We start from the raw sequence: 55,602 nt of genomic DNA, 5'->3' as shown, positions 1-55,602 counted from the left end.
TACCCGGCCTCCGCCCCGGCGATCCCCGTGACCCTCGGCAAGGGGTATCTGCCCGAGGAGGACAAGCAGCTGTGGAGTGAGCGGGTGCCCGGCGGCACACTGCACTGGATCCCCGGCACGAAGATCATCGGCGCCTACTCGTCGAGCGTGGACGGTGCCCATCCGGTCCTCGACGACCACGGCCACGGCACCGGCTCCGCCTCGGTCTCGGCCGGAAACCGCTACGGCTACTGCCCGACCTGCCTGCTCGTCATGGTGGAGGGCCTCGACGAGACCGTCGCCACGAAGTACCCCTGGGTCGACATCACCTCGCACTCCTTCGGCTACATCGGCGGCGCCCCCGTCGGCCCCGTGCTCAGCGGTGAGGAGGTGACCAAGGAGGCGGCCGAACGCGGCCAGACCGTGCTGTTCGCCGCGGGCAACGGCGTCGGCAACGCCTTCGACGTGCCGGTCAGCACCTGGCACTCCGACCAGACGGGACCCGACTGGAACATCACGGTCGGCGCCCTGCGCCGCGACAACCAGCGGGCCGTCGTCGGCGACGGCATGCCCGTGCACCTGTCGTCGTGGGGCATCGGCAGTCTGCCGTCGGCCTGCCACACCGGGGTGCTGTGCCAGGACCAGTTCAGCGGCACGTCGGCGGCGACGCCGTACACGGCCGGGGTGTTCGGTACGACGCTCCAGCGGGTCAAGGACGCCGTCGGCGACCCGCGGGCCGGGCAGAAGAGCGGTCAGGTCGTGGCCGAAGGCACCGCCGTCCCGCAGAGCGAGTACCTCCACGACGGCAGGCTCACGCGCGCCGAACTGCGCGAAGCCGTGCTGAAGAACGCCTTCCCGCTCGGGGAGGACAACCTGCCGTCAGCGAGCTGGCCGCTCGCCTCGCCCCACACCGCCGGCAACGTCCTCTTCGAGGGCTACGGCGCCGCGACGCCGGAGACCGCGCGCCGCGCCGTGGACGTCCTGCTCGGCCGGTCCCTGCTGCCCGAACGGCCCGTCGAGGACGACTTCTTCGCCGCCGACCGCGCGATCCGGGACAGCATCTGGGGCGGCTACGACCGTGACGGGGACGGCACCTCGGACCCGGCACCGCTGCCCACGGGCGTCTCCGCCGGCCTCGACGACGTGGCCACCCTCGACGGCGCGCTGGGTGTGCTGCGTCGGACGCTCGGCGTCCGGCAGGACGCGGCGGATCCCCAAGGGCCTTATTCGGCAGAGGCGTTCAGCTACTACCTGCACCAGGGGCCCGACTGCTCGGCTGAGCGGACCATGGACCGCACCGACCACGGCGACGACGCGGACGGCTGCCCGGTCGGCGACACCCTGTCGACAGCGGCGCCCTATCTGCCGACGGCCGCGCACCCCGCGACCGACACGCTGACCGAACCGCTCGCCGCCGGTTCGCGGGTGCGGGCCGAGCTGTACCTGCGCACCCGGGCGCCTGCCGCCGTCGTGGCACCCACGGTCGTGCTCCTCGCCACCGACCGGGAGATCGGCCGGGGCAAGGCGGCGAGCCGGCCTGTCACCGGCGGCTGGACGGCGTTCACGATCGAGTGGGAGACGGCGCGGCACGCCTTCACGGGGGAGCAGCTGTCGGTGCAGCTGCTGTCCGACACGACCGCGCTCGCCGAGGTCGGGTACGAGGACGGGCACGCGTCGCGGCTGACGCTCGACCCGGCCCCGCTGCCCCCGTCCACTCTCGCGTTCGGCGCCACGATCGCGTCCCCGGCGGACGGCGCCGAGACCGGCGAGGGCGAGACGGTCGTCGCGGGCGGCCGGTACGCGTTCCCGGACCTCGGCTCCGACCCCGAGGGCGTCGGCGGCAGGCCGGAGACCCGGCGGGTGCAGGTCTCCGTGGACGACGAGACCTTCGCCGCGCCCACCTCGGCCGAACTCGACGAGTCGACCGGCACGTGGAGCGCGGACCTCGGCCGCCTGGCCGCGGGCGACCACGTGCTGTACGCGAGGGCGGTGCGCGACGGCACGCCGTCGCAGGTGGCCGCATCGGCGTTCCGGGTGGTGCCGGACGCGCGGGTCGAGTGGCAGGTGGTGCGGCGCAACGGCCCCGTGGATCCGGGCGCGTGGCGGCCGGCCACGGGCCGGGCCGCGTGGTCGTTCCCGCTGACGACCGCGTCGTACGGCACCGGGTACCGGACGATCGTGGTCCGGCTCGTGGAACGGGGGGTGCAGACCGCCCAGGACACGGTGCGAGCCACCTTCCGCTGACCGCCCCGCGAGGCCGCACCGGTGCCCGGTGCGGCCTCGCGCGATCTCTGTGTGCCTGCCATGGCCCCGGATGCTTGTATGGCTGCCATGACTCCGGCAGACGATCCCGCAGAAGAGATCCTCGACATCGTCGACGAGCAGGACCGGGTGATCGGGCAGGCACCGCGCGGCGAGGCGTACGCGCGCGGGCTGCGGCACCGGTGCGTGTTCGTCCTCGTACGCGACGGCGACGGGCGCGTCTTCGTGCACCGGCGGACCGCGACCAAGCTCGTCTTCCCCTCGCTGTACGACATGTTCGTCGGCGGTGTCGTCGGCGCGGGCGAGACGTACGACGACGCCGCCCTGCGCGAGGCCGAGGAGGAGCTCGGGGTGCGCGGGCTGCCGCGCCCCGTCCCGGTGTTCACGTTCCTGTACGAGGGCGACGGCGACCCCGCGCAGACCTGGTGGTCGGCCGTCTACGAGGTGCGCTGCACGCTCCCCGTGCGACCGCAGGCCGAGGAGGTCGCCTGGCACGGTTTCCTCACGGAGGCCGAGCTGGAGGAGGGCCTGCGCGAGTGGGAGTGGGTGCCGGACGGCCTCGCCGCGTGGCACCGGCTGAGAGCCCATCGGTCGGGGTGACGCCGCGGGTAGGGTGCTCGCCGTGAGCGACTTCGTACAGAGCCTGCGCCTGTGGCTCGCGCCCCGGCGGCTCCGGGAGGAGGGCGAGACCCCCGACTACCGCTTCTCGCTCGCAAACGAGCGGACCTTTCTCGCGTGGGTCCGCACGGCACTGGCGCTGATCGGCGGCGGCTTCGCCGTCGACCAGTTCCTGCCGGATCTGCGCTGGTGGGTGCGGGCGGGTCTCGCCCTCGCGCTGATCGGCGCGGGCGCCATGTGCGCCGTGCGCGCCGTGAACCACTGGGTGCGGTGCGAGCGGGCGATGCGCCGCGGCGAGGACCTGCCGGTGTCCCGTTTCCCGGCGCTGCTGGCCCTGGTCGTCGCGGTCGTGTCCGTCGCCATGGTGATCGTCGTGTCCTGGGGCGACGTGTGACGGCCCCCGAGCGGGATCCGGGGCTGCAGCCCGAGCGGACCCGCTTGGCGTGGCGGCGGACCACCTTGGCGTGCACGGTGGTGGCGGTGCTCGCGGCCCGGCAGACGACCGGGAACGCCTGGCCCGCGGTCGGACTGAGCGTGGCCGCGTGGCTGGTCTTCCTGGCGGTGGCGCACCGGCGCATGAGGGCGATGGACGCGGCCCGGCCGCCGGCGCTGTCGTTGCGGGGCGCCGTCGCGACGGTGGGCTGCGTCCTCGCGCTCGCGGCCTTCGCCGTCGCGATCGTGACCTGAGCGCCGGAGCGTGCCCCGGCGCCTCGACGGAACAGGCGCCGCGCAGGCCGTCCCCGAAGGCGCATTCCGGGGCGGGCGCGTTCACGTGTGTGATCCAGACATCGGTTCCCGGGGCCCACTGGACGACATACCGACTGGTCGGTCATCATGAACGCGTTCGCCAGGACGACGACCAGGACCGCCTCCGGAGGTGCGCACCATGAGCCCAGCCCCACAGGGCCTCGATCCCGAGCAGCTGCGCGGACATCTCGACCGCGAGCGGCCGGGACTGGTCAGCGGCCCCCTCAGCGCACGGTTGATCCAGGGCGGCCGCTCGAACCTCACCTACGCGGTCACCGACGGCACCACCCGCTGGGTCGTCCGCAGGCCACCGCTCGGCCACGTCCTGGCGACCGCCCACGACATGACGCGCGAACACCGGGTGATCAGCGCGCTCGCACCGACCGAGGTGCCGGTCCCCCGACCGGTCCTGCTGTGCGAGGACGAGTCGGTCATCGGATCGCCGTTCTACGTCATGGAGTTCGTCGACGGCACGCCCTACCGCACCGCCGAACAGCTCGCCGCGCTCGGTCCCGCGCGCACCCGCGACGCGGTGCTCTCGCTCGTCGACACGCTCGTCGACCTGCACGCCGTGGATCCCGCGTCGGTGGGGCTCGGCGACTTCGGCCGTCCCGAGGGCTTCCTCGACCGGCAACTGCGCCGCTGGGGCAAGCAGTTGGACGCCTCGCGCAACCGGGAGCTGCCCGGCATCGACGAACTGCACGCCGCGCTCGGGCGCTCGCTGCCGGCCTCCCCCGCCCCCACCGTCATCCACGGCGACTACCGTCTCGACAACGTCCTGATCGGCGAGGACGACCGGATCACGGCCGTCCTGGACTGGGAGATGTCCACGCTCGGCGATCCGCTGACCGACCTCGGGCTGATGGTGATGTACAGCCGCCGGCTGGAACTGCCCGGCTCCCCCATCAGCACCACCGCGGGCGCCCCCGGCCACCCGTCCCCCGACGAGCTGATCGAGCGGTACGCCGCGCGCTCCGGACGGGACACCTCGGCGATCTCCTGGTACACGGCGTTCGCCTGGTTCAAGCTCGCCGTGATCCTCGAGGGCATCCACTACCGCTACACCCTGGGCCAGACCGTCGGCGCCGGCTTCGACCGCATCGGCGATCTCGTCCCCCTCTTCATCGAGCACGGCCTCACCACCCTCCAGGAAGGCTGAGAACCTGATGGACTTCGCATTCGACGCCCGTACGGAAGAACTCCGCGCCAAGCTGCTCGCGTTCATGGACGAGCACGTCTATCCGGCCGAGCGGATCGAGCACGAGCAGCGCGCGCGGCTGGCGTCACCGTGGGACACCCCGGCGATCGTCGAGGAGCTGAAGGCCGAGGCGCGCAAGCAGGGGCTGTGGAACCTCTTCCTGCCGGACGCCGAGTACGGCGCGGGCCTGACGAACCTGCAGTACGCGCCGCTCGCCGAGATCACCGGCCGCAGCCCGCACCTGGCGCCGACGGCCCTGAACTGCGCGGCCCCGGACACGGGCAACATGGAGGTCCTCGCACAGTTCGGCAGCGACGAGCACAAGAAGCAGTGGCTGGAGCCGCTGCTCGCCGGGGAGATCCGCTCGGCGTTCGCCATGACGGAGCCCGAGGTCGCCTCCTCCGACGCGACGAACGTCCGGACCCGGATCGAGCGCGACGGCGACGACTACGTCATCAACGGCCGCAAGTGGTACATCTCCGGTGCGATGAACCCGAACTGCCGGATCTTCATCGTCATGGGCAAGACCGACCCGGACGGCGACGACATCCGCCGTCAGCAGTCGATGATCCTGGTGCCGCGCGACACCCCGGGCGTCGAGGTCCGCCGAGCGATGCAGGTCTACGGCTACGAGGACCACTCGCACGGCGGCCACGCCGAGGTCGTCTTCACCGAGGTACGGGTGCCCGCCTCCCACCTGATCGACGAGGAGGGCAGCGGCTTCGCCATCGCGCAGGCGCGGCTCGGACCGGGCCGTATCCACCACTGCATGCGGCTGATCGGCATGGCCGAGCGGGCGATCGAGCTGATGTGCCGCAGGGCGGTGTCCCGCGAGGCGTTCGGCAAGACGATCGCCCAGCAGGGCGTCGTGCAGAACTGGATCGCGGACGCGCGGGTGACCGTGGAGCAGCTGCGGCTGCTCGTGCTGAAGACCGCGTGGCTGATGGACACGGTCGGCAACCGGGGCGCGCACACGGAGATCCAGGCGATCAAGATCGCGACGCCGCGGGCGGTGGTGGACATCCTGGACAAGGCGGTGCAGGTGCACGGTGCGGGCGGCGTGAGCCAGGACTTCATGCTGGCGGAAATGTGGGCGGCGGCGCGGACGCTGAAGCTGGCGGACGGGCCGGACGAGGTGCATCAGCGGTCGCTGGCGAGGCGGGAGCTGAAGCGGTACGTGTGAGGTGGGCGGGGTGGTTTCCCCCACCCCGCCCCTTCCCGTAACTGGGGGCTCCGCCCCAAGACCCCCCTGCCGGGGGGAGCGCTCCGGGGGCTGACGCCCCCGGCCCCCCACCCGGCGGCAGCTCCGCGCCGCGCCAACGCCCAACAAATCCAGCCCCCGCCGCTCGGGGGCAGAGCCCCAACGGCAGCGCCGCGCGGACGACCCGCCGCACACCAGCCCCGCCGGCGTTTGAGGCGCGGGGCTCGGGGCAGCGCCCCGACGGCAGCCGCGCAGACGACGTGGAAACGGAAGCGAGCGCGCCGCGCGGGGCGTCAGGGGCGGAGGGCGCGGAGGAGCAGGTCCGCCAGGTGGTCCGCGACCTGCTGCTTCGTCAGGGGGCCGTCCGGGTGGTACCACGTCGACAGGTGGTGGACCGACCCGAAGTGGTAGTCCACCACCAGGTCCGCCGGCGTCGCCGAGGAGAAGACGCCGCTCTGCTGCCCCTCCTCCACCAGCGCCCGGAACCGCTCGTGGTAGCGGCGCCGCTCGGCCCGCACCTGCTTGTGCTTCTCCGGGCTCAGGTGGTGCATGGAGCGGAAGAAGATCGCCGCGTCGTCCAGGTTGTCGATGGTGGTGACGACGACGTCCGCCGCCGCCTCGCGCAGCCGGTCCTCCACGGGATCGTCCGCGTCCGCGAAGGCGTCCAGCCGCTCCTGCTGGAGACGCAGCACACGGGAGTAGACCTCCTGCAGGAGGTCCTCCTTGGACCCGAAGTAGTGGTAGAGCGCCCCCTTGGTGACGCCCGCCGCCTCCACGATCTCCTGGACCGACGTGCGGTCGTATCCCTGCTCCGCGAACAGGCGGGTGGCGGCGGCCAGCAGCCTCTGCGGTACGGGGGTCGCCTCCCCGTCCGTCGTCCTGGCCATCGCCGCCACCTTCCCTTCCTGCCGAAACAACCGTGCCTCACACCCGGGAACGCAGTTCCCGCCTGAGGATCTTCCCACTTGTGGTCTTCGGGAGCTCCGGCAGGATCACCACTTCCCTGGGGTATTTGTAGGCGGCGAGCCGCTGCTCGCAGTAGGCGGCGAGCTCCTCGGGCACCACACCGGCCCCCGGCCGGAGGCTGACGTACGCCTTGACCGTCTCGCCGCGGTAGGCGTCCGGCACACCCACGACGGCCGCTTCGCGGACCGCCGGGTGCGTGTAGAGGACGTCCTCGACCTCCCGGGGCCAGACCTTGAACCCGGAGGCGTTGATCATGTCCTTCTTGCGGTCGACGACGTAGAGCCAGCCGTCGGCGTCCATGAAGCCTATGTCGCCGGTGCGCAGTTCGCCGTCCGGGAACGCCTCGGCGGTGGCGTCGGGGAGCTGCCAGTAGCCGGGCACGACCTGGGGGCCGCGCACGGCGATCTCGCCCTGTTCGCCGAGGGGCACGTCGTCGCCCTTCTCGTCGACGATCCGCACCACGGTGTCGGGGCCGGGCACGCCGACGGACAGGGTGCCGGAGGCCGGGTCGACCGGCGCCTCCTTCTCCGGGGGCACGGCCGCACAGGGCGCGGTGCACTCGGTGAGCCCGTAGCCGTTGCGTATGTACGGCCCGAAACCGGCGCGGAACTTCTCCACCAGCGCGGGCGGCACGGGCGCGCCGCCCGAGTTGATCACGGCGAAGGAGGCGAAGTGCTCGCGGGTGGCGGCGGGATGCGCCGCCAGGGCCATGAACGCGGTCGACGGGCCGACCGTGTACGCCGGCCGGTGCTCGGCGAAGGCGTCGAGCACGACGCCCGCATCGAAGCGGTAGGCGAGCGCGAGGGTGCCCGCATTGGCCATGCAGGCGGCGAGCTCGCAGACCATGCCGGTGATGTGGAAGAGGGGCGCGAGGGCGAAGTAGCAGGCGCCTTCGGGGACGGGGTGGCCGGTGCGCTGGCGTTCGGCGTTGTAGGTGATGCCGCCGTGGAGGTTCATCGCCCCCTTGGGCGTACCGCTCGTGCCCGACGTGTAGCTGATCAGGGCGACGTCGGCGGCGCCCGGTTCGCGTCCGGAGGGCGCCGGGAGGCCGCGGCGGGCGACGTCGAGCAGGTCGTCGGCGTCCTCGGCCCGCGGTGCGCGCTCGAAGGAGAGGACCCGCTCGTCGTGCCGCGTCTGGAGGTCGAGCTCGCAGGCGGTGAGCACGACGCGTACGGACGAGGCGGCGGCGCAGTCCCGCAGGTACGCCTCCCATGCCCGGTCGGAGCAGATCAGCGCGCCGGCCCCGGAGTCGGCGAGGACGTGGGCGACCTCGCCCGCCTTGTACATCGGGTTGAGGGGGACGACGATCGCGCCGGCCTTCCAGGCGCCGAGCAGCGCGATGACGAAGTGCGGGCTGTTCTGGAGCATGAGGGCGACGCGGTCGCCGCGGGCGACACCCCGCTCGGCGAGGTGGGCGGCCACGGAGTCGGAGAGCTCGTCGGTCTCGCGGTAGCTCAGGCGGCCGTCGAAGTAGGCGAGCGCGGGGTGTTCCGGGGAGCGGGCGACGGCCGCGCGGAAGGCGTGCACGACGGTCGGGTGCGGGGAGACGGGGGCGCGCTGGGCCTCGGTCAGCTGCCCGAGCCACGGCTGCGCGGCGTAGCCGGAGCTCATCGGCCCGCCTCCTCCCACTTCTGCTGGATGTGGTTCATTCCGGCGATCCAGCGGTCCGTCTCGGTGGCGCGCGCCGCGTAGTAGCCGGCGACCTCCGGGTGCGGCAGGACGAGGAAGCGGTCCTCGTCGATCGCGTCGAACAGCGCGTCGGCGACGTCCTCGGGCTCGATCGCGGTCGGCTTGAGGACGATGTCGCCGGCCGATCCGGTGGCGGCGAGCATGTCGGTCCGTACGCCCTGCGGGCAGATGGCGTGGACCTTGAGGCCGCGGTGGCGGTAGGTGAGGGAGAGCCACTCGGCATAGGCGAGCGCTCCGTGCTTGGTGACGCTGTAGGGCGCGGCCCCGATCATCGTGAGCAGTCCGGCGGCGGAGACGGTGGAGACGAAGCGGCCGCTGCCGCGCTCCAGCCAGTCGGGCAGCAGGGCGCGGCTCGCCCGGACGTGCGCCATGACGTTGACGTCCCAGGCCGAGGCCCAGACGTCCTCGTCCGCGAAGGCGTCGCCGCCGGAGCCGAGGCCGGCGTTGGCGCAGTAGACGTCGACGGTGCCGCCGAGGGCGTCCCGGGCCTCGTCGACCACGTCCGAGGCGTCGCCGGGTACGGCGGTGCCGCCGATCTCGTCGGCGACCGCCTTGGCCTTGCCGGCGTCGATGTCGTTGACCACGACCCTGGCGCCCTCGGCGGCGAACCGGCGGGCCAGGGCGGCGCCGATGCCGCCGCCCGCTCCCGTGACAACAACTCCTGCGCCCTGCACCGTGCTCATCAAGCTCCGCCTTTCGCAGCGTCCCGGCCGTGCAGGCAGACTAACCGGTCGGTATGCCGCGCGGAAGGGGGCGGTCCGACGGCCGCGCCCGGGTCGTTCCCCCGGGGCGTCAGGAGCGCTAGCGTGCGTGGCCATGACAGACGGCGATCACGGAGGTAGCTCGATGAGCCTTTCCAGACGGGGTTTGCTGGCCGCGGGCGGCGCGGTGGGGGCACTGGCCGCGACATCCGCCGCACCCGCCGCCGCCCATGCGGGCCGTGGCCGGGTGCGCACCGGTTTCGAGCGGCTGGCCGCCGACGGGTACGCGGTCCTGGCCGGCGAACGGATCGGCGTGGTCACCAACCCGACCGGCGTCACGCGCGACGTGCGGCACATCGTGGACGTCATGCACGCTGACGACCGCGTCGACCTGGTCGCGGTCTTCGGCCCCGAGCACGGTTTCCGCGGCACGGCGCAGGCGGGCGGCTCCGAGGGCCGCTACGACGACCCCGCGACCGGGCTGCCGGTGTACGACACGTACCTCAAGAGCGGCCGGCCGCTGGCCGACATCTTCACCGCGTCCGGCGTGGACACGATCGTGTTCGACATCCAGGACGCCGGGGCCCGTTTCTACACCTACATCTGGACCCTCTTCGACTGCATGCAGGCCGCCGAGCTCGCGGGCAAGCGGTTCGTGGTGCTCGACCGGCCGAATCCGGTGACCGGCCGGGCGGCGCTGGGGCCCGTGCTCGACAAGGCGTTCGCGACCTTCGTGGGCCGGGAGCCGATCTCGCAGGCGCACGGCATGACCGTCGCCGAACTGGCGCTGCTCTTCAACGGGGAGTTCCTCACGCGGCCGGTGGAGCTGGAGACCGTGAGGATGACGGGCTGGCACCGCTCCGACTTCTACGACGAGACCGGGCTGCCCTGGGTGCCGCCGAGCCCCAACATGCCCACGCCCGACACCGCACTCGTCTACTCCGGGACCTGCCTGTTCGAGGGCACGAACCTGTCCGAGGGCCGGGGCACCACCCGCCCCTTCGAACTCCTCGGCGCCGAAGGTGTCGACCGCCGCTGGGCCGAGGCAGTGAACGCGCTGGACCTGCCCGGCGTCCGCTTCCGCGAGGCGTACTTCGCGCCGACGTTCTCCAAGTTCCAGGGCAGGACGATCGGCGGCGTCCAGCTCCACGTCCACGACCGGAAGTCCTTCGACCCCGTGCGTACCGGCATCGCGCTGCTGGTGACGGCGAAGCGCAGTTGGAGCGGGTTCGCCTGGCGCGCCGACAACTGGATCGACAAGCTGACCGGTTCCACCAAGGTGCGCACGCTCATCGACGCGGGGGCGGACACCGACGAGGTGGTGGGCGCGTGGCGGGACGAGCTGGCCGCGTTCCGCGCCGTACGGCGACGATACCTGCGGTACTGAGCACCCAGGGCTGGGAACGGCCCGACCGTGCCCGGGGGCCCGCCCCCCGCGCGGTCCTGATCGCGTCCCGGCCCGCGAGTGGCTGGGAGTGGCCCGTCCGACGAGGAACGCCGGCAGAGCATGGCCGGCCGGGGGCCGGGCCCGTGCGGCTGGTCACGTCGCACGTCGTCCCGGTCCCGCTGCACGGGACGGGAGCGGCCGACCGGCTTCGACCGCTTCCGGGGTATGGCCGTTTCTCGCCTTGCGAAGGATCCTGTGGTGACGGGCCAAGGGGAGGGGCGGGCCATGTCGGGGACAGGTGTGCGGCCGTACCGGGAGATCACTTTCGACGCGGACGGCGATGTGCTGGGACCGTACGGCCCGCTCGCGGACCGGGACGTCACCGACCTGGTGGTGTTCGCCCACGGGTGGAACAACTCCCCGGGCACGGCCCGGCGGCTGTACGCGTCGTTCTTCGCCCCCTTCCCCAAGCTCGTGGCGCAGACCCCGCAGGCACGGCTCGGATACGCGGGCGTCGTCTGGCCCTCGATGCGGTTCTCGGACGAGCCGATCCCCGACGTCGAGCCGCCGGCCGCCGGCGCCCAGCCGTCGGGCCCCGGTCTCGACGGGCCGACCCGCGCGGTGCTCGCCGACCTGTTCCCCGGGCATCGCGAGACCGTGGAGCGGCTCGCGCGGCTGCTGGACGAGCAGCCGGAGTCGCGGGCCGCCTTCGCCGAGTTCGGCAGGCTGGCACGGCAGTTGGCGGCGGTGCCGCCGGGCGGTCTGGAGGCCGGCTTCGCCGAGGACCTGCCGCACGACGAGCAGAGCCCGCCCGCGGTGCTGTACGAGGACACGCTCACCCTGTGCCGCAGGCTGGCCGTCGCCCTCGACGCGGAGTCGGGGTCCCTGTACGGCGCGCTGCCGTTCGGCGGCGGGCTGCGCTCCGCGTGGTGGGGCGCGAAGGAGCTGCTGCGGCAGACGACGTACTACGCGATGAAGCGCCGCGCGGGAACGGTCGGCGAGTTGGGGCTCGGGCCGCTGCTGGGCCGGCTGGCCCGTACGGCGCCGCGGCTGCGGGTGCACCTCGTCGGGCACAGCCAGGGGGCGCGGCTGGTGGCGTTCGCGCTGCGGGGGCTGCCCGAGGGCGCGGAGAACGTGAAGTCCGTGACGCTGCTCCAAGGGGTGCTGTCGCACTACGCGTTCGCGTGCGGCCTGCCCCACGCGCCGCACAGCGCGGGCGTGCTCGCCGCCCTTCAGGAGCGGGTCGACGGGCCGGTGGTCGCCTGCTACTCACGGCACGACAGCGCGCTCGGCGTGTTCTACCCGCTGGCCTCGGCCCTCGCCGGGGACTCCGCTTCGGCGGCCGGCGGCGACCGGCGGTGGTGGGCGATGGGCCACGACGGCATCCACGCCGTCGCGGGCACGGCGCGGCTGACGCTGGAGGAGGCGCTGCGCGACGGCCTGCCGGACTCGGGATGCGTCAGTGTGGACGCGGCGCAGGTGGTCCGGCGGGGCGGGCCGCCCGCGGGTGCGCACAGTGACATCTGCCACGAGGAACTGGCCCGGGTGGTGCTGACGGCGGGGCGTGTCGGCCGCTGACACATGGGCGGGATCCGGTCGACCTGACACGTCACGATTTTCGATGGAGCCGAAACGGGCACTCCTACGTCCATTCCTCAACGCCGATGTACCAGCGACGGAGGTGTCGACGCGATGGCCGGTTTCCGGAGTCTTGCGAGACAGGTGCGGGACGTGCGGTGCGACCTGGCGCTGCGGCGCTACTCACTGCGCAAGTGCCTGGAGAGGTTCGCCCCTTATGGGCACCGGGCCACCTGGGACCACCTGTGCGTGAGGCACAGGATCGAGCCCGAGGACAGGGCCCCCGATCCGGCGCGGCTGGTGGCCGCGCTGGAGGAGTTGGAGCAGGCGCGGGCGGTATGGCTCGCGTACGAGGAGAACTTCGCGGACCGCCGCAAACGGGAGAAGCACGAGGGGCTGCGGCGGCCCGGCCACATCGACGACTGGCACCGCAGGACGTGGGGCGGGAACGGGGTCGCGCGCTGCGACAGTCCCGGGACGCATCCCTCGGAGCCGCTGGACGAGGTGCTGCGCAAGCTGATCGGCGCGCTGGAGACGGAGCCCGGGGACGCATGCCCGGTGTGCAGGGGAACGCACATCGTGTGGCGGCAGGACCTGGCGCACGAGCCGTTCGCCGGCCCGGTCTGCGCCGGCTGCGGGATCGTGGTGCCGCAGCCCGTCCTGACGCGGGAGGCGGTCACCGCGGCGAAGCGCGCGGCGCGGCGGGAGCTCGCCTCGGTCGCGTGAGGGACGCCGGTCCCGGGTCGGGGGCCCGGGACCTCGCGCGACCCGGCTCAGGCGTGGTCCGGCTTCGCGCTGCGGCGTTCCGGAAGGAGACGGGAGCCGGTCAGCCGCTCGCCGAAGACGTCGTCCGGGTTGGACAGCACGCAGGTCTGCAACGAGAGGCAGCCGCAGCCGATGCAGTCCGTCAGGTGGTCCCGCAGGCGGCCCAACTGCTTGATCCGCTCGTCCAGTTCGCTGCGCCACGCCGCCGACAGGCGGGCCCAGTCCGCGCGGTCGGGGGTGCGTTCCTCGGGCAGTTCGGCGAGGGCGTCGCGGATCGTGGCGAGCGGGATGCCGACGCGCTGCGCGGCCCGCACGAACGCGACGCGGCGCAGCGCGTCCCTGCTGTAGCGGCGCTGGTTTCCGGCGGTGCGGCGGCTGCTGATCAGGCCCTTGGACTCGTAGAAGTGCAGGGCGGACACGGCCGCGCCGCTGCGCGCGGCGAGCTGGCCGACCGTGAGCTCGTGGATCTTCTCGGGAATCTGTGGCACTCCTCGAAGCCTACTCGTCGTCCGTTGACAAGTCGGCCGCTCCGCCAGCATGCTGAGCAAGCGCTTAGACATGGGTTTCGGAGACGTGAGAGGCAGGGACCAGCACCATGGCAGAGCCGAGGATCTTCACCTCCCCCGAGGAGTTGCGCGCCGGGGTCGACGAGCAGCTCGGACACAGCGACTGGCTGGAGGTCGACCAGAAGCGGATCGACCTCTTCGCCGACGCCACCGGCGACCACCAGTGGATCCACATCGACGCCGAGCGCGCGGCGAGCGGCCCCTTCGGGACGACGATCGCCCACGGCTATCTGACGCTGTCGCTGCTGCCCGCCCTGGTGCCGCAGGTGCTGCGGGTCGAGGGCATGAAGATGGGCATCAACTACGGCACCAACAAGGTGCGTTTCCCCGCCCCGGTGCCGGTCGGCTCGCGGCTGCGCGCCACGGCCGTCCTCCAGGACGTGGTGGAGGCGGGCGGCGGCGTGCAGGTGACCGCCCTCGTCACCGTCGAACGGGAGGGCGGCGACAAGCCGGTGTGCGTGGCGGAGTCCGTGTCCCGCTACTTCTTCTGAGCCCCCACCATCCGCAGGACGAGGTCGGCGTAGAACACGCCGACCTCGTCGGGCGTCCGCCGCCCCTGCGTGTTGAACCACCGCGCCACGTCGATGCAGAGCGACAGTACGGCGACGGTGGTGCCGGGCACGTCGGGCACGTCGAACTCGCCCGCCGCGACGCCCTCTTCGAGCAGGCGGCGCACCACGGCGTCGGTCTCGCGGCGCAGCGCGATGATCTCGGTGCGGTGGGCGTCGCCGAGCGCGTCCAGTTCGTACTGCACGACCCGCGCCGTGGTGTGCCGACCGGCGTGCCAGCGGACGAAGGACCGTACGGCGTCGGCGAGCCGCTCGGTGGGCGTGCCTTCGCCCTCGTACGCCGCCGAGAGGATCTCCAGGGCCTTGTCGTGCCCGATCCTGCTGATCCGGTGGAGCAGCTCTTCCTTGGTCTTGTAGTGGATGTAGAGCGCCGCCGGGCTCATGCCGGCCCGGCCCGCGATGTCACGGGTCGTGGTCGCATGGTAGCCGCGCTCCGCGAACGCCTCGACCGCGGCGACGAGCAACTTCCGGGCCGCCTCCGGGGTGACCTCGTCCCACGGCTTCTCGTCTTCGGCCGTCTGGTCCGCCGCACTCATCGCTCGCCCCTTCCCTGGTCAGGCGAACACCATACCGTGACGGTGAGCGGGCGCTTAGAGCTTCTGGAACGGGTCGTGCTCGGCCAGCAGCTTCTCCAGCCTGGCCTGGTCGACGCGGCTGACGATCTGCCCGGCCTCCTGCCGGTCCCTGACCACCTTGGCGAGGGTGAAGGCGGAGGTGGTCAGGTAGAGGACGGCGATGCCGAGGAAGGCGCGCACCCAGGCGTCGGCCTCCAGGTTGAAGATGCCGACGGCGACGGCCCCGAGCGCGATGGCGAAGGAGGCGACCGCCTGGCCGTAGTACGCCGCGGTGTTCTGCTGCTTGACCGGTGTCTCACTCATGGGCACAGGGTCGCGCCCGCGCCGGCGGCCCACATGCGCGCTCGTACTCAGACGGCGTACTCACCCGCCGCCCGCGGCGCGCTCAGAACGCGGAGACCCCGGTGAGCGCCCGGCCGATGATCAGCTTCTGGATCTGGCTGGTGCCCTCGTAGAGGGTCATCACGCGGGCGTCGCGCAGCAGTTTGCCGACCGGGTACTCGTCGATGTAGCCGTAGCCGCCGAAGACCTGGAGGGCGTTGTTCGCGGCGCGGACCGCGGCCTCGGAGGCGAAGAGCTTGGCCTTGGACGCGGCGGTGGCGAAGTCCTCGCCGCGGTCGACGAGACCGGCGACCCGCCAGGTCAGCAGCCGGGCGGCGTCCACGTCGACGGCGATGTCGCTGATCAGCTCCTGGACCAGCTGGTGGTGCGCAATGGGCCTGCCGAACTGCTCGCGCTCGCCCGCGTACCCGACGGCCGCGTCCAGCGCGGCCTGGGCGATGCCGACGCAGCCCGCGGCGACCGACATCCTGCCCTTGGCGAGCGCGGACATGGCGATGGAGAAGCCCTTGCCCTCGCGCCCGAGCAGGGCGCCGGCCGGCACCCGGACGTCCTCGAGGACCAGCTCGGCGGTGGCCTGGCCGCGCAGTCCGAGCTTGCCGTGGATCGTGCGGCGGGTCAGTCCGGGCGTGTCCGTGGGGACCAGGAAGGCGGATACGCCCTTGTGCCCGGGGGCGTCGCCGGTGCGGGCGAAGAGCAGCACCACGTCGGCCCAGGTGCCGTTGGTGATGAACATCTTGGCGCCGTTGATCACGTAGTCGCCGCCGTCGCGCACGGCCCTGGTGGCGAGGTTCCCCGCGTCGGAGCCGGTGCCGGGCTCGGTGAGGCCGAAGCAGCCGACGGCATCGCCCGCCGTCAGGCGCGGCAGCCACCGGCGCTTCTGCTCCTCGGTGCCGTACGCGGCGACGGTCTTGGCGACCAGTCCGAGCGAGACGGAGACGATGCCGCGCACCGAGGAGTCACCGCGGCCCAGCTCCTCCGTGACCAGGCAGTACGCGAGATGGTCGCCGCCCGAGCCGCCGTGCTCCTCGTCGACGGTGAGCCCGAGGAAGCCGAGCGCGCCGAGCTTCTTCACGATGCCCCGGTCGACGCTCTCGGCGCGGTCCCACGCGACGACGTGCGGGGCGATCTCGCGGGCGACGAAGTCCCGGGCGAGCTGCCGTACGGCCGCCTGCTCCTCACCGAGCTCCAGGTTCATGTGCGGTCACCCCAATTTAACTATCACTGCTAGTTTCTTTTCGGCAGGCCCTACTATGTGCCGCATGGCCCGACCGCGCAAGCCCCTCCTCAGCAGAGAACGCATCGTCGAGACGGCGAGCGCGCTCGTGGACGCGGAGGGACTCGACGCGGTGTCCACCCGCCGCCTCGCCGCCGAACTCGGCGTCAGCGGCCCCTCGCTCTACAACCACTTCCGCAACAAGGACGAGATCCTCGACGCCGTCGCCGACGCGGTCAGCGCCCAGGTCGACCTGTCGATGTTCCGGGAGGACGACCCCCGCGACTGGCGCACGGCCCTGCACGACTACGCCGTCTCCTACCGGGCCACGCTGACCGCCCACCCCCATACCGTCCCCGTGCTGGCCCGCGGCCCCGGCCGCCGGCCGGCGGGCCTCAAGGTCGCCGACGCGGTCTTCGGCGCCATGGTCCGCGCGGGCTGGCCGCCGGCCCAGGCCACCCACATCGGCGCACTGATGCGCTACTTCATCACCGGCTCGGCGCTCGGCTCCTTCGCCCGCGGCTTCGTCGACGACGCGGCCGCGTACGACCCGGCCGACTATCCGCACCTGGGTCAGGCGCACCTGCTCGCCGACCGCCAGGAGAAGGTGGACGAGGGCGCGTTCGAGACCGGGCTGCGCGCGCTGCTCGACGGCCTCGCGATCCAGTACGAGACACTTCGGCCCGCGCCGAACCGTCACTGACGCATCCTGGGGGCATGGCCTCCTCCCGTGACCTCGCCGCCTTCGCCGCGCTCGTCGCCGACGAGACCCGCGCCGGGATCTGCCTCGCGCTGCTCGACGGCCGGGCCTGGACCGCGGGAGAACTCGCGCGGCACACCGGGGTCGCCGCGTCGACGGCCAGCGAGCACCTCGGCAGGCTCGTCGCCGGCGGGATGCTGGACGAGGAGCGCCAGGGCCGGCACCGCTACGTACGGCTCGCCGACGACCGGGTGGCGCACCTCGTCGAGGAACTGGCCGCGTACGCCGCGCCGGAGGGGCCGGCCCGCCCGCCGCGCGGACTGCGCGAGTCGACCGTCGCCGCCGCCATGGCGCGGGGCCGCACCTGTTACGACCATCTCGCCGGGCGGCTCGGCATCACGATCACCGGCGCCATGACGGAGCGGGGCCTGCTCAGCCAGGACGCCGGGTTCGCCCTCACGGAGCGGGGCGCGCGGTGGTTCGACGAACTCGGGGTGCCGCTGGAGCGCACGGGGCGTCGGCCGCTCGTACGGGGCTGCCTGGACTGGACCGAGCGAAAACCGCACCTCGCCGGGCTCGCCGGGGCACGTCTGTGCCGCCACGCCCTGGACGCCGGCTGGTGCGTGCGGATCGGCTCGGAACGGGCGGTGAAGGTGACGGCGGAGGGCGAGCGCGCGCTCGGCCGGCTGCTGGGCATCGAGCCCGCGATACTGCGGTGAGCGCCGAAGGGTCCGGGCCGTACGGTCGCTCCATGACGAATCCGATACGCCGCACGCCGCACGCGAAGTGGCCCGCCCTCGTCGCCGCGGGCGTCACCGTCGTGCTGTGGGCCTCCGCCTTCGTGTCCATCCGCAGCGCCGGCGAGGCGTACTCCCCCGGCGCCCTCGCCCTCGGCCGACTGATCGCCGGGTCCCTCGCACTGGGCTGCGTGCTGCTGGTGCGCCGGGAGGGGCTGCCGCCCCGGGCCGCCTGGCCCGGCATCGCGGTGTCCGGACTGCTGTGGTTCGGCGTCTACATGGTGGTGCTCAACTGGGGCGAGCAGGAGGTCGACGCGGGCACGGCGGCGATGGTCGTCAACATCGGCCCCGTGCTCATCGCCCTGCTCGGCGCGCGGCTGCTGGGCGAGGGACTGCCGCCCCGGCTGGTGGCGGGCATGGCGGTGTCGTTCGCCGGCGCGGTGGTCGTCGGCCTGTCGATGTCCGGCGAGGGCGGCGCGTCCACGCTGGGCGTCCTGCTGTGCCTGCTCGCGGCGGTCGGGTACGCGGGCGGGGTCGTGTCCCAGAAGCCGGCGCTGGCGCACGCGAGCGCGTTGCAGGTGACGACGTTCGGGTGTCTGGTCGGCGCGGTGGCGTGTCTGCCGTTCGCGGGGCAGCTGGCGGACCAGGCGGCCCGTGCCCCGGTGTCCGCCACGCTGAACATGGTCTACCTCGGCGTGTTCCCGACCGCGCTCGCCTTCACGACCTGGGCCTATGCCCTGGCGCGTACGACCGCGGGCCGGATGGGAGCGACCACGTACGCCGTCCCGGCTCTGGTGGTGCTGATGTCCTGGCTGGTGCTGGACGAGGTGCCCGCGCTGCTGACGCTGGCGGGCGGTGCGCTGTGTCTGGCGGGCGTGGCGGTGTCGCGGTCCCGGCCGCGGAAGGGGTCCGCGGCCGGGGCGCCCGTCACTCCGCGGGAGTCGGCTGCTTCACCTCCGGCGTCGCCGGGGCAGCCGCCTTCGCGGCCCGCAAGGCGAGAATCCTGATCGAGATCAGGGCGATCACGGCCAGCCCGATGATGTAGCCGGAGACGGCCATCGACGTGCCGGTGGCCTCCAGCAGCAGCACCATCATGAACGGCGCCAGGCCGCCTCCGAAGACCGCAGCGATCTGGTAGCCGAGCGAGGCGCCGGTGTAGCGCATCTCGGCGGTGAACAGCTCGGCGAACAGGGCGGCCTGGGGTCCGTACATGATGCTGAGGAAGCAGCTCGTGACGAACGTGCCGACGGCGAGCCACAGCAGTGACGCCGTGTCGATGAGCAGGAACATCGGCACCGCCCACAGCAGCAGGCCCACCGCGCCGGCCGCGTAGATGCGCAGCCGCCCGATGCGGTCGGACAGCGACGCCGCCGCGGGGATCAGTGCGAGCTGGGTGAGGCTGATGCACAGGGAGACCGCGAGCACCGCGCTGCGCTTCATCTCGAGCTCGCGGGTCGCGTAGTCGAGCACACCGGTGATGATGATGTAGAACGTCGCGGTGTTGACGGCGAAGGAGCCGCCGGCGAGGAGCACGGTGCCGAGGTGGCTGCGCAGGATGGTGCGCAGCGGCGAACGCCGTTCGCTCTTCTCCTGTGCGGCGAGGGCGCGTTCGGCCTCGCGGAACGCGGGAGTCTCCTCGACGCGGGTGTGGATGTACCAGGCGAGGCCGATGACGAGGAACCCGACGAAGAACGGGACCCGCCAGCCCCAGGAGGCGAACGCGGCGTCGCTGGTGAGCGAACCGGCCACGAGGAAGACGGTGTTGGCGGTGACCACGCCGATGGGGACGCCGAGCTGGACGAGGCTGCCGTACAGGCCGCGCTTGCCCTCGGGGGCGTACTCGGTCGCCATCAGCATCGCGCCGCCCCACTGGGCGCCGACGGCGATGCCCTGGACGATCCGGAGCAGCACGAGGACGACGGGAGCGGCGATGCCGATGGTCTCGTACGTGGGGAGGAGCCCGATCCCGGCGGTGGCGACGCCCATCAGGGTCAGCGCGAGGACCAGCATGGGCTTGCGGCCGTGCTTGTCGCCGAGCTGGCCGGCGATGATGCCGCCGACGGGGCGCGCGAGGAAGCCCACGGCGAAGGTGGCGAAGGCGGCGAGGACGCCGGCGGACGCGCTGCCGGCGGGGAAGTAGAGATCGCCGAGGACGAGGGCGGCGGCTATGCCGAAGACGAAGTAGTCGTACCACTCGACGGCGGAGGCGAGAGCGGCGGCGGTGGCGACGCGGCGGCGGTTCGGGGGTGCGGTGTCCATGCGTGCACTCCATGGATGCGGGGACGAGGAGTGCGGGGACCGTACCGACCGGTGGGTATGGAGTCAACGGTTCACGCATGTTTCCCCACCCCGCCCCTCCCCGACCTGGGGCTCCGCCCCAGGCCCCGTCCCGGCCAGCGACCCGCCGGGGCGCCCGGGGCCGGTCCCTGACCCGGGCCTGAGGCGCCGAGGGTCGCGCGCGGAACCACCGCACGACGGCGAGCGCCGAACGGGGCCCGGCGGAACCGGCCCGTGGGCCCGGACCCGGAGCGGGCGCCGAAAACGGGCGCGCCAGCGTGCCCTGCGGGGTCCGGGGCTTGCCCCGGTAACGGGAAGGGGCGGGCTGGGGGAAGAACACCAGTGCCCACCCGAGCGCACGGGCCATGGGACCCGGCCACGGCCCGCTCGGCAGGCCCCGGAGGCCCACGGCTCTGGGCGCGCCGGGCGCACGGGCCTGTGGGGGCCGGGCCCGCCCGGGGGACGTCAGAACACCACCAGCGCCCGCCCCCCACGGCCCTCGCGCATCGCTGTGAACGCCGACGGGATGTCCTCCAGGCCGATGCGGTCCGTCACCAGCGCGGCCAGGTCGAGGGTGCCCTCGTGGATGTGGGACGCGAGGGCCGGGAGGTCGCGCTCCGGGTCGGAGTTGCCGTAGACGCAGCCCGACAGCGTACGGCCCCAGTGGAAGAGCTCCAGGGCGTTGAACGTGACCTGCTGGTCCTTGCCGCCGATGCCGACGACCGTGGTGCGGCCGCCGCGGCGGGTGGAGTCCCAGGCCGCGCGGATCGTCGTCGCGCGGCCGACGCACTCGATCGCGACGTCCGCGCCCCGCCCGCCGGTCAGCCGGCGCACCTCCTTCGCCGTGGTGTCGGACGCGATCACGTACTCCGTGGCCCCCGCCCGGCGGGCCAGTTCCTCCTTCTCCGGCGAGACGTCGACCGCGATGACCGTGGCCGCACCCGCGATCCTGGCCGCCTGGAGCGTGGCGAGGCCCACCCCGCCGACGCCGTGGACGACGACCGACTCGCCCTCGCGCACACGGGCGGAGTGGTGGACGGCCCCGTACCCGGTGAGCACGGCGCAGCCGAGGAGCGCCGCGTCGATCAGGGACACGCCCGCGGGCGCGGGGAGCACGCAGTTGGCCGCGACGACGGTCTCCTCGGCGAACGCGGCCACGTTCAGCCCGGGATGCAGTTCGGTGCCGTCCGCGGTGACGGCGTGGACCCGCCCCGCGCCGGTCAGGGCGTCGGCGCACAGCCAGACCTCCCCGATCGAGCAGGCGTGGCAGCTGCCGCACGACGGCGCCCAGTTGAGGACGACGCCGTCTCCGGGTGCGACGTGGGTGACGCCCTCGCCGACGGAGACGACGGTGCCGGCACCCTCGTGGCCGAGGACGGCGGGGACCGGCACGCGCATGGTGCCGTCGGACAGGGACAGGTCGGAGTGGCACACCCCGGCGGCGGCGAGGCGGACCCGGACCTGGCCGGGGCCGGGCTCGGGCAACGAGATCTCGGCGACCTCCAGAGGGGAGCCGACGGCGGACAGGACTGCGGCGCGGACCACGATGGTGTCTCCCGGCTCAGAACTGGAGGGACTTGGTCTGGAGGTACTCGGCGAGACCGTGCGGGCCGAGTTCTCGCCCGACCCCGGACTGCTTGTAACCGCCGAAGGGAGCACGCGGGTTGAACCGGCCGCCGTTGATGTCGACCTGACCGGTGTCCATGCGCCGGGCGAACGCGACCGCCTCGGCCTCGTCCGACGCCCAGACGGCGCCGGCCAGTCCGTAGACGGTGCCGTTGGCGATGGCGAGCGCGTCGTCCTCGTCCTCGTACTTCAGGATCGAGACGACCGGGCCGAAAATCTCCTCCTGGGCGATCGTCATGCCGGGGGTGACGTCGGCGAAGACGGTCGGGCTGACGTAGTAGCCGGTCTCCAGCGGCGCGTCGGGGCCGCCGGCCACGAGGCGGGCGCCCTCGGCGATGCCCTTCTCGATGTAGCCGCGGACCCGCTGCTGCTGTTTGGCGTTGACGAGGGGGCCGACCCGTTCACCGGGCACGTACTTGGCGACCGCGGCGGCGGCCACCGCGACGGCCTCGTCGTATCGGTCCTTGTGCACGAGCATCCGGGTCCACGCGCTGCAGGTCTGGCCGGAGTTGGACATGACGTTGGCGATGCCGACGTTCACGGCCTTCGCGAGGTCGGCGCCGGGCAGGATGACGTTCGCGGACTTGCCGCCGAGTTCCAGGGCGACGCGCTTGACCGCGGCGCCGGCGGTCGCGCCGACCTGCCTGCCCACGGCCGTCGAGCCGGTGAAGGACACGAGGTCGACGTCCTCGTGTGCGGCGAGGGCCTGGCCCACGACCGGTCCGAGGCCGGTGACCAGGTTGAACACTCCGGCGGGTATGCCCGCGTCGTGGACGGCCTCGGCGAAGAGCTGTGCGGTCAGCGGGGTGTCCTCGGCGGGCTTGAGGACCACGGTGCATCCGGCGGCGAGCGCCGGGGCGACCTTGGCGACGACCTGGTGCAGTGGGTAGTTCCACGGCGTGATTGCGGCGACGACGCCGGCGGGCTCCATGAGGACCGTGGAGTTGCCGAGCGTCTCCTCGAAGGAGTACTCGGCGGCGAGTTCGGCGTACGAGCCGGCGACCAGCAGCGGCATGCCGGTGTGGACGGCCTGGGCGAGTGCGGGCGGCGCGCCGAGCTCGGCGGTGACGGTCGCGGCGATCAGGTCCTGACGGCGGGCCAGTTCGTCGCGCAGGGCCGTGAGCAGGGCGGCGCGCTCGGCCGGAGGGGTGGCCGCCCAGGCGGGGAACGCGGCGCGGGCCGCGCGTACGGCGGCGTCGACGTCCTCCGCGGTGCCGGCGGGCACATGGGCGATGACCTGCTCGCTGGCAGGGTCGATCACCGCGATGGTGTCGGTGGTGGCGGCGGGCCGCCACTGGCCGCCGATGTACATGCCGTCGTGCGCCTTCATCGCTTTCCTCCACGCGTCGCGGTCGTGTCCGCGACCCAAACTAGCGATGTTAGTTTTCTCGCGCCAGAGGCAACCGGGGCGTCGGGCGGGTAACGGCCAGGCGTACGGGAGCGTCCCGGGCCGCTCGCGGATGCGCCATCGGCCGCCCGGCCGCTACGCGTTCCGGTCGCCGCCCTCGGCCGCGGCGCGGTCCGGGGTCCGTCGGCGGGAGGACGCCGCGGGGTGGCGCGGGGACGGGTGGGGGCGACGGAGGGCGGCCGCCGACGACCGCACCAGCAGCGCCCCGATCAGAATGAACGGCGTGGCGGCCCCCGCGAGGCCGGCGACCAGGCCGGCGCCCGCCGGTGCCGCGACCTGGCCGAGGCGGTTGCCGGTCAGGCGAAGGGCGAGCGCGGTCGACCGCGCGTCGGCCGGCGCCGCCTGCACCACCGTCGTCATCGACAGCGGCTGGCCGGCGCCGAGGCAGAAGCCCAGCAGGATCAGCATCACGGCGAGCGCCCACAGCGGAACGGGCAGCGCGATGCCGCCGCACAGCAGGCCGCCGACGAGGCACGTCGTGGCGAGCAGGCCCCTACGGCCCATGAGCCGGATCATCGGGTCCATCACCAGCCGGTAGGCGATGGTGGCCGCCGCCCGCAGACTGAGCAGCACCCCGACCACGGCGGGCGCGATGCCCCGGTGTTCACCGATCACCGGCAGGTACGCCGTGAGGATGTCGGTCGCGGAGAGCACCGCGAGACTGATGAGGATTCCGGCGGGTACGCCACGGGTGCGCAGGATGCCGCGTACGGGCACCGTGGCGCGATCGGCGCGCGGCCGTGGCGCGGCGCGGTGCTCGATGCGCCACAGCGAGGCGAGGGACACGGCGCCGACGCCGGCCGCGGCGAGCAGCGCCCATCCGCTCGTACGGGCCAGGTCGCCGCCGATCACGGCACCGGCCGCGACCGGCCCCACGAGCTGGCCGAGCGAGGCGCCGATGGTGAAGTGGCCGAAGTTGCGGTCCTGTTCGGCGGGTGCGGACTGCCGGGCGACGATCGACTGGGCGCCGATGACGAAGCACAGGTGGCCGAGCCCCATGACCCCGCTCCACGCGGCCATCGCCGCGAGCGAGCCCGCCGTACCGCTGAGGGCGCATCCGCCGGATATCAGGGCGACGCCGACGGGCAGCAGGGGTGCGCACGAACGCGACGACGAGGCGCAGCAGCCAGCCCCGGGAGTCCGTCACGTCAGATGATTCCGAAGAGCATGCCGGCGCCGAGGACCACCAGCGAGGTGAGCGCGGCCCACTTGACGGTGAAGCGGGTGTGGTCGCCGAACTCGACCTTGGCCATGCCGACCAGGACGTACACGGCGGGCACCAGCGGGCTCGACATGTGGAGAGCCTGGCCGACGAGCGAGGCGCGGGCGATCTCCAGCGGGGAGACTCCGTGGGCGGCGCCGGCCTCGGCGAGGACGGGCAGGACGCCGAAGTAGAAGCCGTCGTTGGACATGAAGTACGTGAGCGGGAGGCTCAGCAGGCCGGTGACGAGGGCCATGTGCGGGCCCATGCCCTCGGGGATCGCGCCGACGAGCCAGTCGGCCATGTGCTCGACCATGCCGGTGCCGGTGAGGACGCCGGTGAAGACGGCGGCGGCGAAGACCATGCCGGCGACGTTGAGGACGTTGTCGGCGTGGGCGGCGATGCGGGCCTTCTGGTCGGTCATGCGGGGGAAGTTGACCGTGAGGGCGAGAGCCGCACCGAGCAGGAAGAGCACCGGGATGGGCAGCAGCTCCATGATCATGGAGGCGAGGAGCGCGACGGTGAGCCCGAGGTTGAACCAGTAGAGCTTCGGGCGCAGCGTGGCGCGGTGGGGGTCGAGTCCCTGGAAGCCCTCGTCGTCGTCCTCGGCTGCGTTCCTGCCGTCGGACGCGTCGCTCCCGGTGTCCGACGCGCCCGCACCGGAACCGCCGCCCGCGGCCGGCTTCGTCCGGTCACCGCCGCCGGTCTTCACCAGCACGGTCTCGGTCGCGGGCTCCAGGACCTCGTCCAGGGAGAGGTAGCCGAGGCGCTTGCGCTCGCGCCGGCCGAGGACGTACGCGAGGACCATCACGAACAGGAGGCCGACGCCGAGGGCCGGGATCATCGGGACGAAGATGTCGCCCGCGTCGAGCTTGAGCGCGGTCGCCGCACGGGCGGTCGGGCCGCCCCAGGGCAGGGTGTTCATGACGCCGTTCGCGGTGGCTGCGATGCCGGTCATGACGACCAGGCTCATCTTCAGGCGCTTGTAGAGCGGATACATCGCCGAGACCGTGATCATGAAGGTCGTCGAGCCGTCACCGTCCAGCGAGACGATGGCGGCCAGGAGCGCCGTACCGATCACGATGCGCAGCGGGTCCGCCTTGCAGAAGCGCAGGATGCCCCGGACGATCGGGTCGAACAGGCCCACGTCGATCATGACGCCGAAGTAGACGATCGCGAACATCAGCATCGCGGCCGTGGGCGCGAGATTGCCGACGCCCTCGAGGACGTAGTCCCCGAGGTGCGCGCCCTTTCCGACGATGACGCAGAACAGCGCGGGGATGAGGACCAGCGCCGCTATCGGCGACATCTTCTTCATCATGATCAGGACCAGGAAGGTCGCAATCATGGCGAAGCCGAGGATTGTCAGCATGGGGGACACCTCACGTTCATCCTTGAACTCCGCCAGGGCGGCGGTCCGCATGACGTTAGGTGTCGTCAATTGCCGTTAACAAGGTGTTGACATGCGAGCAATACGAGCAAAACCCCTGGTCAGCCCATGGGCGCGACCTCGACGGGGAAGCCGTTGAGCACCGCCGTGCCGGACAGGGGGTCGAGCCGGGAGCCGTCGAGCAGCTGGTTGACGTTGACCCCGGGCCGGGCGGAGGCGACCGAGAGCCGGGTGCCCGGGCGGTCGTGACCCCAGCCGTGCGGCAGGCTCACGACGCCCGGGCGGACGTCCTCGGTGATCTCCACGGGAGCCTCCACCCGGCCGCCGTCCGCGGTGATCGCGGCCATCGCGCCGTCCGCGAGGCCGAGGCGGGCCGCGTCGTCGGGGTGGACGTGCAGGGTGCAGCGGTTGGACCCGCCGCCCAGTGCCGGCACGTTGTGCAGCCAGCTGTTGTTGGAGCGCAGGTGGCGGCGGCCGACGAGGACGAGCCCGTCGGGACGCCGGTCGAGGGCGCTGCGGAGCCTCGGCAGATCGGCGGCGATCGGCGCGGGCAGCAACTCGATGCGCCCGCTGCGGGTCCGCAGCACCTGCGGGACGCGCGGCTGGAGCGGGCCGAGGTCGATGCCGTGCGGGTTCTCCAGGAGCTTGGCGAGGGTCAGCTCGTACGGGCCGAGCCGCAGCATCAGGTCCAGCCGGCGCTCGGCTCCGCTGCCGCCGGTGAGCTCGGCGGCGAGCTCGGCCGCGTCCTGGCCGTGCACGGGTGAGTGCGGGTCGGCGACGGCCTTGGCGAGGGAGCGCTGGACGACCATGTCGTCGACGGCGGACGGTTCGGCGCCGTGCATGCCGCCGACCGCGAGGACGAGCCGGGCGTGGATCTCGCACTCGTCCATCAGCCCGTCCTCCAGGGGGACGGCGGCGGGCGTGTAGCGCACCTGGTTGCGCACGGCGAGGGCGTTGAAGGCGAAGTCGAAGTGGGCGCTCTGGGACGGGGGCGGCGGGGGCAGCACCACGTCGGCGTGGCGCGAGGTCTCGTTCAGGTACGGATCGATGCTGACCATGAAGTCCAGGCCGCTCAGCGCCGCGTCGAGGCGGTTGCCGTCGGGGGCGGAGAGGACCGGGTTGGCCGCGATCGCGATGAGGGCGCGGATCCGCCCGTCGCCGGGTGTCTCGATCTCCTCGGCGAGTGTGGCGATGGGAAGTTCGCCCTTGGCCTCGGGGTGTCCGCCGACACGGCTCGACCAGCGGCCGAGTGCGAAGCCCTTGCCGGGCCCGGCGGGCCGTGGGGCCTTGTCGGTGGCGGCGAGGGGGAAGAGGGCGCCGCCCGGCCGGTCGAGGTTGCCGGTGAGGATGGTGAGGACGTCGACGAGCCAGCTCGCGAGGGTGCCGTGCTCCACGGTGCAGCTCCCGATGCGGCCGTAGACGGCGGCCGTCGGCGCGGCGGCCAGCTCCCGGGCGATCGTACGGATCTCCTCGGGGTCCATGTCGCAGGCGGCGGCCACGGCTTCCGGGGTGAAGTCCCGCACCGCCGCCTCGACGTCGCCGACCTGCTCCACGTGCCCGGCGAGGGCGCCGAGGTCGGTCAGCTCCTCCGCGAACAGGACGTGGGCGAGGGCGGCGAGCAGGAGCGCGTCGGTGCCGGGGCGGATCGCGACATGCCGGTCGGCGAGCCGGGCGGTGCGGGTGCGGCGCGGGTCGACGACGGTGAGCGTGCCGCCGCGGCGGCGCAGCGCCTTCAGCTTGCCGGGGAAGTCGGGTGCGGTGCACAGGCTGCCGTTGGACTCGAGCGGGTTGGCGCCGAGGAGGAGCAGGTGGTCGGTGCGGTCGAGGTCGGGGACGGGGATGGCGACGGCGCTGCCGTAGAGCAGTCCGCTGGAGACGTGCTTGGGCATCTGGTCGAGGGTGGAGGCGCTGAAGATGTTGCGCGTGCGCAGGGTGGACAGCAGGACCGGCGGGTAGAGGCCGCCGGCCATGGTGTGCACGTTGGGATTGCCGAGGACGACACCCACGGCGTCGGGTCCGTACTGCTCGATCAGCGGTCGCACGCGGGCGGCGACGAGGTCGAACGCCTCCTGCCACGTCGCCTCGCGCAGGCGGCCGTTCTCGCGCACGAGCGGGGTGCGCAGCCGGTCGGGGTCGGCGTCGAGCTCGCCGAACGAGGCGCCCTTGGGGCAGATGAAGCCCTCGCTGAAGACGTCCTCCCGGTCACCGCGCGCACTCGTGACGCGGGTGCCCTCGATGGTCAGGGTGAGCCCGCAGGTGGCCTCGCACAACGGGCAGATGCGCGGTGCGGTGCGGGCGACTCGATCGGCGGGCGGTGCGTTCGTCGCGGTACGAGCGGCAGGTGCGGTGCGGGACACGGGTCCTCCCCCGGGGCGGGCGGCACGGTGGGCGTGCTGTCCCGGCCGAGCATACCGACCGGTATGCACGGGCGGGAGGGGGTGCGGCGTACGGACGCGAAGAACCGCCCTCCGCAGGAGAATGGGGGGCACGGGGTTCCGCAGGGCGGGCCCTTCACTCCTCCTGCCGAGGTGCGTCCAGCACGTCCGCGAGGTACGCCCGCAGCAGCAGCCGCGTCTCCCCCACGATCCCCTCGTCCCCCGTCCCGCTCACCCGGAAGGCCAGTTGCAGCAGCGCGTCCGCCGCCTCGACCGCGACGAGGACCGCGCGCCGCAGCCGCGCGTCGGGCTCACGCCCCTGGTGGACGGCGAACAGGCGGACGAGCCGGTCGGCGACCTCGTCGTTGGGGCCCGCGACCGGCGCGCCGACCGGGAGCTGCACGCCGAAGTCGATCAGCGCGAATCCGGGGACCGTGCGCTTCATCGCCAGGTACTCGTCGAGCATGACGTCGACGGCGCCGCGCCAGTCGCCCGCCGGCAGCGGGACGAGGCGGCCCGCGACCCGCTCGGCGTACCGGTCGAGATTGCGGTGCCCGAGCGCCTCCACCAGCGCCCGTTTGTTGCCGAAGAAACGGTAGACGGAGCCGATCGGGACACCGGCCCGCGCCGCCACGTCGCGCGTGGACAACTCCTCGTAGCCGCAGGCGTCGAGGAGTTCGGCGCAGGCGTCCAGGATGCGCGCGAGCCGGTCGGCGCTGCGCTGCTGCACGGGCGTACGGCGCAGAGGTGGCTGGGACACGCGGACCATGATGCCGTCCCGTTGCCGTTGACGGGGCGGTCCTGCAATCCTACGGTTGTCCATAGGAATGGGTACGGGAACGGAATCCCTCGGCACCAGGAGCGGGCGATGAGCGGTATCGACGAGACGCGCAAACTTGTGGAGGGACTCGGCGACGAGTCGTTCCTGTCCGGCTTCGGCAACGAGCACAGCTCGGAGGCGGTCCCCGGCGCCCTCCCGCACGGGCGGAACTCACCGCAGCGCGCCCCGCTCGGCCTCTACGCGGAACAGCTCAGCGGCACCGCCTTCACCGAGCCCCGCGCCCGCAACCGCCGCTCCTGGCTGTACCGCATCCGCCCCTCGGCCATGCACCCGGCGTTCGTCCGCACCGACAACGGCCGCATCCGCACAGCCCCGTTCACCGAGACCGTCCCCGACCCCAACCGCCTGCGGTGGAACCCGCTGCCGGACCCCGCGCCCGGCACGGACTGGCTCGCCGGCCTGTGGACGCTCGGCGGCAACGGCGATGTGACCCAGCGCACCGGCATGGCCGTGCACCTGTACCACGCCGACGCCTCCATGGAGCGGGTGTTCAGCAACGCGGACGGCGAGCTGCTCATCGTCCCCGAGCGCGGCGGCCTGCTGCTGGTGACCGAGTTCGGCCTGCTGCCCGCGCGGCCCGGCGAGGTCGCGATCGTCCCCCGCGGCGTGCGCTTCCGCGTGGAGCTGCTGGACGAGACCGCCCGCGGCTACGTCTGCGAGAACTACGGGCAGCCGTTCCAGCTGCCCGACCTCGGCCCGATCGGCGCCAACGGCCTCGCCCATCCCCGCGACTTCCTCGCCCCGGCCGCCGCCTACGAGGACGTCGAGGGCCCGGTCGAGGTGGTCAACAAATTCTGCGGAAACCTGTGGACCGCGACGTACACCCACTCGCCGCTCGACGTCGTCGCCTGGCACGGCAACCACGTCCCCTACGTCTACGACCTGCGCCGCTTCAACGTCATCGGCACGATCTCCTACGACCACCCCGACCCGTCCATCTTCACGGTGCTGACGTCGCCGTCCGACACCCCCGGCCTCGCCGGCGTCGACTTCGTGGTCTTCGCGCCGCGCTGGCTGGTGGGCGAGGACACCTTCCGCCCGCCGTACTTCCACCGCAACGTGATGAGCGAGTACATGGGCCTGATCGAGGGCGCGTACGACGCGAAGGCCGAAGGCTTCGTCCCCGGCGGCGGCTCACTGCACAACATGATGTCGGCGCACGGCCCCGACCGCGAGACCTTCGACCGGGCGAGCTCCGTCGAGCTGAAGCCGCAGAAGGTCGACAATGGCCTCGCCTTCATGTTCGAGACCCGCTGGCCGGTGATCGCGACCGAGCAGGCGGCGAACGCCGACCACCTGCAGAAGGGCTACGACACCGTGTGGCAGGGTCTTGAGCGCCACTTCCGGCCGTAGTACGGAGATGCCGTGACCTCCTTCGCCCCGGACTCGCTCGTCCTGAACCGCAAGCTGCCGCTGTGGTACCAGGTCTCGCAGTCGCTGCGCGCCTCGATACTGGGCCGTGCGCCCGAGGCGCCGCTGCGGCTGCCCACCGAGGAACAGCTCGCCCAGCACTACGGGGTGAGCGTGCTCACCATGCGCCAGGCGCTGAAAGAGCTCGAGGAGGAGGGGCTCATCACCCGCCACCGCAGGCGCGGCACCTTCATCGAGCCGGGGGCGCGGCGGAGCGCCCCCAGGCGGCTGCTGGGCTCGATCGACGCGATCGTGGCCCAGCAGTCGGGCGAGCGCACCACGGTCCTCGGCCACGGTCCGCAGCCGGTCCCGGGCGAACTGGCCGAGTTCTTCCCGGACGAGGACGAGGTCGTGGTGTTCCGGCGGCTGCGCTGCGACGGCGACAGCGGCGAGCCCACCAACTGGGCGGAGAACGCGCTGCGTCCGGAGTTCGCGGGGCGTGTGGAGTGCGCCGACCTGGAGCGCTGGCCGATGACGAAGGTGCTGCGGGACGTGCTGGGCGTCCGGATCAGCCGGATCACGGACACGGTGGAGGCGCGGCTGGCCGACCCGCAGACGGCGGAGCTGCTGCGGGTGCCGCTGCTCAGCCCGATCCTGCACTACACCGGGGTGACGTACGACGAGGACGGCCGGGTCGTCGACGTGGCCCGCATCCGCTACCGCGGCGACCGGTTCTCCTTCACGGTCACCGTGGACGCCGCGGACTGAACGGCCTCATGGGGAACGACCGGGCGGACGAGCTCCGTCGTTCACGGCCGAGAACGTGACTAGCATGCGGACGGTGACTGCTCTCACCGAGGACGACGCGCCGCTGCTCGACGACCTCATGCCCTGGTCCGTGGCGCCGCTGCGGCTGGGCCGGGGCTGGGTGACGGCGCCGGACGCCGCGTCCCTGCGGGCCCGCTGGGACGCGCTCGTACAGGCGGACGGGGCCGAGCGCGAGGCCCTGTTCGGGCCCACCCGGGCGCGTACGCCGCACAGCGCGGTCGCACAGCTGCCGGGACAGCCGACCGGGACCGGGCGGATCGCCCGCGAGCGGGGCCGCTGCCCGGAGCCGGTGCGCGTGCTGCACGGCGCGTTCGACGAGCAGTGGCTGATACCGGACCACCGGCTGATCGATGCGGCCCGGCCGGAGTTGTGGCGCGTGCGCGACGACCGGCAGCTCTTCGTCGTCGAGCAGGGCCACGTGCCCAAGGCCGCCGGGCCCGCGCTCGTCGTGACGGCGCTGCTGCCGGACGGGCGCTCGCCGGCGGGCCGCCCTGGCCGGATCCGTCCCCTGTACCGCAGGCCGGGCGCGCTGGAGCCGAACGTCTCCCCGGGGCTGCTGGAACTCCTCGCGGACCGGTACGGACACGGGGTGGACGCCGAGGACCTGGTCTGCTGGGCCCTGGCGTCGGCCGTCGCCTCCCCGGCGGGGTGCGTCGTGCCGCTGACCGCCGACGCCTCCGTGTGGGCGGCGGGAGTGGAGCTCGGCCGGCGGGCGATGCGGATCCAGCTGCGCGGCGCGCGCGGCGGGGAGCGCCCGAGGCTGCCGGGCGGCCGGCGCCCCTACGTGCGTGCGGCCCTGCCCGCTCGGCCGGAGGCGCTCGCGTACGACGCCGACGAGGAGACGCTGATCATCGGCGACGCGGGCCGCGTCGCGCCGGTGCCGCGCGGCGCCTGGGATTTCCAGGCGGGTGGCGTCCGGGTGCTGGAGCTGTGGTTCGCGCAGCGCACGGCCGTCGGGGAACCGGGCTCCCTGGAGGCGCTGCGGCCGGCGTCCTGGCCACAGGAGTGGACGTCCGAGCTCCTGGAACTGATCACGGTGCTGGCGCTGCTGGCGGAACTGGAGCCGGAGCGGAAGCGGTTGGCGGAGGGCGCCCGGATCGGGGCGGCGGAGCTGCGCGCGGCGGGGGTGCTGCCCCCGCCGGGGCCGGCACGCCGGCCGGCATCGGTCCTGGATCACCCGGAGGAGGGCCCGGACGGCCAGTTCGCCCTGCTGTGACGTTCCCTGCCCCGCGCACATTCAGTCCCGCCGGCGATTGAGGCGCGCGGCTCGGGGCAGCGCCCCGACACACCAAGGCGCAGCGCCCCCCGAGAAGCACACCCGTCAAGGGGACGTCGTGGACAAGTCGGCCGGCCGGCTTCATGAAGGGGTGACAAAGACGGTCGCCGCACATTAGACACGGCCTATGAGCCAACAGCCACTGCCCCTGGACGGCATCACGGTCGTCGCCGTCGAGCAGGCCGTCTCCGCGCCGTTCGCCACGCGCCAGCTCGCCGACCTCGGCGCGCGTGTGATCAAGGTCGAGCGCCCCGACGGCGGCGACTTCGCTCGCGGCTACGACACCGCGGCCCGCGGGCTCGCCTCGCACTTCGTCTGGTGCAACCGCGGCAAGGAGTCGATCGCCGTCGACCTCAAGGACCCGCGGGGCCTGGACATCGTGCACCGGCTCGTCGCGGACGCCGACGTGTTCGTGCAGAACCTCGCACAGGGCACGGCGGCCCGGCTCGGCCTCGACGCCGCGGCCCTGTGCGCCCGCCACCCCCGGCTGATCGCCGTGGACATCTCGGGCTACGGCGCGGGAGGCCCGTACGCGCACAAGCGTGCGTACGACATGCTCGTGCAGTGCGAGGCCGGCCTGGTCTCGGTGACGGGGACCGCGACCGAGCCGGTGAAGGCCGGCATCCCGGCCGCCGACATCGCCGCCGCGATGTACGCCTTCTCGGGCGTTCTGGCGGCGCTGCTGCGGCGCGGCACGACGGGCCGCGGCGGCCCGGTCGAGATCTCGATGCTGGAGTCGCTGACCGAGTGGATGGGCCACCCGCTCCACCACGGGATGCACGGAGGTGCGGCCCCGGCGCGCACGGGCGTCGCGCACGCCGTCATCTCCCCCTACGACGCCTACGACACCGCCGACGGCGGTCAGGTGCTGCTGTCGGTGCAGAACGACCGCGAGTGGCGCCGGCTCGCCGAACTGGTGCTGGAGCGGCCGGAGTTGGCCGACGACCCGGACTTCGCCACGAACACCGCGCGCACCACGAACCGGGCGCGTACGGACGCGGCGGTGGCCAAGGCCCTGGTGGGGCTGACGACGCAGGACGCGATCGACCGGCTGGAGGCCGCGGGCATCGCGTGCGCGCGCCTGAACACCGTGACGGACGTGGCCGGGCATCCGCAGCTGGCCGCCCGCGACCGATGGCGCGAGGTCGACTCGCCGGCCGGGCCGCTGCGGGCGCTGCTGCCCCCGATCACGCTGCCGGGCGGGGCCCCGGCGCGGATGGGGGCGATTCCCTCGCTCGGCGAGCACACCGACGCGCTGCTGCGGGCCCTGGGAGTGACGGAAGAGGCCGCGGCGGCGCTACGCCGGGACGGTGTGGTCGCCTGAGCGGTCGCGCAAGGAAGGGGTCGGGGCGGGGTCGGTCAGCCGCGGCTGCCGAAAAGGGAGCGCCGCAGCCGCCGCAGCGGGGCGAACAGCGAGACGCGCGCGCTCTTGCTCCCGCGACCGTGCCGCACGTCGCGAGAGGTCAGCTCGCGCATCAGCAGGGTCGCCTCGGCGGCCTCGCGCTGCGGGACGGCGGGGCCGCCGAGCACCGAGAGGTGGCGGTCGAGGCGCGAACTGGTCGCGACGCTTCCGCACGTGATGGCAGGCACACGGGGCCTGCTGCGAACTGTTATCTGATCCATGTCACTCCCCACCCGTACGAGACACCCGGCTCGGGCACATTAACCCTATCTCCCCGGCGGGACACCCGTGTATCCCGGCCGCATGATTCACCACACTCATACGGAGGTTGACGGTTACTCTCCGAATATGACTGATTTCAGGGCGAGTTGGGCCACCGCTACCGGCCCCGACAGCGGGCCGGTGAACTGATGGCTGGTCAACCTGTGTCATACGCCGGACAGTTGAGCTAGATTCGAGGGGTTTCCACCGTGTTGCGGCGCTGACTGCGGACAGGGGGCACAGGGCATGAGCGGACCACCGGGAGCCGACCGTCTGATTGCGGAGCGCTACCGACTGATCGGGGCGCTCGGCGAGGGCCGTACGGGCGTGGCGTGGCTGGCCCGCGATGAACTGCTGGGCCGCGAGGTCGCCGTCAAGGAGGTCCGCGCACCGGCCGGTCTCGACGCCATGGCGGCGCGCGAGCTGTACGGACGGCTGGAGCGGGCCGCGCGGACCGCGGGCCGCGTCTCGCACCGCAATGTGGTCGCCGTCCACGACGTGGTCACCGACGACGGCCGCCCCTGGATCGTGCGGGAACTCGTACGCGGCCTCGCCCTGTCGGACGTGCTGGAGGCGGAGGGACCGCTGCCGCCCGCGCGTGTCGCGCACATCGGCGCCGAGGTCGTCGCCGCCCTGCGCGCCGCCCACGCGGCGGGTGTGGCGCACCACGACGTGAGGGCGGCCAACGTGCTCGTCGCCAACGACGGCCGGGTGATGCTGACCGGTTTCGGCACGGCGCCGGAGTCCGCACCGGACGGCGAGCGGGGTGCCGACGCGGATCTGTGGTCGCTCGGGGCCCTGTTGTACGCGGCGGTCGAGGGCCGCTCCCCTGACGCGGGCGAGGACGTCGGGCTGTCCGAGCGGGCGGGCGCGCTGGCGCCGGTCATCGCGGGGCTGATGCGGCGGGACGCGGCGGAGCGGATGCCGGCGCCGGAGGCCGAGCACCGGCTGCGGCTGGCGAGCGCGGGCGGAGCCCCGCGTGCGAGCGCACCGCCGCCGTCGCAGCCCCCCGCGGGCCGGGACGATGCCGACCGGGACGATGCCGACCGGGACGATGCCGGTCGGGACGATGCCGACCGGGACGTCGGCGGCAGCGGACCGTCCGCGGGCCCGTCGCCGTCCGCCGCCGATCCGCGCCGTGCCGCGACGGTGCTGGCGGCAGGCGTGGCGCTGCTCCTCCTGACGCTCGCGGCGCTCCTCTGGGCTGTGCTGGGCGGGTGACGAGGCAGGCCCTGCCGGCCGGCGGGGCGGGCAGGGCCTGGGGTTGCACGGTGGGGGGTGGAGGCCGTCCGGTCCCGACGCGCAGACCGGTTGCCGGATCAGGCCTGGGAGGCGAAGACGGGCAGGTAGCCGCCGGACTGTCCGGATGCCGTGGGGTGGTACGACTCGCTCATGTTGAACCAGTTGACGCTGTGCAGCCAGGCGGCCCCGGAGCAGATCTCGTGTCCGGTGAACGTACCGACGACGCTGCCGAAGTCGTATCCGTGATCGGCCGCGCGCTTGGCGGTCGCCGCGTTGAGGTGGTCGGCCGCCCCGTTGATGGCGGACCGCTTGATCTCGCTCATACCGGCGTAGCAGCTGCCGTTGAGCTTGTAGAAGCGCGGATAGCCGAGGACGACGACCCGCGCGGCGGGCGCCTTGGCCCGGATCGCCGAGTACACCTGGTCGAGCTTGCCGGGCAGGGTCGTGTCGACGTAGCGCCTGGCCTCCTCGATCCGGGCCAGGCACTCGGCGTCGGAGCCCAGGACGCAGGTGGTCATCACATCGGCGAAGCCCGCGTCGTTGCCGCCGACCGTGATGGAGACGAGGTCGGTGGCCGAGTTGAGCGGCCCCAGCTGACCGCTGGTCACATCACCGGTGCGGGCACCGGAACAGGCGGTGAAGGCGAACGACGAGGGGGAGTTGTTCGCCGCCCAGAGCTTGGGGTAGGCGCGGGTGCTGCGCTTGCAGTTGCCGCTGGAGCTGTCGTAACTGCCCGCTCCCACACCGGAGGAGTAGGAGTCACCGAGTGCCACGTAGTCCACGGCCTGGACGGTGGAATCGGCCTGCGCCGGGCCCGCTCCCGTGAGAGCGAGAACGGCGCCGAGGAGGAGTGAGGATGAGAGTGCCGCGACTCGGGACAGTTTCATGGAACCTCCCTTGAGCAGGATCTCTGCCTCAACTTGCGTAGCAGCGCAGCCGGTTCGTCGGAAGTGTCCATGCCAAGAATGTTACTGACGGGTCATTGGTCTAAAAGCGATCACGGCGACCGAAGGGAAGGTTACGGCCCGGAACGCCCCAACAGCCGTAAAAGAAGGCCGGGACCGGCAACGTGTCGGGCCGTCGGCCGTGGCCGGATCCGGGGGAGACACCACGGGGCGCCGCACCTGGCAAAACACGGTGCGGCGCCCCGGGCAGTGCCGGATCATGGGCGTATGTCTGCCAACCCGTATGACGCCCTGCCGATCCGGCTCAACGTCGACGACAGCGATTCACCCTCGGACGTCGTCGACGCGCTGTTCCTCGGCCGCTTCGCGGCGGGTGAGCAGCCCTACTCGCACAGTTCGACCATCGACCGCGTCAAGCCCGGCGCGACGCTGCTGCCGCCCTCGGCGTCCGTGCTGCGGTCGGCCCGTGACGACGACCGGAGCGCCACACTCGCCGAGGGCGAGGGCTGGACCCTGCTCGTGTCGCGGTGGAACCGGGGTGCGGACGTCACGGTGACCGCCGTCAGTTCCGAGCTCGCCCAGAAGGTGCTCGACGAGGCGACGGACGGCGCGGCCGACGAGCCCGAACCGCAGCCGGAGAACGTCACCATGGGCTTCTGGTACGTCTCACCGCGGCGCGGCCCGCACCGCACGACCCGTCAGATCTCCGCCGGCACGTGGGAGGAGATCCGGCCCAACTACACGGCGCCGGTGGCCGACGCGATGGACCGGCTGATGAAGGTCACCCCGGACGACATCGCCGGACGGCTGTTGTTGCTCCACGGCCCGCCCGGCACCGGCAAGACGTCGGCGCTGCGCACGCTGGCGCGCTCGTGGCGCGACTGGTGCCAGGTCGACTGCGTGCTTGATCCGGAGCGGCTGTTCAACGACGTCGGCTACCTGATGGACATCGCCATCGGCGAGGACGAGGGCACGGCGAAGGGCCGCTGGCGGCTCCTCCTGCTGGAGGACTGCGACGAGCTGATCCGCGGGGAGGCCCGGCACACGGCGGGCCAGGCGCTGTCGCGCCTGCTCAACCTGACGGACGGTCTGCTGGGCCAGGGCCGCAACGTCCTGGTCGGCGTCACGACGAACGAGGACCTGGAGCGCCTCCACCCGGCCGTGGTCCGCCCGGGCCGCTGCCTGGCCCGAATCGAGGTCGGCCCGCTGACGCGCGGTGAGGCGGTGTCCTGGCTCGGCACGGAGGAGGGCGTGGGGCGCGAGGGCGCGACGCTGGCGGAGCTGTTCGCGCTGCGCCGCGGGACGTCTCCGGCGTCGGTGCCGTCGCAGTCGGCGGGGGCGGATGCGGGGCTGTATCTGTGACGCGGGGGGCGGGGCGGGGTGGCCGCTGCGCGGGGCCGTTCCCCTCCCCGCCCCTTCCCGAAACCGGGCTCCGCCCGGACCCGGTACCGCGCTGCGCGCGGTGTCCTCAATCGCCGGACGGGCTGCAAATGCAGCCCCGCTGGGGGCACCTCCCACGGCCGCCAGGCCGTAGGGGGAGTTTGAGGCGCGGGGGTCCGGGGGCGGAGCCCCCGGTCAGGGGAACATCACTCCGTCCGGGCGTACGCCGCCCGCAGGGCCTCGTTGGCCGCCGCGAGCGCCTCCTCCCGCGAGAGGCCGAGGCGGCGCACCTCCGCCGCGTACGCCGCGGCCGCCGCCGCGGCCTGGCGGGCCGCCGCGTCGCCCGCCGCCGCCACGAACGTGCCGTTGCGGCCCCGGGTCTCGATCACGCCGTCGCTCTCGAGCGCCCGGTACGCCTTGGCCACCGTGTTGGCCGCGAGGCCCAGTTCCTCGGCCAGGCCCCGGACCGTAGGCAGCCGGTAGCCCACCGGCAGCTCGCCCGAGCGGGCCCGCTCGGAGATCTGGGCGCGCACCTGCTCGTACGGCGCGTCCGCGGCTTCCGGGTCGATGGTGATGTTCAGGGTCACGACGCGATTCTCCCCCACCGTCCCGATATTGGGAGGCACGGCGGCGCGGCGGCCCGTAGCGTTCGGCCCCATGACTGTCATCGTCCGAGATCTCCGTGCCGACAGCGCCGAGGACGCCGAGGGCGTGACCCGGATCCGGCGTGCGGTGCTGCCGTTCGACGTGGCCACCCCCGAGTCGGTCCTCTTCGACGTGCGCACCGCCAACCCGGCCAAGAAGTACCGCCTGCTGCTGGCCGAGCGGGACGGCGTCGTCGTCGGCATGTCGCACGTCGGCATCGCGTACGACGCCGCCGAGCCCGGACTCGCGTGGGCGAACCCGGTGGTCCACCCCGAGCACCGGGGACACGGCGCGGGAGGTCTGCTGCTGCGCACGGCCGAGGAGCATGTGACCGCGGAAGGCGCCCACTCCCTGTTCTCGTGGGTCGAGGACAGCCCCGCGTGCCGCGCGTTCGCCGAGAGGCGCGGCTTCCGCCCCAGCCGCGCGGCGCACCACCTGCGCCTCGGCCTGGCGGCCGGCACGCTGCCCGGCCTGCCGCCCCTGCCGCCCGGGGTCGAGCTGCGGACGGCCGCGGACTTCGGGGACGACCCGCGCCCCGTGTTCCACGCGGACGCCGAGGCGACGTCCGACGAGCCGAGTGACGTCGGTGCGGACTTCACCGACTACGCCGACTGGATCCGCCACACCTGGGAGCACCCGTTGCTCGACCGCGGCCTGTCCACGGTCGTCGTCGTGGACGGCGAGATCGCCGCGTACACCGCGGCGATGACCGACCGCAGGACCCGATATCTGAGCGGCATGACAGGCACCGTGCGCGCCCACCGGGGCAAGGGCTTCGCGAAGCTCGCCAAGACGGATTCGCTGCGCCGGGCGAGGGCGGCCGGTTTCACGGACGCCTTCACGAGCAATGACGCCGGCAACGGCCCCATGCTGGCGGTCAACCGGTGGTTCGGGTACGAGATCTGCGCTTCGGAGGTCCGGCATGTCCGTACGCTCGGCTGAGGTCCGCCTGGTCAAGGCCGGCGCGACGAAGATCCGTTACCCCGCCGAGCTGCTCTCCGACGACGGCACGCATCTGGTGGTGCGGGCTCCCTGGGCCGCCCCGGGGGTCCGTGACTTCGGCTTCGTGCGGTTCGAGCCGGGTGATGTGTTCACCGAGCACTACTGGCGCGACCGGTGGTACTCGGTGAAGGAGGTCCGCACGGGCGCGGGCGTGCTGAAGGGCTGGTACTGCGACATCGCCCGGCCCGCCGTGGTCGACGGCACCGAGGTGGTCGTCGAGGACCTGGACCTGGACCTGTGGGTGTCGGCGGACGGGCGGACGGTCCTGCGTCTCGACGAGGACGAGTTCGCCGAGAGCGGCCTCGCCGGCCGGGACCCGCAGGCGGCGGACGCGGCCGTGCGCGCTCTCGACGAGCTCGAAGTCCTCGCCCGCGAAGGCTCCTTCAGCGATCTCCTCGGCTGACCGGAAGCACCACCGCCCGGTCCGGCGCGTCGGCCTCGTACGCGATGGAGTCGCCGTCCTCGTGCCAGTGGACGACGAACCTCTCCCCCGCGCGGTAGGCCTCCAGCCCTGCCCTGCAGTAGGCGACCATGTCGCCCGGCAGGGCGTCCAGCCGGTGCCAGGCGATCTCGGAGCACTTGTCCGGCTCGCGGTTGTACGGCTCGCCGCACGCGTCGTGGTCCGCCTCGAAGAACCAGCCGGTGCGCGGCTGTCCGCCCGGGCCGCGGTGCTGCATGACCAGTGCGGCCCCCAGGTCGCCGGGCGCCAGCTGGACGCCGATCTCCTCGGCCGCCTCGCGCACCATCGCGGCGCGCACGTCCTCGCCGTCCTCGACGTGGCCCGACGGTGCGTGCCACAGGCCGTCCGCGTAGCCCGTGTTGGCGCGGCGGGCGAGCAGCACCTCGTCCCCGCGGCGCAGCACCAGGTGCACGTCGATCACCTCGGTGTGCCTGCGGGGTGCGGCCGTGCACGCCACCAGCGCGTAGCGATCGTCGTCGACGGCCCTGCCCCACAGGGCCGGGTCCTGCGACAGGCGTTCGTGGTGGATCCGCTCGGCGAGAGGTGCGAGGGCCTTGGTGAGCCGCTCGGCCGGCAGGCCGTCACCGGCCCAGACGCCTTCGACGAGGACAAGCCGGCCGCCCGGCCGCAGGAGCGAGGCCCAGTGGCGCAGGGCGGCCTCGGGATCGGGCAGGAGCCAGACCATGTGCCGGGCGAGGACGACGTCGAACCGGCGCTCCCCGACCGGGGGCCGGTCCCCGCTGCCTTCGAGGATCTCGGCTCCTGTGCCGGCGAGTTTGGCCCGTGCGCGGACGACCATCTCGGGCGAGAGGTCCACGCCGGTCACCCGGTGGCCCTGCTCGGTGGCGAGGAGGGCGAGGCTGCCCGTGCCGCAGCCGAGGTCGAGCACGTCCGACGGGTGGGGCGGCAGCCACTGCCGGAGCCGCTCGGCCCAGGCGCGCCGGACCGCGGGGTCCGTGAGGCCGTGGTCCGGCTCCTGGTCGAACGTGACCGCCAAGGCGTTCCAGTCGATCGTCGTCATGGTCCGATCGTCGCAGCCGCCACTGACAACCGGCTTGCGGCGGGCTCCGGTTCAGGTCAGCGGCTTGCGGTAGTGGAAGCGGTCGTAGGCGCCCTCGGTGCGCCGCTCGACGACCTCGTAGCCGTACCGCTCGTACATTCGCTGGTTCTCCCACATCTTCGCGTTCGTCAGCAGCCGCACCTCGGGCAGGCCGAGTTCCCGGGCGCGCGTTTCCACGAAGGCGAGCAGGCTGCGGCCGGTGCCCGTGCCCTGGGCGTCGGGGTGGACGGCGATGTTGTCCAGGTACAGGTGATCGGCCTCGGTCCTGATCACGACGAGGCCGATCACCGGATCGCCCACCACGAACACCCTCCCGGCGGCCACGTCTGCGGCGTGGTCCGCCTCCATCGGGGCCGGTACGAGACCGATCCGTTCGATGTAGTGGTGGTAGGCCGCGTCGGTCACGGCCTTCACCCTGGGAACGTCGTCGGTGGTGGCGAGGCGGGGCATGGCATGGGTCATGCCGTCACATTACGGCGGCGGACGATCACCTTCTTCAGCAGCGGCCAGGCCAGCAGGATCACGATCACCGTGTAGACGGCCACGGAGAAGGGTGTGTTGACCAGTCCGGTGACGCTGCCGTCGCTGATCTGCAGAGCGCGGCGCAGCTGCTGCTCGGCGGCCGGGCCGAGGATGACGCCGATGACCGCGGGCAGGACGGGCAGTCCGTAGCGCCGCATGCCGCATCCGATGAGGCCGATGACGAGCAGGATCACCAGGTCCAGCGCCTCTCCGCCGACGGCGTACGCGCCGACCGCGGCGAAGAAGAGGATGCCCGCGTAGAGGTACGGCCGCGGGATGCGCAGCAGCTTCGCCCAGACCGGCGCGAGCGGCAGGTTGAGCGCGAGCAGGAGCACCATGCCGACGAAGAGAGAGGCGATCAGGCCCCACACGAGGTCGGGTTCGCGCTCGAAGAGCAGCGGCCCGGGCTGGATGCCGTACTGCTGGAAGGCGGCGAGCATCACGGCGGCGACGGCGGTCGTCGGCAGACCGAGGGTCAGCATCGACACGAGGGTGCCCGCGGCCGACGCGGATGCCGCCGACTCGGGACCGGCGACGCCCTCGATGGCGCCGCGGCCGAACTCGTTCTTGTGCTTGGACAGCCGCTTCTCGGTCACGTAGGACAGGAAGGTCGGAATCTCGGCGCCGCCGGCCGGGATCGCGCCGAACGGGAAGCCGATGACGGGCCCGCGCAGCCATGCCTTCCAGGTGCGCTTCACGTCGGACCCGGCCAGCCAGGGGCGGCCGACGGGAATGGGCTCGCCCGTCGTGCGGCGCAGGTGGGCGGCGACCCACAGGGCCTCGCCGATCGCGAAGAGGCCGACGGCGACGATGACGACGTCGATGCCGTCCGCGAGTTGCAGCGAGCCGAACGTGAGGCGCTGCTGGCCGGTCATCTGGTCCAGGCCGACCAGACCGATGGTGAGGCCGATCAGCAGGGAGGCCAGTCCGCGGATGCGGGAGGAGCCGAGGACCGAGGTGACGGCGATGAAGGCCAGCACCATGATGGCGAAGTAGTCGGGCGCGCCGATGTCGACGGCGAGATCCGCGACGGTCGGGGCGAGGGCGACGAGCAGGATCGTGCCGATCATGCCGCCGGTGAAGTGGCCGATGGCGGCGGCGGCGAGGGCCTGGGCGCCCCGCCCGGCCTTCGCCATCGGGTTGCCCTCCAGCGCGGCGACGACGGCCGCGCTCTCGCCCGGGGTGTTGAGCAGGATGGACGTGGTCGAACCGCCGAACATCGCGCCGTAGTAGATGCCGGCGAACATGATGAACGCGCCGGTCGGCTCCAGTCCGTACGTCACCGGCAGCAGCAGCGCCACCGCCATCGCCGGGCCGATGCCGGGCAGGACGCCGATCGCGGTGCCGAGCAGCACGCCGATCGCGGCCCAGAGCAGGTTGATCGGGGTCAGCGCGGTGCCGAAGCCGTCGAGAAGGGAGTTCAGGGGATCCATCAGAGCACTCCCATCAGCGGACCGCCGGGCAGCGGGACGCCGAGCAGGTTGTTGAAGACGAAGTAGGTGACGACCGACAGGACCGCGGCGATCAGCGGGTCGCGGTCGTGGTGTCTGCTGCCGAGCGCGAAGGCGGAGCCCCAGAAGAGCAGCGCCCCGGCGATCGGGAAGCCGAGCGGGCCGATCAGCACGGCGAAGGCCAGGAAGACGCCGCCGAGGAGCAGGACCGTGCGCCAGTCACTCGGCTCGCTCAGGTCGATGTCCTCGCCGCCCTCGGCCTCGCCACGGCCGCCGCGCAGGACGTCCAGCGCGAGGAGGAGGGCGACGACCAGCAGGCCGGTGCCGACGACGACGGGGACGGTCTTGGGTCCCACGGGACCGCGCTGCGCGATCTCGACGTTCATGGTCAGCGCGTCGGTCAGCACGAGGACGCCGATCACGAGGAGCAGCAGGCTCACGCCGAGCTCGGAGTGCTCGCGCAGCCAGGAGCGGCGCCCCTCTGCGGTACGGGTGGAGTCGCTCACAGTCCCAGCTCCTTCAGCACCGAGTCGACCTCTTCGTCCTGTTCCTTCAGGAAGTCGCCGAAGGCGTCGCCGGCGAGGAAGGCGTCGTCCCAGCCGTTCTTCTTCAGGGAGTCCCGCCACTGCTTCGACGTGTGCAGTTCGGTGACGAGACGGACGAGCTTGTCGCGTTCCGCACCGCTCAGTCCGGGCGGGGCGACGATGCCGCGCCAGTTGGTGAAGTCGGTGTCGAGGCCGGCCTCGCGCAGGGTGGGGGCGTCGAGCCCCGGGACCCGCTGCGGGCCGGTGACGGCCAGCAGCCGCAGCTCTCCGGACTTGATCTGGTCGAGGTACTCGCCGACGCCGGAGACGCCGAAGGCGACCTTGTTGCCGAGGATCGAGGCGAGCAGTTCGCCGCCGCCGTCGAAGGGGACGTAGTTGACGGACTTGGGCTCGATGCCGGCGGCCCGGGCCATCAGCATGGGCGCGAGGTGGTCGGGGCCGCCGGGCGAGGAGCCGCCGCCGACGGCGAGCTTGCCCGGGTTCTTCCGCCAGGCGTCCAGCAGCTGGCCGATGGTCTTGTACGGGGAGTCCTTGGCGACCACGACGATGTCCTGCTCCTCGGTGAGCCGGGCGATCGGTGTGGTGTCGGCGAGGGTCGTCGGCGCCTTGTTGGTGTGCGCGGCGCCGACGACGCCGAGGCCCATGGACATGGCGAGCTTGCCGTTGCCGTGTTCGCCGACGAGGCGGGTGAGCCCGACGGTGCCGCCGGCTCCGGGGAGGTTGAAGACCTCGATGCCGTGGGTGAGCCCGGCGTCCTCGGCGTTCTTGGCGGCGGTGCGGGCGGTGATGTCGTATCCGCCGCCGGGGGTGTTGGGGACCATGAAACGCAGTCCGGGGATCTGCGTGCCGGCGTCGGTGCCGCCGTCCGTGGAGAGCAGCGGCGGTACGGCGATCACCAGCAGCGCGGCCCCGAGCAGGGCGATGGAGGTGCGCAATCGCACGGGGAGGGCCTCTCATGAGCGGTGGGAGGGAGTGGTGAAGTGGCCCACATGTTGCCTTCGCGTTAAGAAGCTGTCTCTCTTCCGGAATCAACGGACGTTGTGGTCCTTGTGGTCGCCGCCTAGCGTGTTCGCGTGACCAAGGTGCTGGTGGTGGACGACGACTTCATGGTCGCCAAGCTGCACAGCCGCTATGTGTCCGCGACGGAGGGGTTCACGGTCGTCGGCGTGGCCCACAGCGGTGCCGAGGCGCTGAGCGCCGCGGAGCGGCTGCGGCCCGATCTCGTGCTGCTCGACGTGTATCTGCCCGACATGGACGGGATCAGTGTGCTGCGCGAGCTGCGCGCGGCCGAGGCGGGCGACCCGGACCGGGTGAGCGCGGACGCCCTGTTCATCACGGCCGCTCGGGATGCGGCGGTGGTGCGGTCCGCGCTGCGGGCGGGGGCGCTGCACTATCTGATCAAGCCGTTCAACCAGGCGGCGCTCCAGGAACAGCTGCGGCACGTGGCGTCGCTGCGGTCGCGTCTCGAGCGGCTGGACGAGGCGCGCCAGGAGGACGTGGACCAGATCTTCGGCACCCGTCCGCCGGGGTCGCGCGAGCTGCCGAAGGGGCTCGCCGCGCACACGGCGGAGCTGGTCGAACGCATCCTGCGCGACCACCCGGGCGACCTGTCGGCCTCGGAGTGCGCCGAGGCGGGCTCGCTGTCCCGCGTGAGCGCCCGTCGCTACCTGGAGTACTTCGCGGAGACGGGCCGCGCCGAGGTGACGCTCCGCTACGGGGGCACGGGCCGCCCGGAACGCCGCTACCGCCGGGTGGGCTGATCCCCGCGAGTCAGCCGGACGCCGCCGGTGGCTGGTGGAGTCCGAAGGGGGAGCCCTGGTCGTCCTGGCAGAGCTGGAAGCGGCCGAAGCGCGCGACCGACTCCTCGTCACCGCTCAGGTCGGCGTCCTCGACCGTGCCGCCGAGCTCCCGGACCCGGGCGACCGCCGCCCGCATGTCGTCGACCCGGAAGAACACGTACGGGCTCGCGCCCGGATCCTGGCCGTGCACGCCACCGGGGACGCCGGCGGTGCGGATCGCGTAGCCGCCGCCCTCCGTCGTACCCGCCTCGAAGCTCCAGCCGAACAGGCCGCCGTAGAAGGTCCGGGCCCGCTCGGAGTCGCCAACGCCCAGCTCGAAGAAGGAGATCTCCCCGGCCATCGCTCGCTCCCGGCATCGTGACGGACAGTGCCGGTCCCACGCTACGGCCGTGGCCGGGGGGCCGCATGCGAGCGGCCCGCTTCCTGAGGCCCTTCTTAGTGTCACCTTAAAGGGAGCATAAGGATCGCCATTCCCCGCTCCCAGCAGGCGATTTCGCGATGATCAGGGGCTAGCTTGCTGATCGCCGGGGCCGGTTCGAGCAGTCGGCGCCGTAGTCCTACGGGGGGCCGCACCGCCCGCTCGAGCCGGGCCCCGCCCCTCATACGCCTCCGCCGTCATCCGAAGGAGAACGTCACCATGACCGCTCGCCGCAGGGCCGCCACGGTCGCCGCACTCGGTCTCGCCCCGGTCGCGCTGGCCGGACTGGCCGCCGCTCCGGCGGTCGCCCACGGGTCGATGACCGACCCGGTCAGCCGGGTGTCCGCCTGCTTCGCCGAGGGGCCGGAGAGCCCGGTGTCGCCGGCGTGCAAGGCGGCGGTCGCGGCGAGCGGCACGCAGGCGTTCTACGACTGGAACGAGGTCAACATCGCCAATGCCGCGGGCAACCACCGGCAGCTGATCCCGGACGGCGAGCTGTGCAGCGCCGGCCGTGACAAGTACAAGGGGCTCGACCTGCCCCGCGCCGACTGGCCCTCCTCTCCGCTCGCCGCGGGCAACCACACCTTCCGGTACCGGGCGACCGCTCCGCACAAGGGCACCTTCGAGCTGTACCTGACGAAGGACGGCTACGACCCGACCAAGCCGCTGAAGTGGTCCGACCTGGAGGCGAAGCCCTTCGCGAAGGTCACGGACCCGAAGCTGGAGAACGGCGCGTACGTCTTCGACGGCGTCGTGCCGAACCGGTCGGGACGGCACCTGGTCTACTCGATCTGGCAGCGCTCGGACTCCCCGGAGGCGTTCTACACGTGCTCCGACGTGGTGTTCGGCAAGGAGAGCGGCGGTGTTCCCGCGCCGGCCGCGTCCGCGCCCTCGGACCAGGAGATCGAGGAGGGCGCGGACAAGTCGACGGTGGACCACGGCGGTCACGGCGGTGACGACCACGCCGAGGCAGCCGCGCCCGCCGAGAAGCCCGACGCGGCGCCGTCGTCCGCGCCCGCCGACAACGCCCCCGAGGCGAAGGGCGCCGGTACGCCGTCCGCCGCCGCCTCGCAGCCCGCGGGCGAGAACCTTGCGGAGACGGGCGGCGACGGCAGCACGGCGTACATGGCGGTCGGCGGTGCGGCCGCGCTGGCAGTCGGCGCCGCGGCGCTGTTCGGCCTGGGCCGCCGCCGGCCCGCGGTGTCGGGCGGCCGCCACAGCCGCTGACAGCCTCTGGAGGCCGAAGGCGGCCGTCCGCTCCCCCGAGCGGACGGCCGCCTTGCCGGTGGATCAGCCGAAGCCGGAGGCGCGGGTGGCGGGCTCGGCGTGCGCCGGGTCGGGGGCGTTCCGCCACCTCGTGGCAGGCCACCAGGCCGAACACACCGATCGCGGCGCCGAAGGCCCGTGGACGAGGACGACGGGGCGGGGTCCGCCAACAACGCTCGGGCGCCGGGCGGTCCTGGGGCCTACGCGGCCAGGGAACCCGGTCCGACCGCGCCCGGGCCGAACCTGGCGCGGACCCGGTCCGCCACGGCCTCGATCCGGCGCGCCCGCTCGTCGGCCGGGTCGAACGTCAGCTGCCGGGTGGCGCGTTCGGCCGGCATCAGGCCCTCGGCACGCAGCGCCAGCCCGCGCACCCTGGCCCGCTGCAGTCCGAGCGACGCGTGCAGGGCGTACGCGGCGCCGGTGAGCGCCGCGGAGTGCGCGGTCGGCTCGCGCAGGGTGCGGGTGCGGACGGTCGTGGACCGGTCGGCGTAGCGCACGGTGAGGGTCAGGGAACGGCACACCTCGTGCTCGCCGCGCATCCGCGCGCCGAGCTCCTCGGCGAGCGAGAGCAGCGCCCTGCGGTGCTCCGTCTGGTCCAACTCGTCGAAGGGGAAGCTCCGTTCGGCGGCGACCGAGGAGGCGAGGGCGCCCGGGACGACGGTCGTACGGTCGATGCCGCGTGCCCGCTCCCACACCTCACGGCCCGCCCGCGCGCCCAGGATCCGCTGGATCACGGCGAGCGGCGCGTCGGCGACGCGCCCGGCGGAGTCGAGGCCGTAGGCGCACAGGGTGCGGGCCGTCGCGCGCCCCACGCCGTCGAGTGCGGCGACCGGCTTGTCCGCCAGGAAGGCGGCGGCCTCGTCCTCCGCCACCACCAGGGTCGTACCCGGCACGGCCTCCCGCGCCGCCATCCGGGCGAGCATCGGGCCGGGTCCGGCGCCGATGACGCAGTCCACTCCGCAGTACGCCAGCGCCCGCACCCGCAGCAGCGAGGCGAGTTCGGCCGTGTCCCGGCCGAAGTACCGTTCCGCGCCACGGACGTCGACGAGCGCGGCGTCGGGCGGCTGCGCCTGGACGACAGGACTGATGTCCCCGGCCACCCCGAGCAGGTCGGTCAGCATCGCCTCGGCCCCGGCCTCTGCGGACGCCGGGGGCAGCAGGAAACGTACGTAGAGGATCATCCGGCGCTCCCCGGGCTCTGGTGCCACAACTTCCTTCCGGTGGCGGCCGTGTCACCGGCCGGCCGCAGGTCGGCCCACGGGTTCATCTCGTAGCCCGTCGGCAGCTGGATGCGGCGGCCGCCCGTGGCGTCGCCGTCCGGGTGCTCGGCCGGGGCCGCCAGCCGGGCCGCGACCGCGTCGAGGCCGCCGGTGCGGCGCAGCTCCGCCAGTTCGGCCAGGTTCCAGGCCGCCGAGCCCACCACGCTGAGGCTGCGCGGTCCGCGCCGCTGCACCACTCCGCGTACCAGCAGCAGCCAGGAGTGGAAGACGGTGTGGGCGCAGGCGGCGTGGCTGTCGTCGAAGAAGGCGAGGTCGACCAGGCCGGTGCCGTCGTCGAGCGTGGTGAAGATGACCCGCCTCCCGGACCGGATCGGCGGCGTCTGGGTGGCCGCCTTGGCGCCCGCGACGAGCACCGTCTGGCCGTGCCGTGCGCCGCGCAGCCGCTGCGCGGAGAGCACGCCCAGCTCGGCCAGGAAGGCGTGGTGATCCTCCATCAGGTGGCGGGAGGCGTCCATGCCGAGCACGCCCAGCTCGGCGCTGAGACGTTCGGCGTCACCGAGGTCGGGCAGGCCGACGGAAGCGGTCTGCCGGCCCTGGGCGAGCGGGAGCTGGCTGCCGTACGACGCCGGTCCGCGTCCGCCGCGGTGGAGTTCGGCGAGGTGCAGCAGCAGATCGCGGCGGTTGGCGCCGAAGGCGTCGAGGGCGCCGACCTGGGCGAGCCGTTCGGCGACGGGCCGGCCGGGGTGGGCGCGCTGCCAGAAGTCCAGGAGTGAGGAGTACGGCTGCCCGGCCTCGATGCGCGCCTTCTCGGCCTCGCTGATGCCGTGGACGTCCGCGAGGGCGAGCCGCAGGCCCCACCTCCCGGAACCCTCGCCCCCAGACACCAGTTCGATTCGATGGGCGGCGCCCGACCGGTTCACGTCCAACGGCAGCACGGGCACCCCGCGCCGCCGCGCGTCCGCCAGCAGCAGCCGCTTCGGGTACATGCCGGGGTCGTGCGTGAGCAGCCCGGCGAAGAAGGCCGCCGGGTGGTGCGCCTTGAGCCAGGCCGACTGGTATGTGGGCACCGCGAAGGCGACCGCGTGCGCCTTGCAGAAGCCGTACGAGCCGAACGCCTCGACGATCTCCCAGGTGCGGGCAACCACTTCGGGCCCGTACCCCTTCGCCCCGGCGCGCTGCGCGAACCAGACCTTGATCCTGCCCTGCGACTCGCGATCGGAGAGCCCGCGCCGCACCCGGTCGGCCTCGTCCCGCCCGCAGCCGGTCATGATGTTCACGATCTCGATGATCTGCTCGTGGAAGACGACCACCCCGTACGTCTCCTTCAGCGGCCCCTCCAGGTCGGGATGCGGGTAGCGGACGGGCGCGCGCCCGTGCCGGGCCGCGATGAACGGCCGGACCATGTCGGCCGCGACCGGTCCCGGGCGGAACAGCGAGATGTCCACGACCAGGTCGTGGAAGTTCTCCGGCTGCAGCCGTCCGACCAGGTCGCGCTGGCCCGGGGACTCGATCTGGAAGCAGCCCAGCGTCTCGGTGGACCTGATGAGGCGGTAGGTGTCCGGGTCACCGGGCGGCAGGGAGTCGAGATCGACCTCCTCCCCCGAGACCCGGCGCACCTCGGCGACCGCGTGCGCCATCGCCGACTGCATCCGCACGCCGAGGACGTCGAGCTTGAGCAGCCCGAGCCTCTCCACGTCGTCCTTGTCGAACTGCGACATGGGGAAGCCCTCGCCGCTCGTGGGCACCACCGGGGTGCGGGCGAGCAGCGAGGAGTCGGAGAGCAGCACTCCGCACGGGTGCATGGCGACGCCGCGCGGCAGCGCGTCCAGCGCCTCGACCAGCTCCCACAACCGTTCACGCCGCTTCAGCTCCTTCGCGACCGGCTGGAGTTCGGGCAGCTCGTCGAGCGCGGCGCGCGCGTCGCGGGCCCGGATGTGCGGGAAGGACTTGGCGATCCGGTCGATCTCGGCCGGGTCCATCGACAGGGCCGCGCCCACGTCCCGCACGGCATGGCGCACCCGGTAGGTCTCGGGCATGGCGACGGTCGCGACCCGCTCCTCGCCGAAGCGGCCGATGATCGCGCGGTAGACGTCGAGGCGGCGGGCGGACTCGACGTCGATGTCGATGTCGGGCAGCACCCGCCGGCGCTTGGACAGGAAGCGCTCCATCAGCAGCCCGTGCTCGACCGGGTCGGCGTGCGCGATGCCGATGAGGTGGTTGACGAGGGAACCGGCCCCGGAGCCGCGCGCGGCCACCCGGACGCCCATCCGCTTCACGTCGTCGACCACCTGGGCGACGGTCAGGAAGTAGGAGGCGAATCCGTGGTGGGCGATGATGTCCAGCTCGTGGTGCATCCGCTCCCAGTAGGCACGCCGGCCCTCGTAGCCGCGCAGCACCATGCCGGCCGCGGCGCGGGAGGCGAGCACCCGCTGCGCGGTGCGGTGCTCCGCCCCCACGAGACGGGGCTCCGGGAAGTGCACGCTGTCGATCCCCAGGTCGTCCTCGGGGTCGACCAGGCAGGCGGCGGCCGTCTCCTCGGTCATGGCGAGCAGCCGGTGGGCGGTGTCGCGCCGGAAGCCGGCGGCCTCGGCGACCCGCTCGGCGGCACGGGCCATGGCGGCCGGGTCCTTGAGCCAGCGCTCGCCGCTGTCGAGTCCTTTGCGCGGGTCCAGGGGTATGAGCCGGCGGGCCGAGTCGAGGACGTCGGCGACCGGGCCCTGGCCGGGGTCCGCGTACCGGACGGCGTTGGTCAGGACGGCCCGTACGCCCTGGTCGGCGGCGAGGCCGAGGGTACGGGCGGCCTGCCGCAGCGAGCCGGGGCCGGTGCCGGTGCGGCCGTGGTCGACGACCTCCAGGCACAGCCGGTCGCCGTACCGCTCGCGCCAGGGGCCGAGCAGCACGGCGGCGCGGTCGGGGCGGCCGGCGGCGAGCGCGCGTCCGACCTCGGAGGAGGGGCCGAGGAGCACGGTCAGTCCATCGCCGTGGTTGTCCTGCCACGGCAGCAGTGGGCTCTCCCGGTCGGCCGCATGGGCGGCGGTGATCATCCGGCACAGGTCGGCCCAGCCCTGGCGGGAGCGGGCGAGGAAGACAGTCCGGGGCGCGGATTCGTCGACGAACGCGCCTCCGCGGACCGGTGTGCGACGGCGCTCGGCGGGCCCCTCCCGGTGTGCGCGCTCCCCCACCGCGAGGTCCACACCGAACAGCGGCCGTACGCCGGCGCCGGAGCACGCCTCGGCGAAGCGGACCGTCCCCGCGAGGGTGTCGCGGTCCGTCAGCGCGAGGCCGTCCATGCCCCGCTCGGCAGCGCACTCGGCAAGCCGCTCCGGGTGGGAGGCTCCGTATCGCACGGAGAACCCGGAAACGGTGTGCAGATGCGTGAAGCCCGGCATCCGCACCTCCTGGTCAGCCTCGTCTCACCTCCCCTGTCCCTTCCACCATAGACCAAGTTTCGAACATTCGTACGACAATCATGCGACGGTTGTCCGGACGCGCCGGTCGTGCCCCCACCTGCGGGAACGCCGGGTCCCACCGACAGGGACGCCGCACACAAGAAGCCCCGCCGGCGCTTGAGGCGCGGGGTTCGGGCCGGAGCCCCGACGCCGGGCTCGCAGCCGCCCCGCCAAGAGCGGCGCGCACACGTGAGGGGCCCGGGGGCAGTGCCCCCGGGCCCCATCGTCACACCAGGGTCAGCCGATCTCCGCGCCGAACGTCGACAGCGCCTCCGTCACCGGCTGGAAGAACGTCTCCCCGCCCGACGAGCAGTCACCGCTGCCCCCCGACGTCAGACCGATCGCCGTGTCGCCCGCGAAGAGCGAGCCGCCGCTGTCGCCCGGCTCGGCGCACACCGTGGTCTGGATGAGGCCCTCGACGATGTCGCCGTTGCCGTAGTTCACGGTCGCATCGAGTGCGGTGACCTCACCGTCGTGGACCTGCGTCGTGGAGCCGCTGCGCCGCACCTGCATGCCGACGGTCGCGTCGCCCGCCTTGGTGATGGCCTGCGCGCTGCCGTCGTAGAGGTTGACCTCGCTCGGGTGCGCGGTGTCCCCGCTGTACTTCACCAGCGCGAAGTCGTTGCCCGGGAACTGCGAGTCGACCATCGTGCCGACGGCCGCGCCGCCCGCCGAGTCCGACCACTCGCTGCCGGACTCGCCGCAGTGTCCGGCGGTGATGAAGTGCGGCTCGCCGTCCTTGACGACGTTGAAGCCGAGGGAGCAGCGCCCGCCGCCCGAGTGGATCGCGTCGCCGCCGGCGATGAACGGCCTGAACTCGCCCGCTGTACGCCGGAGTTCGGCTTTCGCGCCGAGGCCCTTGACGACCTCCTGCAGCTTGGCCAGCTCCGCGCCCCCGACCGTACGGTCCGCCGTGACGAGCAGCCTGTTCGCGACCGGGTCGGTCGCCCAGGACGTGCCCGGGATGCGCGCCTTGTCGGCCAGCGTCTGCCGAGCACCCGTCAACTCGGCGAGCGTGTTCTCGACGATCCGGGCCTTGCCGCCCGCCTCGCGCACGGTCTGCGCGGCGTCCTCGGAAAGGACGTTCACCACGAGGGCCTTGGCCTCGGGGTCGTAGTATGCCCCGGCTCCGTCGGCGCCCAGGTCCTTCGTCAGCGAGACGGCGAGTGTCCCGGCCGCCGGCGCCGTCAAGGACTTGAGGGCGTACTGCTCGGTGCTGTCACTGGCGTTCGCACTCTGGAACGTGACGGCCGCGGCGATCAGGGCGACGACCGCCCCGCCCGCAACTGCCGCTCTTTTCCTGGGTATGCGCCGGTGCTTCACGAGATGACCTCCTGTGGGGGCCGCGCCCGGGCAAGTGGGGTGCCCGGGCGCGGAGGATGGGCCGCCCACTATTCCGAGGCGTCACACTCGCACACAAGGCCGACCGCTGGACGGGCACACGACAACTCGCGTGCGTTCACGGCCTCTTCACAGAGGCGGTACACCGCCCACCCGCCGGCTCAGTTCACCGGCCGTGCCCGCGACCTGTTCGGCGATACGCCCGCGCTGCTCCGCATCCACCTCGTCGGCAGGGAACGTCACCGCCACACCCGCGATGGGGTGGGCGCTGTGGTCGAGCACGGGCGCGGCGACCGAGGAGAAGCCACGCGTGACCTCGCCCTCCTCCGTCGCGTATCCCCGGCGCCGTACCTCGACCAGGAGGGCGCGCAGGGCCGAGAGGGACCGGGGCCCGGCCTCGTTGCGCATCACGAAGGCGGACGGGTCGGGGAACAGCGCCCGGACCTGGCCCTGGGCGAGCCGTGCGAGCATCGCCCGGCCGCTGGCCGTCAGGTGAGCGGGCAGTCGGACCCCCACCTCCGTCACCAACGGGGCCCGGCCCGGCGCCCGTTCCTCGATGACGTAGATGACCTCGCGGCCGTGCAGGACCGCGAGGTGGGCGCTGTGTCCCGTGCGGTCGACCAGCGCGGCCAGCGGCACCCGGGCCAGCCGCTGGAAGGGGGCCTGGCGGCTGTAGCCGGAGCCGAGTTCGAAGGCGCTGACGCCGAGTCCGTAGCGGCGTTCCTCGGCGAGGTGCACCACGAACCCCTCGCGCACGAGCGTGTCGAGGAGGTGGTACGTCGTCGAGCGGGGCAGCCCCACGTCCCGGCTGATGGTCGCCGCCTGCACCGGCCCGGCCTGCCGGGCGAGGTAGCGCAGGACGGCCAGCACCTGTGCGGCGGCGGGAACGATCGACATGCGGCGACGCTACCGCGCCCCCACCCGCAGGATGCCCCCGGCACGCGCCGCCGCCGTCCCGGCGCTCGCCTCCCGTCCCGACCCGATCAACCCGTCTGGGATACCAGACCCAGCGTCTTGGATACCAGATAGAATCTCCCGGCGGGGCATGGTGGCACCGCCCTGACCTCGTGCTTCATGGACGCATGGCAAATGTTCTCGTAGACGTCGGCGCGCTGTCCGCCGACGATGTCGTGTCCGTCGCCCGCCACGGGGCCACCGTGTCGCTGTCCACCGCGGCCCAGGACGCGATCGTCCACAGCCGCAAGGTGATCGAGGCCCTCGCCGGTGACCCGACCCCGCACTACGGCGTGTCGACCGGCTTCGGCGCGCTCGCCACCCGGCACATCCCCACCGAACTGCGCGCACAGCTTCAGCGCAGCCTCGTCCGCTCGCACGCCGCCGGCACCGGCCCCGAGGTCGAGCGCGAGGTCGTCCGCGCGCTGATGCTGCTCCGGCTGTCGACCCTCGCCACGGGCCGCACGGGCGTCCGGCTGGAAACCGCGCAGGCGTACGCCGCGCTGCTCAACGCCGGTATCACCCCGGTAGTGCACGAGTACGGATCCCTCGGCTGCTCCGGCGACCTGGCTCCCCTCGCCCACTGTGCGCTCGCCGTCATGGGCGAGGGAGACGTGCGGGACGCCGACGGTGTCCTGCGCCCCGCGGCCGAGGCGCTGGCCGCGGCCGGCATCGAGCCCGTCACGCTGCACGAGAAGGAGGGCCTCGCGCTCATCAACGGCACGGACGGCATGCTCGGCATGCTGATCCTGGCCTGCCACGACCTGCGCCGGCTGCTCGCCACCGCGGACATCGGCGCCGCCATGAGCGTCGAGGGCCAGCTCGGCACCGACGCCGTCTTCGCCGCCGGCCTCCAGGCCCTGCGCCCCCACCCCGGCCAGGCCGACAGCGCCGCCAACCTGCGGGCCCTGCTCGCCGGGTCGGCGATCGTCGCGAGCCATCGCGGCCCCGAGTGCACCCGGGTGCAGGACGCGTACTCGCTGCGCTGCTCCCCGCAGGTCCACGGCGCCGCCCGCGACACCACGGCCTACGCCTCGCTCGTGGCGTCCCGCGAGCTGGCGAGCGCCGTCGACAACCCCGTGGTGACCCCCGACGGGCGGGTGGAGAGCAACGGGAACTTCCACGGCGCCCCGGTCGCCTGCGTGCTGGACTTCCTCGCCATCTCCGTCGCCGACGTCGCCTCGGTCGCCGAGCGGCGCACGGACCGCTTCCTCGACGTGGCGCGCAACCACGGGCTGAACGCGTTCCTCGCCGACGACCCCGGCGTGGACTCGGGCCACATGATCGCCCAGTACACACAGGCCGCCATCGTCTCGGAGCTCAAGCGGCTGGCCGCGCCCGCGTCCGTCGACTCCATCCCCTCCAGCGCCATGCAGGAGGACCACGTCTCGATGGGCTGGTCGGCGGCCCGCAAGCTGCGCCGCGCCATCGACGGTCTGACGCGGGTCGTCGCGGTGGAACTCCTCACGGCCGCCCGCGCCCTCGACCTGCGCGCACCGCTGGCGCCCGCCCCGGCCACGGCCGCGGTCGTCGCGGAACTGCGCCGGGACGTACCGGGGCCCGGCACCGACCGCTACCTCGCACCCGAGATCGAGGCGGCCGTCCGGTGCGTCGCCTCCGGCCGCGCCCTGCGCGCCGCCGAGTCCGTCACCGGTCCGCTCGTCTGACCCTCGTCCGTTTCCCCGCTCCGTCCCACGGCGGCCCTGCGAGGCCGCCACCGAAAGGAAGACCATGTTGGAAGGCGCACGTCCCGTCCGCGCAGCGCACGGCGGCACTCTCACCACCCTCGGCTGGCAGCAGGAGGCCGCTTTGCGGATGCTGCAGAACAATCTGGATCCGGAGGTGGCGGAGCATCCGGACAAGCTGGTGGTGTACGGGGGGACGGGGAAGGCGGCGCGGGACTGGCGTTCGTTCG

Annotated in this window: 50 protein-coding genes and 2 pseudogenes (1 of these 52 only partly in view); 25 read left to right on the top strand and 27 right to left on the bottom strand. The window is 73.0% G+C overall.

Going from position 1 to position 55,602, the window contains the following annotated elements; all coding sequences use genetic code 11:
• The 6 genes from ACLB9X_RS26820 to ACLB9X_RS26795 form a co-directional block, all read left to right on the top strand.
• Positions 1–2,223 carry the 3' portion of a S8 family serine peptidase gene (locus ACLB9X_RS26820; RefSeq protein WP_410362982.1) on the top strand. It extends 1,296 nt beyond the left edge of the window, so only the last 2,223 of its 3,519 coding nucleotides appear in the window; the start codon falls outside the window, past its left edge; the stop codon is at positions 2,221–2,223.
• Between the two features lie 87 nt (positions 2,224–2,310).
• Positions 2,311–2,841, top strand: a complete 531-nt coding sequence (locus ACLB9X_RS26815; RefSeq protein WP_410362981.1) for an NUDIX hydrolase — start codon at positions 2,311–2,313, stop codon at positions 2,839–2,841.
• Between the two features lie 22 nt (positions 2,842–2,863).
• Positions 2,864–3,253: a YidH family protein gene (locus ACLB9X_RS26810; protein ID WP_410362980.1), complete on the top strand. Its 390-nt coding sequence runs from the start codon at positions 2,864–2,866 to the stop codon at positions 3,251–3,253.
• Positions 3,250–3,546, top strand: a complete 297-nt coding sequence (locus ACLB9X_RS26805) for a DUF202 domain-containing protein (protein ID WP_410362979.1) — start codon at positions 3,250–3,252, stop codon at positions 3,544–3,546. The genes ACLB9X_RS26810 and ACLB9X_RS26805 overlap by 4 nt, the downstream gene beginning before the upstream one ends.
• A 199-nt stretch (positions 3,547–3,745) precedes the next feature.
• On the top strand, positions 3,746–4,765 hold the full coding sequence (locus ACLB9X_RS26800) for a phosphotransferase family protein (protein ID WP_410362978.1): 1,020 nt from the start codon (positions 3,746–3,748) through the stop codon (positions 4,763–4,765).
• Positions 4,766–4,772: 7 nt separating this feature from the next.
• Positions 4,773–5,987: an acyl-CoA dehydrogenase family protein gene (locus tag ACLB9X_RS26795; protein ID WP_410362977.1), complete on the top strand. Its 1,215-nt coding sequence runs from the start codon at positions 4,773–4,775 to the stop codon at positions 5,985–5,987.
• A gap of 311 nt (positions 5,988–6,298) precedes the next feature.
• Here ACLB9X_RS26795 and ACLB9X_RS26790 read toward each other — a convergent pair whose 3' ends face one another.
• The 3 genes from ACLB9X_RS26790 to ACLB9X_RS26780 are packed head-to-tail and all read right to left on the bottom strand — an operon-like array spanning position 6,299 to position 9,343.
• Positions 6,299–6,892, bottom strand: coding sequence for a TetR/AcrR family transcriptional regulator (locus tag ACLB9X_RS26790; RefSeq protein ID WP_410362976.1), 594 nt, complete (start codon positions 6,890–6,892; stop codon positions 6,299–6,301).
• A gap of 37 nt (positions 6,893–6,929) precedes the next feature.
• Positions 6,930–8,582 (bottom strand): AMP-binding protein, encoded by a 1,653-nt coding sequence (locus ACLB9X_RS26785; RefSeq protein WP_410362975.1) that lies wholly within the window; start codon positions 8,580–8,582, stop codon positions 6,930–6,932.
• A complete protein-coding gene (locus ACLB9X_RS26780) occupies positions 8,579–9,343 on the bottom strand; it encodes an SDR family oxidoreductase (protein WP_410362974.1) in 765 nt (254 codons plus the stop codon). Before ACLB9X_RS26780 ends, ACLB9X_RS26785 begins: the two co-directional genes overlap by 4 nt.
• Positions 9,344–9,506: 163 nt before the next feature.
• Here ACLB9X_RS26780 and ACLB9X_RS26775 point away from each other — a divergent pair, with 163 nt between their 5' ends.
• The 3 genes from ACLB9X_RS26775 (at position 9,507) to ACLB9X_RS26765 (ending at position 13,052) form a co-directional block, all read left to right on the top strand.
• On the top strand, positions 9,507–10,748 hold the full coding sequence (locus tag ACLB9X_RS26775; RefSeq protein WP_410362973.1) for an exo-beta-N-acetylmuramidase NamZ domain-containing protein: 1,242 nt from the start codon (positions 9,507–9,509) through the stop codon (positions 10,746–10,748).
• Positions 10,749–11,033: 285 nt separating this feature from the next.
• Positions 11,034–12,326, top strand: a complete 1,293-nt coding sequence (locus ACLB9X_RS26770; RefSeq protein ID WP_410362972.1) for a serine-threonine protein kinase — start codon at positions 11,034–11,036, stop codon at positions 12,324–12,326.
• 114 nt (positions 12,327–12,440) lie between these two features.
• Positions 12,441–13,052 (top strand): hypothetical protein, encoded by a 612-nt coding sequence (locus ACLB9X_RS26765; RefSeq protein ID WP_410362971.1) that lies wholly within the window; start codon positions 12,441–12,443, stop codon positions 13,050–13,052.
• A gap of 47 nt (positions 13,053–13,099) precedes the next feature.
• Here ACLB9X_RS26765 and soxR read toward each other — a convergent pair whose 3' ends face one another.
• On the bottom strand, positions 13,100–13,579 hold the full coding sequence (gene soxR / locus ACLB9X_RS26760; RefSeq protein ID WP_410362970.1) for a redox-sensitive transcriptional activator SoxR: 480 nt from the start codon (positions 13,577–13,579) through the stop codon (positions 13,100–13,102).
• Positions 13,580–13,686: 107 nt separating this feature from the next.
• Between soxR and ACLB9X_RS26755 the strand changes: the two genes are divergently transcribed.
• Complete coding sequence (locus ACLB9X_RS26755) at positions 13,687–14,148, top strand: MaoC family dehydratase (RefSeq protein ID WP_410362969.1); 462 nt, start codon at positions 13,687–13,689, stop codon at positions 14,146–14,148.
• Here ACLB9X_RS26755 and ACLB9X_RS26750 read toward each other — a convergent pair.
• The 3 genes from ACLB9X_RS26750 to ACLB9X_RS26740 all read right to left on the bottom strand — a co-directional run bounded on the left by ACLB9X_RS26750 (position 14,136) and on the right by ACLB9X_RS26740 (position 16,338).
• Positions 14,136–14,762: a TetR/AcrR family transcriptional regulator gene (locus ACLB9X_RS26750; protein ID WP_410362968.1), complete on the bottom strand. Its 627-nt coding sequence runs from the start codon at positions 14,760–14,762 to the stop codon at positions 14,136–14,138. The two genes, ACLB9X_RS26755 and ACLB9X_RS26750, sit on opposite strands and share 13 nt — an antisense overlap.
• Positions 14,763–14,816: 54 nt before the next feature.
• Entirely contained in the window at positions 14,817–15,104 is a 288-nt protein-coding gene (locus ACLB9X_RS26745) for a YiaA/YiaB family inner membrane protein (protein WP_365995596.1), read from the bottom strand.
• A gap of 82 nt (positions 15,105–15,186) precedes the next feature.
• On the bottom strand, positions 15,187–16,338 hold the full coding sequence (locus tag ACLB9X_RS26740) for an acyl-CoA dehydrogenase family protein (RefSeq protein WP_410362967.1): 1,152 nt from the start codon (positions 16,336–16,338) through the stop codon (positions 15,187–15,189).
• Positions 16,339–16,402: 64 nt separating this feature from the next.
• Between ACLB9X_RS26740 and ACLB9X_RS26735 the strand changes: the two genes are divergently transcribed.
• The 3 genes from ACLB9X_RS26735 to ACLB9X_RS26725 are packed head-to-tail and all read left to right on the top strand — an operon-like array spanning position 16,403 to position 18,800.
• Positions 16,403–17,059, top strand: coding sequence for a TetR/AcrR family transcriptional regulator (locus tag ACLB9X_RS26735; RefSeq protein ID WP_410362966.1), 657 nt, complete (start codon positions 16,403–16,405; stop codon positions 17,057–17,059).
• Positions 17,060–17,073: 14 nt separating this feature from the next.
• Positions 17,074–17,775, top strand: a complete 702-nt coding sequence (locus ACLB9X_RS26730) for an ArsR/SmtB family transcription factor (RefSeq protein WP_410362965.1) — start codon at positions 17,074–17,076, stop codon at positions 17,773–17,775.
• 32 nt (positions 17,776–17,807) lie between these two features.
• Complete coding sequence (locus tag ACLB9X_RS26725; protein WP_410362964.1) at positions 17,808–18,800, top strand: DMT family transporter; 993 nt, start codon at positions 17,808–17,810, stop codon at positions 18,798–18,800.
• Here the strand turns inward: ACLB9X_RS26725 and ACLB9X_RS26720 are convergent.
• From ACLB9X_RS26720 to ACLB9X_RS26690, 7 genes and pseudogenes are all read right to left on the bottom strand, one after another.
• On the bottom strand, positions 18,721–20,052 hold the full coding sequence (locus tag ACLB9X_RS26720) for an MFS transporter (RefSeq protein WP_410362963.1): 1,332 nt from the start codon (positions 20,050–20,052) through the stop codon (positions 18,721–18,723). The two genes, ACLB9X_RS26725 and ACLB9X_RS26720, sit on opposite strands and share 80 nt — an antisense overlap.
• A gap of 483 nt (positions 20,053–20,535) precedes the next feature.
• Positions 20,536–21,615, bottom strand: coding sequence for a zinc-binding dehydrogenase (locus ACLB9X_RS26715; RefSeq protein WP_410362962.1), 1,080 nt, complete (start codon positions 21,613–21,615; stop codon positions 20,536–20,538).
• A 16-nt stretch (positions 21,616–21,631) separates the two neighbouring features.
• Positions 21,632–23,026, bottom strand: a complete 1,395-nt coding sequence (locus ACLB9X_RS26710) for an aldehyde dehydrogenase family protein (RefSeq protein ID WP_410362961.1) — start codon at positions 23,024–23,026, stop codon at positions 21,632–21,634.
• A gap of 153 nt (positions 23,027–23,179) precedes the next feature.
• Positions 23,180–24,205, bottom strand: a pseudogene (locus ACLB9X_RS26705) (MFS transporter); the annotation flags it as partial.
• A 47-nt stretch (positions 24,206–24,252) separates the two neighbouring features.
• Entirely contained in the window at positions 24,253–25,677 is a 1,425-nt protein-coding gene (locus ACLB9X_RS26700; protein WP_410362960.1) for a CitMHS family transporter, read from the bottom strand.
• Positions 25,678–25,796: 119 nt separating this feature from the next.
• The gene (locus ACLB9X_RS26695; protein ID WP_410362959.1) at positions 25,797–28,052 is read right to left on the bottom strand and encodes a molybdopterin oxidoreductase family protein; all 2,256 of its coding nucleotides are present in this window, start codon (positions 28,050–28,052) and stop codon (positions 25,797–25,799) included.
• Positions 28,053–28,206: 154 nt separating this feature from the next.
• Entirely contained in the window at positions 28,207–28,839 is a 633-nt protein-coding gene (locus ACLB9X_RS26690; protein WP_410362958.1) for a TetR family transcriptional regulator, read from the bottom strand.
• A gap of 99 nt (positions 28,840–28,938) precedes the next feature.
• Between ACLB9X_RS26690 and hmgA the strand changes: the two genes are divergently transcribed.
• From hmgA to ACLB9X_RS26670, 4 genes are all read left to right on the top strand, one after another.
• Complete coding sequence (gene hmgA, locus ACLB9X_RS26685) at positions 28,939–30,264, top strand: homogentisate 1,2-dioxygenase (RefSeq protein ID WP_410362957.1); 1,326 nt, start codon at positions 28,939–28,941, stop codon at positions 30,262–30,264.
• A 12-nt stretch (positions 30,265–30,276) separates the two neighbouring features.
• Entirely contained in the window at positions 30,277–31,029 is a 753-nt protein-coding gene (locus ACLB9X_RS26680; RefSeq protein WP_410362956.1) for a GntR family transcriptional regulator, read from the top strand.
• Between the two features lie 64 nt (positions 31,030–31,093).
• Positions 31,094–32,305, top strand: coding sequence for a type ISP restriction/modification enzyme (locus ACLB9X_RS26675; protein WP_410362955.1), 1,212 nt, complete (start codon positions 31,094–31,096; stop codon positions 32,303–32,305).
• A 187-nt stretch (positions 32,306–32,492) separates the two neighbouring features.
• Positions 32,493–33,689 (top strand): CaiB/BaiF CoA transferase family protein, encoded by a 1,197-nt coding sequence (locus ACLB9X_RS26670; RefSeq protein ID WP_410362954.1) that lies wholly within the window; start codon positions 32,493–32,495, stop codon positions 33,687–33,689.
• Positions 33,690–33,724: 35 nt separating this feature from the next.
• Here the strand turns inward: ACLB9X_RS26670 and ACLB9X_RS26665 are convergent, their stop codons facing one another.
• Positions 33,725–33,988: a hypothetical protein gene (locus tag ACLB9X_RS26665; protein WP_410362953.1), complete on the bottom strand. Its 264-nt coding sequence runs from the start codon at positions 33,986–33,988 to the stop codon at positions 33,725–33,727.
• A gap of 286 nt (positions 33,989–34,274) precedes the next feature.
• Here ACLB9X_RS26665 and ACLB9X_RS26660 point away from each other — a divergent pair, with 286 nt between their 5' ends.
• Positions 34,275–35,249 (top strand): serine/threonine-protein kinase, encoded by a 975-nt coding sequence (locus ACLB9X_RS26660; RefSeq protein WP_410362952.1) that lies wholly within the window; start codon positions 34,275–34,277, stop codon positions 35,247–35,249.
• Positions 35,250–35,347: 98 nt separating this feature from the next.
• On the opposite strand, the gene ACLB9X_RS26655 is transcribed toward ACLB9X_RS26660, so the two are convergent.
• The gene (locus ACLB9X_RS26655; protein WP_410362951.1) at positions 35,348–36,157 is read right to left on the bottom strand and encodes an SGNH/GDSL hydrolase family protein; all 810 of its coding nucleotides are present in this window, start codon (positions 36,155–36,157) and stop codon (positions 35,348–35,350) included.
• A gap of 285 nt (positions 36,158–36,442) precedes the next feature.
• On the opposite strand from ACLB9X_RS26655, the gene ACLB9X_RS26650 reads away from it, so the two are divergent.
• On the top strand, positions 36,443–37,537 hold the full coding sequence (locus ACLB9X_RS26650) for a DUF5925 domain-containing protein (RefSeq protein ID WP_307716242.1): 1,095 nt from the start codon (positions 36,443–36,445) through the stop codon (positions 37,535–37,537).
• Positions 37,538–37,761: 224 nt separating this feature from the next.
• Here the strand turns inward: ACLB9X_RS26650 and ACLB9X_RS26645 are convergent, their stop codons facing one another.
• Positions 37,762–38,142: a GntR family transcriptional regulator gene (locus ACLB9X_RS26645; protein WP_410362950.1), complete on the bottom strand. Its 381-nt coding sequence runs from the start codon at positions 38,140–38,142 to the stop codon at positions 37,762–37,764.
• Between the two features lie 70 nt (positions 38,143–38,212).
• Here ACLB9X_RS26645 and ACLB9X_RS26640 point away from each other — a divergent pair, with 70 nt between their 5' ends.
• Both ACLB9X_RS26640 and ACLB9X_RS26635 read left to right on the top strand, forming a co-directional pair.
• Positions 38,213–39,142 carry a GNAT family N-acetyltransferase gene (locus tag ACLB9X_RS26640; RefSeq protein WP_410362949.1) on the top strand — a complete coding sequence of 310 codons (930 nt, stop codon included), beginning with the start codon at positions 38,213–38,215 and terminating at the stop codon, positions 39,140–39,142.
• Positions 39,123–39,605, top strand: a complete 483-nt coding sequence (locus ACLB9X_RS26635) for a DUF402 domain-containing protein (protein WP_410362948.1) — start codon at positions 39,123–39,125, stop codon at positions 39,603–39,605. Before ACLB9X_RS26640 ends, ACLB9X_RS26635 begins: the two co-directional genes overlap by 20 nt.
• On the opposite strand, the gene ACLB9X_RS26630 is transcribed toward ACLB9X_RS26635, so the two are convergent.
• Genes ACLB9X_RS26630 through ACLB9X_RS26610 form a run of 5 tightly spaced genes read right to left on the bottom strand, consistent with a single transcriptional unit; the run spans position 39,586 to position 44,181 of the window.
• Positions 39,586–40,683, bottom strand: coding sequence for a methyltransferase domain-containing protein (locus ACLB9X_RS26630; RefSeq protein WP_410362947.1), 1,098 nt, complete (start codon positions 40,681–40,683; stop codon positions 39,586–39,588). The genes ACLB9X_RS26635 and ACLB9X_RS26630 overlap by 20 nt on opposite strands.
• Positions 40,684–40,734: 51 nt before the next feature.
• Positions 40,735–41,184: a GNAT family N-acetyltransferase gene (locus tag ACLB9X_RS26625; RefSeq protein ID WP_410362946.1), complete on the bottom strand. Its 450-nt coding sequence runs from the start codon at positions 41,182–41,184 to the stop codon at positions 40,735–40,737.
• Positions 41,181–42,677 carry a tripartite tricarboxylate transporter permease gene (locus ACLB9X_RS26620; protein WP_410362945.1) on the bottom strand — a complete coding sequence of 499 codons (1,497 nt, stop codon included), beginning with the start codon at positions 42,675–42,677 and terminating at the stop codon, positions 41,181–41,183. Before ACLB9X_RS26620 ends, ACLB9X_RS26625 begins: the two co-directional genes overlap by 4 nt.
• On the bottom strand, positions 42,677–43,201 hold the full coding sequence (locus ACLB9X_RS26615; protein WP_410362944.1) for a tripartite tricarboxylate transporter TctB family protein: 525 nt from the start codon (positions 43,199–43,201) through the stop codon (positions 42,677–42,679). Before ACLB9X_RS26615 ends, ACLB9X_RS26620 begins: the two co-directional genes overlap by 1 nt.
• Complete coding sequence (locus ACLB9X_RS26610) at positions 43,198–44,181, bottom strand: Bug family tripartite tricarboxylate transporter substrate binding protein (RefSeq protein WP_410362943.1); 984 nt, start codon at positions 44,179–44,181, stop codon at positions 43,198–43,200. Before ACLB9X_RS26610 ends, ACLB9X_RS26615 begins: the two co-directional genes overlap by 4 nt.
• 132 nt (positions 44,182–44,313) lie before the next feature.
• Between ACLB9X_RS26610 and ACLB9X_RS26605 the strand changes: the two genes are divergently transcribed.
• Positions 44,314–45,000, top strand: a complete 687-nt coding sequence (locus ACLB9X_RS26605; protein WP_410362942.1) for a response regulator — start codon at positions 44,314–44,316, stop codon at positions 44,998–45,000.
• Positions 45,001–45,010: 10 nt separating this feature from the next.
• On the opposite strand, the gene ACLB9X_RS26600 is transcribed toward ACLB9X_RS26605, so the two are convergent.
• A complete protein-coding gene (locus ACLB9X_RS26600; protein ID WP_410362941.1) occupies positions 45,011–45,379 on the bottom strand; it encodes a VOC family protein in 369 nt (122 codons plus the stop codon).
• Positions 45,380–45,676: 297 nt separating this feature from the next.
• Between ACLB9X_RS26600 and ACLB9X_RS26595 the strand changes: the two genes are divergently transcribed.
• Complete coding sequence (locus tag ACLB9X_RS26595; RefSeq protein WP_410362940.1) at positions 45,677–46,684, top strand: lytic polysaccharide monooxygenase; 1,008 nt, start codon at positions 45,677–45,679, stop codon at positions 46,682–46,684.
• Between the two features lie 239 nt (positions 46,685–46,923).
• Here the strand turns inward: ACLB9X_RS26595 and ACLB9X_RS26590 are convergent, their stop codons facing one another.
• From ACLB9X_RS26590 to ACLB9X_RS26575, 4 genes are all read right to left on the bottom strand, one after another.
• Positions 46,924–47,904 carry a hypothetical protein gene (locus ACLB9X_RS26590; protein ID WP_410362939.1) on the bottom strand — a complete coding sequence of 327 codons (981 nt, stop codon included), beginning with the start codon at positions 47,902–47,904 and terminating at the stop codon, positions 46,924–46,926.
• Positions 47,901–51,332, bottom strand: a complete 3,432-nt coding sequence (locus tag ACLB9X_RS26585) for a DNA polymerase III subunit alpha (RefSeq protein ID WP_410362938.1) — start codon at positions 51,330–51,332, stop codon at positions 47,901–47,903. Before ACLB9X_RS26585 ends, ACLB9X_RS26590 begins: the two co-directional genes overlap by 4 nt.
• Before the next feature lie 297 nt (positions 51,333–51,629).
• The gene (locus ACLB9X_RS26580; RefSeq protein WP_410362937.1) at positions 51,630–52,715 is read right to left on the bottom strand and encodes a S1 family peptidase; all 1,086 of its coding nucleotides are present in this window, start codon (positions 52,713–52,715) and stop codon (positions 51,630–51,632) included.
• A gap of 147 nt (positions 52,716–52,862) precedes the next feature.
• Positions 52,863–53,630 carry an IclR family transcriptional regulator gene (locus ACLB9X_RS26575; protein WP_410362936.1) on the bottom strand — a complete coding sequence of 256 codons (768 nt, stop codon included), beginning with the start codon at positions 53,628–53,630 and terminating at the stop codon, positions 52,863–52,865.
• 185 nt (positions 53,631–53,815) lie between these two features.
• On the opposite strand from ACLB9X_RS26575, the gene hutH reads away from it, so the two are divergent.
• Both hutH and ACLB9X_RS26565 read left to right on the top strand, forming a co-directional pair.
• Positions 53,816–55,354: a histidine ammonia-lyase gene (hutH, locus tag ACLB9X_RS26570; RefSeq protein ID WP_410362935.1), complete on the top strand. Its 1,539-nt coding sequence runs from the start codon at positions 53,816–53,818 to the stop codon at positions 55,352–55,354.
• Between the two features lie 67 nt (positions 55,355–55,421).
• Positions 55,422–55,602, top strand: a pseudogene (locus tag ACLB9X_RS26565) (urocanate hydratase); the annotation flags it as partial.

This window comes from Streptomyces sp. 5K101, from assembly GCF_046506645.1.
Lineage (GTDB): Bacteria > Actinomycetota > Actinomycetes > Streptomycetales > Streptomycetaceae > Streptomyces.
This window is presented reverse-complemented; position numbering and strand designations above follow the sequence as displayed.

What these genes read in the sequence shown, in the direction of transcription:
- ACLB9X_RS26815 (WP_410362981.1), top strand. Translation starts at nt 2,311, where the DNA reads ATGACTCCGGCAGACGATCCCGCAGAAGAGATCCTCGACATCGTCGAC.
- ACLB9X_RS26800 (WP_410362978.1), top strand. Translation starts at nt 3,746, where the DNA reads ATGAGCCCAGCCCCACAGGGCCTCGATCCCGAGCAGCTGCGCGGACAT.
- ACLB9X_RS26795 (WP_410362977.1), top strand. Translation starts at nt 4,773, where the DNA reads ATGGACTTCGCATTCGACGCCCGTACGGAAGAACTCCGCGCCAAGCTG.
- ACLB9X_RS26790 (WP_410362976.1), bottom strand. Translation starts at nt 6,892, where the DNA reads ATGGCCAGGACGACGGACGGGGAGGCGACCCCCGTACCGCAGAGGCTG.
- ACLB9X_RS26785 (WP_410362975.1), bottom strand. Translation starts at nt 8,582, where the DNA reads ATGAGCTCCGGCTACGCCGCGCAGCCGTGGCTCGGGCAGCTGACCGAG.
- ACLB9X_RS26780 (WP_410362974.1), bottom strand. Translation starts at nt 9,343, where the DNA reads ATGAGCACGGTGCAGGGCGCAGGAGTTGTTGTCACGGGAGCGGGCGGC.
- ACLB9X_RS26775 (WP_410362973.1), top strand. Translation starts at nt 9,507, where the DNA reads ATGAGCCTTTCCAGACGGGGTTTGCTGGCCGCGGGCGGCGCGGTGGGG.
- ACLB9X_RS26770 (WP_410362972.1), top strand. Translation starts at nt 11,034, where the DNA reads ATGTCGGGGACAGGTGTGCGGCCGTACCGGGAGATCACTTTCGACGCG.
- ACLB9X_RS26765 (WP_410362971.1), top strand. Translation starts at nt 12,441, where the DNA reads ATGGCCGGTTTCCGGAGTCTTGCGAGACAGGTGCGGGACGTGCGGTGC.
- ACLB9X_RS26755 (WP_410362969.1), top strand. Translation starts at nt 13,687, where the DNA reads ATGGCAGAGCCGAGGATCTTCACCTCCCCCGAGGAGTTGCGCGCCGGG.
- ACLB9X_RS26750 (WP_410362968.1), bottom strand. Translation starts at nt 14,762, where the DNA reads ATGAGTGCGGCGGACCAGACGGCCGAAGACGAGAAGCCGTGGGACGAG.
- ACLB9X_RS26745 (WP_365995596.1), bottom strand. Translation starts at nt 15,104, where the DNA reads ATGAGTGAGACACCGGTCAAGCAGCAGAACACCGCGGCGTACTACGGC.
- ACLB9X_RS26740 (WP_410362967.1), bottom strand. Translation starts at nt 16,338, where the DNA reads ATGAACCTGGAGCTCGGTGAGGAGCAGGCGGCCGTACGGCAGCTCGCC.
- ACLB9X_RS26735 (WP_410362966.1), top strand. Translation starts at nt 16,403, where the DNA reads ATGGCCCGACCGCGCAAGCCCCTCCTCAGCAGAGAACGCATCGTCGAG.
- ACLB9X_RS26730 (WP_410362965.1), top strand. Translation starts at nt 17,074, where the DNA reads ATGGCCTCCTCCCGTGACCTCGCCGCCTTCGCCGCGCTCGTCGCCGAC.
- ACLB9X_RS26725 (WP_410362964.1), top strand. Translation starts at nt 17,808, where the DNA reads ATGACGAATCCGATACGCCGCACGCCGCACGCGAAGTGGCCCGCCCTC.
- ACLB9X_RS26720 (WP_410362963.1), bottom strand. Translation starts at nt 20,052, where the DNA reads ATGGACACCGCACCCCCGAACCGCCGCCGCGTCGCCACCGCCGCCGCT.
- ACLB9X_RS26710 (WP_410362961.1), bottom strand. Translation starts at nt 23,026, where the DNA reads ATGAAGGCGCACGACGGCATGTACATCGGCGGCCAGTGGCGGCCCGCC.
- ACLB9X_RS26700 (WP_410362960.1), bottom strand. Translation starts at nt 25,677, where the DNA reads ATGCTGACAATCCTCGGCTTCGCCATGATTGCGACCTTCCTGGTCCTG.
- ACLB9X_RS26690 (WP_410362958.1), bottom strand. Translation starts at nt 28,839, where the DNA reads ATGGTCCGCGTGTCCCAGCCACCTCTGCGCCGTACGCCCGTGCAGCAG.
- hmgA (WP_410362957.1), top strand. Translation starts at nt 28,939, where the DNA reads ATGAGCGGTATCGACGAGACGCGCAAACTTGTGGAGGGACTCGGCGAC.
- ACLB9X_RS26675 (WP_410362955.1), top strand. Translation starts at nt 31,094, where the DNA reads ATGCGGACGGTGACTGCTCTCACCGAGGACGACGCGCCGCTGCTCGAC.
- ACLB9X_RS26670 (WP_410362954.1), top strand. Translation starts at nt 32,493, where the DNA reads ATGAGCCAACAGCCACTGCCCCTGGACGGCATCACGGTCGTCGCCGTC.
- ACLB9X_RS26665 (WP_410362953.1), bottom strand. Translation starts at nt 33,988, where the DNA reads ATGGATCAGATAACAGTTCGCAGCAGGCCCCGTGTGCCTGCCATCACG.
- ACLB9X_RS26660 (WP_410362952.1), top strand. Translation starts at nt 34,275, where the DNA reads ATGAGCGGACCACCGGGAGCCGACCGTCTGATTGCGGAGCGCTACCGA.
- ACLB9X_RS26655 (WP_410362951.1), bottom strand. Translation starts at nt 36,157, where the DNA reads ATGAAACTGTCCCGAGTCGCGGCACTCTCATCCTCACTCCTCCTCGGC.
- ACLB9X_RS26650 (WP_307716242.1), top strand. Translation starts at nt 36,443, where the DNA reads ATGTCTGCCAACCCGTATGACGCCCTGCCGATCCGGCTCAACGTCGAC.
- ACLB9X_RS26640 (WP_410362949.1), top strand. Translation starts at nt 38,213, where the DNA reads ATGACTGTCATCGTCCGAGATCTCCGTGCCGACAGCGCCGAGGACGCC.
- ACLB9X_RS26635 (WP_410362948.1), top strand. Translation starts at nt 39,123, where the DNA reads ATGTCCGTACGCTCGGCTGAGGTCCGCCTGGTCAAGGCCGGCGCGACG.
- ACLB9X_RS26630 (WP_410362947.1), bottom strand. Translation starts at nt 40,683, where the DNA reads ATGACGACGATCGACTGGAACGCCTTGGCGGTCACGTTCGACCAGGAG.
- ACLB9X_RS26625 (WP_410362946.1), bottom strand. Translation starts at nt 41,184, where the DNA reads ATGACCCATGCCATGCCCCGCCTCGCCACCACCGACGACGTTCCCAGG.
- ACLB9X_RS26620 (WP_410362945.1), bottom strand. Translation starts at nt 42,677, where the DNA reads ATGGATCCCCTGAACTCCCTTCTCGACGGCTTCGGCACCGCGCTGACC.
- ACLB9X_RS26600 (WP_410362941.1), bottom strand. Translation starts at nt 45,379, where the DNA reads ATGGCCGGGGAGATCTCCTTCTTCGAGCTGGGCGTTGGCGACTCCGAG.
- ACLB9X_RS26595 (WP_410362940.1), top strand. Translation starts at nt 45,677, where the DNA reads ATGACCGCTCGCCGCAGGGCCGCCACGGTCGCCGCACTCGGTCTCGCC.
- ACLB9X_RS26590 (WP_410362939.1), bottom strand. Translation starts at nt 47,904, where the DNA reads ATGATCCTCTACGTACGTTTCCTGCTGCCCCCGGCGTCCGCAGAGGCC.
- ACLB9X_RS26585 (WP_410362938.1), bottom strand. Translation starts at nt 51,332, where the DNA reads ATGCCGGGCTTCACGCATCTGCACACCGTTTCCGGGTTCTCCGTGCGA.
- ACLB9X_RS26575 (WP_410362936.1), bottom strand. Translation starts at nt 53,630, where the DNA reads ATGTCGATCGTTCCCGCCGCCGCACAGGTGCTGGCCGTCCTGCGCTAC.
- hutH (WP_410362935.1), top strand. Translation starts at nt 53,816, where the DNA reads ATGGCAAATGTTCTCGTAGACGTCGGCGCGCTGTCCGCCGACGATGTC.